Genomic DNA, 57,671 nt, shown 5'->3' with positions numbered 1-57,671 from the left:
CTGGAAGATGTCGCCCGCCTGAGCCGCGCGCCGTTCGTGGCCTCGCATTCGGCGCCACGGGCGCTGGTGGACATTCCGCGCAACCTGTCCGACAAAGAGATGCAACTGATCAAGGACAGCGGCGGCGTGCTTCAGGTGGTGGCCTTCACCACTTACCTCAAGCCCCTGAGCAAGCCGACCCTGGAGAAACTCGAAGCCCTGCGCGCACGCTTCGACCTGCAACCGTTGCAAGGTTTGACCAACGCACTGATGCCGGGCGACCCGATCATCGCCATCTGGCCAGAGGCGCGCTTCGGCGAATACGCCAGCAGCCTGTACGCCATCGTCGACGAAGAGCCCCGCGCCGGCCTCAAGGAGTATGTCGACGCCATCGACTACGCCGTGAAGAAGATGGGCATCGATCATGTCGGCATCAGCTCCGACTTCAACGATGGTGGCGGCGTTACTGGCTTCATGAACGTCGGCGAGATCCGCAACGTGACCGCCGAACTGCTGACCCGCGGCTATTCCGAAACCGATATTGCCAAGCTCTGGGCAGGCAACTTCCTGCGCGTCTGGGGGCAGGTGCAGAAAGCCGCCAACCCCGTGGCCCAGCTCGCCAATACCGCCCAGGAAACCCGCCATGACTGATCGGCGCGCCTTCCTCAAGCAGGCCGCCGCCCTGGCGGCCAGCCTGCCGTTGCTGCCAAGCGCCCTGGCCGCCACCGCCACCCCGGCGTCATTGCAGGGCCCGGACAAATGGCGTCAGTTGCGCCAGCTGTTCCCCCTCGCGCCGGATGTCGCGCACTTCGCCAACTTCCTGATCACCGCCCACCCGCGGCCGGTACAGGATGCGATCGACCGCCACCGCGCCACCCTCGACCACAACCCTGCGGTGTGCATGGACTGGGAGAGCCAGTACGAATGGCAGCGCGAGGATGAGGTCCGCGAGTGGGCAGGCCGCTATCTGGACGTGCGCCCCCGCCAGGTCGCCCTTACCGGCAGCACCACCGAGGGCCTGGGCATGATCTACGGTGGCCTGCACGTGGCGTCGCACCAGGAGATCCTGACCACCGAGCACGAGCACTACTCGACCCACAACTGCCTGGCCTTCCGTCAGCGCCAGCACGGCACCCAGGTGCGCAAGCTGCGCCTGTTCGACAAGCCGGGCGACGTGTCCACCGACCGGGTGCTGAGCGTGATCGACCGCAGCATTCGCCCTGAAACCCGGGTGCTGGGCATGACCTGGGTGCATTCGGGCAGCGGCGTCAAGCTGCCGGTGGGCGCCATCGGCGAGCTGGTGCGCCAGCACAACCGCAACCGCGACGAGGCCGAGCGCATTGTCTACGTGGTGGATGGCGTGCATGGCTTCGGCGTGGAAAACGCCCGCTTCGCCGACTTCAACTGCGACTACTTCATCGCCGGCACCCACAAGTGGATGTTCGGCCCACGCGGCACCGGGATCATCTGCGCGGCGTCCGAGCAGATGCAGCACCTGACACCGACCTTCGCCACCTTTTCGCGCAACGAGGACTTTGGCACCATCATGACCCCGGGCGGGTACCACGCCTTTGAGCACCGCTGGGCGCTGGGCGAGGCCTTCAAGCTGCACCTGGAGCTGGGCAAGGCCGATGTCCAGGCGCGTATCCACCAGCTCAACGACTACCTCAAGGCGCGGCTCGCCGAACACCGCGCCGTGGAGCTGGTAACTCCGGCCAGCCGCGAGTTCTCCGCAGGCTTCACCTTCTTCCGCATCAAGGATCGCGATCCCGATGCCGTGGCCGCCTACCTGAATGCCAACAAGGTCATGGTCGATGCCGTGGACCGCGACGCCGGGCCGGTGATCCGCTTCGCGCCGAGCCTGCTCAACGACGAACAGCAGGTTGACCGGGCCATGGCATTGCTGCGTACGCAGATCGGGTAAGCCTCGTCGCAGGCTCCCCAGGGCTGCGTGCGGGCTTGCCCCGCGATCACCGGCCCCGCCGGTGTCATCCTGCATGCGCGCCATCGCGGGGCAAGCCCGCTCCCACTTTAACCGGCCACGTGCTCGCAGCTAGCGCAGCAACGTCTGGATCTGCTCGTGGAGGGTATCCAGGTCGAACGGCTTGGCCAGGATCGGCGCCTTGCGTGCGATCGGGCTGCCGGACTCGAGAATCTCCGCCGGGTAGCCGCTGATGAAGATCACCTTCAGGTCAGGTCGCAGTTTCACTGCAGGCTCTGCAATCTCCACCCCGGAAATCCCGCCCGGCAGGCGGAAATCGGTGACCATCAGGTCCAGGTGCGGCTTGCTGGCCAGGATCGCGAACGCCTGCTCGCCATCCTCGGCCACCAGCACGTGGTAGCCCTCGCCTGCCAGGTAATCGCGCAGGATCATGCGGATCGCCGGCTCGTCCTCGACCACCAGTACCACGTCTTGTGCATCTTCACTCATGACAACGCCTTCGAATTCAATAGGTTGGCTATCAGACCGCAGCTTTACGCAGAGGTTGCCCGGGTCTGGTCACAGGCGTGCGGCAACACCGATAGCGGCAGCTGGACAGTGAACGTCGACCCTGCTCCAACCTGGCTGTGGACCTGGATCCGCCCGCCATGGGCGAGGATGATCTGCTCGGAAATGTACAGCCCCAGGCCCAGGCCGCCACTGGCCTGCTGCGCGGCGACACGCTCGAACTGCTGGAAGATCCGCTGCTGGTTCTGCGCATCGATGCCGATACCCTGGTCCTGCACCTGCACGCAGGCCATGGCATCCTCTTCGAACACCCGCACCTGCACAGGCTTGCGATTGCCGTAGCGCAAGGCATTGGACAACAGGTTGGCCACCACCTGTTCAATCCGGAATTCGTCCCACTCGCCCTGCAAGGCATCGCAACGCTGCAGCTCGATGACGGTATCCACCGCGCTGGCCTGGGCGGCGAAGTTCTCCACCAGCCCGCGTACCAGCTGGCCAAGGTCGAAGGTGCGCGGCCGGATCGACAGCTTGCCGGTGCGAATCCGCGAGACATCGAGCATGTCCTCGACCAGGCGGATCAGGCTGTTGATCTGACGCTCGTCGCGCTCGACCATGGCCTTGAGCTTGTCCTCGCTGAACGCCGCGAGGTTGCCGCGGGACAGGTGCATGCGGCGCAACTGGGTTTCCAGGATCAGCCCGTTGAGTGGCGTACGCACCTCATGGGAGACGATCGACATGAAGTCGTCGCGCATGCGCACCGCCCGCTCCAGCTCGCCACGGGCCAGCTGCAACTGGTTGAGCAACAGTTCCTGCTCCTGGCGGCCCTGCTCCAAAGCCTGCAACTGACGGTCCAGCGCCTTGCGCTGACGGAACAGGTCGACAAACACCGACACCTTGCTCTTCACCGCCAGGGTTTCCAGTGGTTTGTGCAAGAAATCCACCGCCCCGCTCTCGTAACCCTTGAAGGCATAGTTCATCTCGCGCCCGGCGGCACTGACGAAGACGATGGGGATGTTGCGGGTCTTCTCCATGCCGCGCATCAGCTCGGCCAGCTCGAAACCGTTCATGCCCGGCATCTGCACATCGAGAATGGCCAGGGCGAACTCGTGCTCGAGCAGGAGCGACAACGCCTCGTCGGCGGACTGGGCCTGGTACACCTCGCGGTCATCGCCGTGGATCAGGGCGTCCAGGGCCAGCAGGTTTTCCGGCAGGTCGTCGACGATCAGCAGTTTCGCGGTGATGTGGCTTAGCATGCGCTGGGTTCCAGGGTAGCGAGCAACTGCCCGATACCACTCAGGGAAAGAATATGGTCCGGGTCGTGCAGGGCCAGGGCGGCCTCCGGCATCAACGCGACCTGTGCTTCGCGGGGGTCCTGGACGACCGTCCGGCCACCGCTTTGTCTGATATGCAGAAGCCCTCGGGCACCGTCTTCATTGGCCCCGGTGAGCAATACGCCGAGCAGCTCCGGGCCATAGGCGTCGGCGGCCGACTCGAAAAGAATATCAATGGCCGGTCGCGAGAAATGCACCGGTTCCTCCTGGCTCAACGACAAGGTGCAATCACGCTCCACCGACAGGTGATAGCCCGGCCCCGCCACATAGATCAGCCCCGGCTCTATCCGCGCCTTGTCGAAGGCCTCGCGAACCGGGCGGCGCAGGCGGCGTTGCAGCACCTCGGCCAGCTGGCTGTGGCGATCATCGGGCAGGTGCAGCACGCACAACACCGGGATGGCAAAATGGTCGGGCAGCGCGCCGAGCACGCTGAACAGTGCCGACACGCCACCCGCCGAGGCGCCAATGACAATCGCACGCACGCTGTTCATGTCTTGCGGTAGATCCGCTCGGGCCGCACCAACGGCTCGAAACGCTCGCCGTAGGCCGAGAAGTCCACCGACTCCTTGCTGCCCAGCACCAGGAAACCGCGGTGGCACAGCGACTCGTGGAACAGCCCCAGGGCACGGTCCTGCAGGCCCTTGTTGAAGTAGATCAACACATTGCGGCACGACACCAGTTGCGTCTCGGAGAACACGCTGTCAGTGGCCAGGCTGTGATCGGCGAAGGTCACGTTGTCACGCAGGCTGGCGTCCATGATGGCGTTGCCATAGGCGCTGGTGTAGTACTCGGAAAAGTCGCGCCGGCCTCCGGCCTTGCGGTAGTTCTCTTCGTACTCACGCATGCTCTGCATCGAGTAGATACCCTGCTTGGCCCGCTCCAACGAGTGTGGATTGATGTCGGTGGCATAGAGGATGGTGCGCTCGAGCAGGCCTTCCTCGCGCAGCAGGATGGCCATGGAGTACACCTCCTCGCCGGTGCTGCAACCGGCGATCCAGATCTTCAGCGACGGCCAGGTGCGCAGCAGCGGCACCACTTCGTTGCGCAGTGCCAGGAAGTGCCCGGGGTCGCGGAACATCTCGCTGACCGGGATCGTCAGGTACTGCAGCAGCTCGAGGAACATGCCCGGGTCGTGCAGCACCCGCTCCTGCAACGACGATACCGTGCGGCAGTCGAACTGGCGCACGGCATGGAGGATCCGGCGCTTGATCGAAGCGCCGGAGTAATCGCGAAAATCGTAGCTGTACTTGAGGTAGATCGCCTCGATCAGCAGCCGGATCTCGATATCGGTATTGCGTTCACTGGTCAAGATTTCAGATTCGCTCCAATTGCGGCAGCCAGACCCGGATCAGCGAGAACAGGCGGTCCAGCTCGATCGGTTTGGCCAGGTAGTCGTTGGCCCCAGCCTGCAGGCAACGCTGCTGGTCATCCTTCATCGCCTTGGCGGTCACGGCGATGATCGGCAGCTTGCGCCAGCGCGGTTGCTGGCGGATCAGCCGGGTCGCCTCGTAGCCGTCCATTTCCGGCATCATCACGTCCATCAGTACCAGGTCGATGTCGTCGTTGGCTTCCAGGCATTCTATGGCCTCACGCCCGTTGCGCCCGATCTCGACGATGGCGCCCTTGTGTTCCAGGGCGCTGGTCAGGGCGAAGATATTGCGCACATCATCGTCCACCAGCAGGATCTTGCGCCCCTCGAACACCTTGTCGCGGCTGCGGGCGGTCTTGAGCATGCGCTGGCGTTCGTTGGACAGCTGCGACTCGACCTTGTGCAGGAACAGCGTCACCTCGTCGAGCAGGCGCTCGGGCGAACGCGCGCCCTTGATGATGATCGAGCGCGAATACTTGAGCAGGTCGGCCTCCTCCTCGCGGGTGAGGTTGCGCCCGGTGTAGACGATCACCGGCGGGAAGCTGCGAATGTCTTCGGCAGTCATGCGCTTGAGCAGCTCATTGCCGAGCATGTCGGGCAGCTTGAGGTCGATGATCATGCAGTCGTAGATGTTCTCGCGCAGCAGCGCCAGGGCGTCCTGGGCCATGGCTACGGCAGTGATCTGGATATCGTCGTCGCCGATCAGGCGGGCGATGCTCTCGCGCTGCAGGTCGTCGTCCTCCACCAGCAGGATATGCTTGAGCTTCTGCGTCAGCTTGGCCTCCAGGCGACCGAACACTGCCTTGAGCTCCTCGCGGCTGGTGGGCTTGACCGCGTAGCCCACCGCGCCCATGTGCATGGCCGCCTCGACCCGGTCCTCGACCGAAATGATATGCACCGGAATGTGCCGGGTACTGGCCTGCTCCTTCAGGCGCTGCAGCACGGTGAGCCCGGAATGGTCAGGCAGGCGCATGTCCAGCAGGATAGCGTCGGGCAAGTACTGGGCGGCCAGCTCGAAGCCCTCGTCGGCGGCATGGGCAACCAGGCAGCTGTAACCCAGCTCGTGGGCCAGGTCGAAGAGGATGCGGGCGAAATTCGGCTCGTCCTCGATCACCAGGATGCAGCGGTTGCCGAACGGCGCCCGCTCGCGGTCATCGGCAAAGGCCGGGGTCGGACGCTCGCTGCGCACGGGTGTCGGCACTGGCGGTGGCGGCGGCAGTTCGTCGACCGCCGGGCGAAGGCTGTGCACCTCGACCTGCTGCGCGGAGGGCTCGAAGTGCTCGGGCAAGATCAGGCTGAACACGCTGCCCTGCCCCGGGCTGCTGTCGACATTGATCTGTCCGCCAAGCAGGTGGGCCAGGTCACGGGAGATGGACAAGCCCAGGCCCGTGCCGCCATAGCGCCGGTTGCTGGTGCCATCGACCTGGTGGAAGGCGCCGAAGATCGCCTGCTGCTGGTCGGCGGCAATGCCTATGCCGGTGTCGCGCACCGCGAAGACGATGCCCAGGCCCGTCTGGTGGCTGATGCGCAGGCTGACCTGGCCGCGCTCGGTGAATTTGATGGCGTTGGACAGCAGGTTCTTGAGAATCTGTTCCAGGCGCTGACGGTCGGTGAACAGGGACGCCGGCAACGGCTGCTCCAGCTGCACGGCGAAGGACAGGCCCTTGTCCTGCGCCAACGGCCGGAACATGCCCTGCAGGCCTTCGACCAGGCGCTCCAGCGGGGTGCTTTCGGCGCGCACTTCCAGCTTGCCGGCCTCGACCTTGGCGATGTCGAGAATATCGTTGATCAGGTTGAGCAAGTCGTTGCCAGCCGAATAGATCGACTCGGCGAATTTCACCTGCTCCTCGCTGAGATTGCCTTCGGCGTTCTCGGCCAGCAGCTTGGCCAGGATCAGCGAGCTGTTGAGCGGCGTGCGCAGTTCATGGGACATGTTGGCAAGGAACTCGGACTTGTACTTGCTCGAGCGCTGCAGGTCGTCGGCGCGGGCCTGCAACTCGACCTGGGCCTGGTTCAGCTCGCTGTTCTTGCGGTCCAGGGCCTCGGTGCGCTCGGCCAGTTGCTCATTGGTCTGCTCAAGTTCGGCCTGCTGGGTCTCCAGGTGGGCCTGGGATTCCTTGAGCACCCGCGACTGCTCCTCGAGCTCCTCGTTGGCGGTCTTGAGCTCCTCCTGCTGCACCTGCAGTTCTTCGTTGAGCTGCTGGGTCTCGGCCAGCACTTCCTGCAGGCGCTGGCGATAGCGGGCGCTTTCGATGGACACGCCGACGTTCTCGGCCACGCGCTCCAGTAGCTCGCAGTCGCGCGTCTGCAACATGCGCAGGAACCCCAGCTCCAGCACGCCATTGATCCGTCCGTCCTCGCGGGCCGGCACCAGCACGCCGCTGCGCGGCAGGCCGCTGCCCAGGCCGGAACTGAGCCGGTAGTAATCCTCGGGCAGATTGTCCAGGGACAATAGGCGGCCCTGGATCACCGCCTGGCCAAGCAGGCTGCCATGATCGCCCAGGCGGGGGTCGCGGGCCTGCTGTTCGGCATCGAGCCCGTAGCTGGCGACACGCACCAGGCTGCCATGCTCGTCGCGCACGTACAGGGCCCCGACCACACTACCCAGGTAGCCGGCAAAAAAACGCAGGATGTTGTCGCCCAGCATCGGCAGGGTCAGCTGGCCCAGGACCTGCTCGGACAACTGCGTCTGCCCGGCCCGTAGCCAGGCCTGGTGTTCGAGGCGCTCGGTGGCGCGCTGCTGGGCCTCCAGGTTTTCCACGTAACTGGCCGACAAGGCCAGCAGGTCACGCCGCCCCAGGTAGGCGAGCAACGCGCTCAGGGCTACGATGAACAGCACGAACGCCGAGATGGCGGTCATGGTGACCGTGCTGACCGTCTCGTTGCGCGTCGTGCGCAGTTGCTGCTCGGTGTTGATGAAGGTCTCGAACTCCTTGCGGATCTCGTCGGTCAGGCGCTTGCCGCGGCCACGGCCAATCGACGACACCACATCACCCTGCTGGCTGCGCCGCTGGCTGATGACTTCGTTGCCGAAGGTGTTCCACTCGCGCTGCAGCGCCGCAATGCGGTCGATGCGGTCGACTTGCTGAGGGTTGTCGGCCACCATTGCCCGCAGGCTGTCCAGGCTGCCGAAGATGCGTGGCTTTGCCACTTCATAGGGGTCGAGGAAACGCTCTTCGCCTGTCAGCAGATAGCCGCGCATGCCGGTTTCCATGTCGATCGACAGCTTGATCGTCTCGTTGGCATTGCCGATCACCCGATCGGTGTGCTCGACCCACTGCATGGCCGAAAGCAGGTAGTAGATCACCGCGACAAAGGCCACGGCGCCCAGTAGCCCCACTCCCAGGGGCAGGCCGACGTTGCGGCTCAGCAGTTTGCGAAAACTGCGTTGGTCCATCGAGGCTGCTTGAATCATGTGAAAGTGCCCGAGCGAAATAAGTCCATTGAACAGACCGGCGTCTACGTCGTGTAAGTATTGCCCTGCGCCAGACCGACCGCGAATACAGCGAGTCTAACCAGCTTTTGCGGAACCGGCAGGGCATTTAGCCAGTATTTGAAGCCTGTCTGCAGCAATCGTTCCATCTATTTGCCCATGCCGTTAAGCTTGGGAACTTCTGCCCAGGCCCCGCGCACAGAGTAGAGACAATCCATCGAAACAGGATCCACACAATGCACCTTCTGGTAGTCGAAGACGACGACATCGTTCGCATGCTGATAGTCGAAGTGCTCGACGAACTGGGCTATGCCGCCATCGAGGCCGACAGCGCTGCCGCGGCCCTCAAGATCATCGAGGACCCCACGCAATCGCTGGCGCTGTTGATGACCGACGTGGGGTTGCCTGACCTGCGCGGCGAGAAGTTGGCGGCCAAGGCTCGGGAAAGCCGGCCGAACCTGCCGGTGCTGTTCGCCAGTGGCTACGCCGAGAGCTTCAACGTGCCCCCAGGCATGCACCTGATCGGCAAGCCGTTCAGCATCGACCAGTTGCGCGACAAAGTGCTGGAGATTCTTGGCGCACCGTGAACCCTGAAGGCTTGCGGCCCATCGCCGGCAAGCCGGCTCCATAGGGACCGTGCCCATGCCAGAGGCCAACTGAAATTAATTTGAACGTCTCGCGCCTTTAGGCTTCCAACCTTCGAGGTATGCCTCTCTCGTCGGAAAGCCACCATGAAGATGCCCTGTCGTGCCCCTTGCGCTTGCCTGGAACTGGACTTCGTCCGCGATACCCTGTTCGGCCCGGTGGCCCAACGCGCCATGTGTCAGGTCCAGTTGGCCGCCCTCAGCCTGCAGGGCCGCCCCGCGCTGCGCCTGCATATTGAACCGCCGTTACCCGGCAAGGTGGAGAAGGCGCACAGCGTCGCCTTCGCCTGGGAGGGGCGCAATTATCGGGGCGTGGTCCGTGAACACGTCAAATGCGGCGACGGCGGCATCAACCTGCTGCTCGAGTTGCAATGACGTCAGGCAATCGCTTTGCGGGCGCCGGCGGGGCATCACGTTGTGCCTTGACCCGACTCACAAGGCCCAGCAGGTCATGGCAGGTATTGAGGCTGGCAATCGGCACGTCCCTCACGGTAAGGCAATCGTCCAGGCTCGAGCCCTGGCCCAGACGAATGGTGAGGTGCTCGCCGTCCGCACAGCTCACCTCGCAGCGGTCGGGCAGGCAGGCCTGTTCGATCATCTGCCGCATCTCAAGCATCGAAACGCCAATCAACGACATGGTACGACCCTCTCTTGTACTGGATGGCCTGTTGGGTGTGGTACGCCCTCGACGGGCAGGATGCCAATTGAGATTGCCCATGAAGAGGCGCAGGTCCATTCGCCCCAGTGATGACAACGCCTCAATGCCTCTAGCACCTTAGTGGAAGAAACCGCTGGCCGGGCAACGTTCGGTCGTCTTCACACTGCAGGCGACGGGCGGTCAGCACTACATCCTTGCCAGTTCCTCACGGCAGAATTCCACGAACAACTGCGCCGGTTTGGTCAGTTGCACACGCTTGAGGTGCGCCGCCGCCAACCCCGACAGCGTCACTGGCTCGGCAATCGCCAGCGTCACCAGGCGCTGCCCGTCGTAGGTGAATTCCGAGTGCGGCCGGGTGACCAGCAGCGAGAAACCGAAGCCCTGCCCCACCATGCCCCGGACCATCTCGATCGACGGGGAGCTGAAGACGATGTTCGGCGTCAGCCCCAGTTCGTTGAACAGGCTGACGAAGTAGGTGCGGCTGGGCGCCACGTCGAGCAGGATCATCGGTTCGGGGCACAGGTCACGCAATGACACCTGGGCCTGGCCGGCGAAGCGGTGCTTTTCCGGCAGCAGCACATAGGGTTTCTGTGGCGGCATCAGCGGCTCGGTCTCGATGGTGCCGTCCAGGTCATGGTCATAGAGAAACGCCAGGTCGAAGGTACCGGCCGTCAGCCCCTGGATCAGGTCCTGTTGCTCGCCGTCGCGCAGGCGGATGTCCACCCCTGGGTAGCGCTCGCGAAAGCCTGCGATCAGCCGCGGCAAATACAGCGGCGCCACGGTCTCGAAACAGCCGATGTCGATCTGCCCGGCCACCGTGTCGTTGTCGGCCAGGGCGTTCTGCTCGAACTCGTGGGCCATCTGCAACAGGGACCGGGTCTTGGCGTAGAAACGCTTGCCGCTGGGCGTCAGTGACACGCCCTGGGCGTGATGGCGTATGAACAGCTGCACGCCAAAGCTCTCTTCCAGGCTCTTGATCGCCGTGGAGATCGAAGGCTGGGCGATGTACAACTGGCGCGAGGCCTCGGCGACGCTGCCGGCCTCCACGGTGGTGACGAAGTACTTCAGTTGGCGCAAGGTGTAGGAAGCCACGCTGACCTCTCTGGCGCCGTGGGCGGCGCGCGGGATTTTCCTGTCAGCTTACCTCGCCTTGAGGCGCGCGGGCGGATCACCCAGGCAAGGATTTACCTCGGGGTTGAGCAGCATTTTCCGTGGTGGTCCAGGCGGTCAGACCGCCTGCAACGGAATATCGCCAGCGCTGCCCTTGCCGTCGCGTCGCTCGCTCATCCAGTCATTGACCTTCTGCCCGAACTCGGCCGGCGCCTTGCGCCCGAACCGCCGCGCCAGGTCGAGGATGGTCTGTTGGGCCAGCGCCTCCTCCATGCGTTTCTGCGCCCCCAGCATCACCGCGTGGATCGCACAGGTGCCCTCGGTCGCCCAGCCTGGCGCCGAACCTTCGAACACCGCGCAGCGCTCGCGGATCTCCCGGCAATCGAAGAGCTTCTTCGGCCCATCGATGGCCGTGACGATATCCAGCACGGTGATTTCGTCGGAAGGCCGCGCCAGGTGAAACCCGCCGCGCACGCCTTCGGTCGCGGCCACCAGCCCGGCCCGGGCGAGCTTGGTAAAGACCTTGGCCAGGTACTCCTGGGGCACCCCCTGCAGCTCGGCCAGGTCGCGCACGCTGGACTCGCGGCTGTCGCCACGCTCGTCCACCAGAAACAGCAGGCAGTGGATGCCGTACTCGACGCCTGCACTGTAGAGGGACATATGAATCTCCGACTGAATTTGTCGCAAATAGTACGCCCTTCAGCGCTGGCAAGCAAAGCCGGGCGTAGCCGCCCGTCGTCGCACTGGCCGATCAAGACCCCGCTTTACGCCAGTAAACACAAGGTATCTGCGCGTTTCATGGCGGTTGGCGAACAACCCGATGCGTAAAAAACACTTGCCGGATTAAACTACGATCAATACAGTCGCAGTTATTCGACAAGCAGCACATGCTTCGTCGAAGCCCTTTCCTACCTTGCGGAGCACCTTCATGACCTCTCGTATCCTGATCATCGGTGCCGGCTTTGCCGGTGTCTGGAGCGCCCTGAGCGCCGCCCGCCTGCTCGACCAGGCCCAGCGCGGCGACGTGCGCATCAGTGTGCTGGCCCCGCAGCCGCAATTGCGGATCCGCCCACGCTTCTACGAAGCCGACGTGCACAGCTTGCAGGCGCCATTGGAGGCACTGTTCGACGTGGTGGGGGTGGAGTTCATCCACGGCACCGTCGACACCATCGACAGCGACGCCCGCCAGGTCGGTTATCGCGATGCCGACAGCCGCCCGCACCAGCTCGCCTACGATCGCCTGATCCTCGCCGCCGGCAGCCAGGTGGCCCGCCCCGCCGTCCCGGGCCTGGCCGAGCACACCTTCGATGTCGACCAGATGGAGTCGGCCACTCGCCTGGAGCAGCACCTGCACAGCCTGGCCAGCCTGCCGGCCTCCCCGGCGCGCAACACCGTGGTAGTGTGCGGCGGTGGCTTCACCGGTATCGAAACGGCCACCGAGCTGCCATCCCGGCTGCGCGCCATCCTCGGCGAAGGCCAGGCCCGCGTGGTGCTGATCGACCGTGGCGCCAGCATCGGTGCCGCGCTCGGCGCCGGGATCACCCCGGCCATCGTCAGCGCCAGCGAGCAGGCCGGCGTGCAATGGCTGACTGGCACCTCGGTGGTGGCGGTGGATGCGGGGGGCGTGACCCTGGACAACGGCGAATACATCGCCAGCAAGACCGTGATCTGGACCGTGGGGGTCAAGGCCAGCCCGTTGACCGCCCAGATCGCGGGCGAGCGTGACGGCCTGGGCCGCCTGAAAGTCGACGGTCACCTGAAAGTCGTTGGCCAGGACTACATCTACGCCACCGGCGATGTCGCCCGCGCCGCGGTCGACGACCTGGGCAACCACGCGCTGATGACCTGCCAGCACGCCATTCCCATGGGCCGCCATTCGGGCAACAACGCCATGGCCGACCTGCTGGGCGTGGAGCCGGTGATCTATCGCCAGCCCAAGTACGTCACCTGCCTGGACCTGGGCGAATGGGGCGCGGCCTACAGCGAAGGCTGGGAACGCGAACTGCACCTGCAGGGCGAGGACGGCAAGCACCTCAAGCGCCAGATCAACACGGTGTGGATCTACCCCCCGGCAGCGGATCGCGCCCAGGCGCTGGCGGCTGCCGACCCATTGATCCCGATCGTTGCATGATCAAGAAAGGGCCGCTCTGCGGCCCTTTTTGCGACGGAATGGAGGCACGCAGTCAGCAAGTGACGGCATACCAAGGGGGGCGGGCTTTCATTGAACGACTGGTCAATAATAGTGGCACTGTGTCATTATTCGGAAAAAACAACATGAACCGTGAGGATATAACCCCTTTCGCAGTGCATCGAGAGCCCTACCAGCCGAGCCCGGTCCGTCCGCGCTCTTGACGCCTGCAGCCACCGTCAAGGAGCGTCGCATGCAGTTACGGAACGTTAAGATCGGCATTCGGGCAGCAGGAATGTTCACCCTGCTCGGGATCCTGGTCCTGGCCATGGGCCTGGTCGCCCTCTACGAAACCCGCAGGATGGACAGCGCCACCGACGAAATCCGCATCACCTGGATGCCTGCGGTACTCGCCCTGGGCGAGGTCAGCAGCAACCTGGGCCGGGCCCGTGCCCTCACCTTGCGCAGTGTCCTGGAGGACAGCAGCAGCGCCCGCCACGCCACCCTGGACAAGATCGTCCAGGTCAACCAGCAGCTCGAAAGCGACCTCAAGGCCTACGAGCGCACCATCATCGAAGCCGACGACCGCGCCCTGTTCGATGCCTTCATCGGTCTTAGCGAGCGTTACCACGGCCTGCAGAAAGCCATTCGCAACGCCGCCGGCAACGATCAGCTGGACGAAGCCCGTCGCCTGGTCAACGGCCCGCTGGCCGAGTACGCCGACAGCATGATGAAGGCCCTGGGCGAACTGATCGCCTACAACACCCAGGGCGCCGAGCAGGCCTCGCAGCGCAGCAGCGCGGCCTCCGACGAAGCCTTTGCCCTGATCATCGGCGCCATCGCCGTGATCCTGCTCGCGCTGGTCGGCATCGCCACCCTCCTCACCCGCAGCATCATCGTCCCGCTGGCCGACGCCGTCGCCGTGGCCGAGCGCGTCGCCACCGGCGACCTGACCCGCGAGATAACCGTGCTCGGCCGCGACGAGCCGGCCTTGCTGCTGCGCGCCCTGAGCCGCATGCAGCACAGCCTGCGCGACACCTTGCGGCGGATCGCCGCCTCCTCCGACCAGTTGGCCTCGGCCTCCGAGGAACTGCACACGGTCACCGAGGACACCAGCCGCGGCCTGCACCAGCAAAGTGCCGAGATCGACCAGGCCGCCACCGCGGTCAACCAGATGACCGCCGCCGTCGAAGAAGTGGCCAGCAACGCCGTGAGCACCGCCGATGCCTCCCAGGGCGCCGACCGCACCACCCGCGATGGTCGCGACCAGGTCAACCAGGCACTGGCCTCGATCCAGCACCTGGTCGATGACGTGACCGGCACCGCCGAGGAAATCGAGCAGTTGGCCAGCCACGCCAACCAGATCAGCCAGGTGCTTGACGTGATCGGTTCGATCGCCGGCCAGACCAACCTGCTGGCCCTCAACGCCGCCATCGAGGCCGCCCGTGCCGGCGAGGCGGGCCGCGGCTTCGCCGTGGTCGCCGACGAAGTGCGCGCCCTGGCCCACCGCACTCAGCAGTCCACGGCGGAAATCGAGCAGATGATCGACGGCATCCAGACCGGCACCGAGCGTGCGGTCAGCGCCATGCACCGCAGCCAGGGCCGCGCCGGCGGCACCCTTGAAGTGGCGCAATCGGCCGGCCAGGCCCTGGAGCTGATCGCCGAGGCAATCGCCACGATCAACCAGCGCAACCTGGTGATCGCCACGGCCTCTGAGCAGCAGGCCCAGGTGGCGCGGGAAGTGGACCGCAACCTGGTGAACATCCGCGACCTGGCAATGCAGACTTCGGCTGGCGCCAACCAGACCAGCGCGGCGGCCCAGGACCTTTCACGCCTGGCGGTGGAGCTGAATGGGATGGTGGCGCAGTTCAAGGTCTGAACCGTCCAGAGTAGTGTGGGGCGCAGCCCTGCGCCCCCGTCACATCACAATTCACGCGGACAAAAAGTCGGAAAAACTCGCAGTACCTTGTGGTATCGGGCGACTACTCCGTAAGTCGCCGCTCCACCATGCTCTTGACGTACAAATTTTTCTCACGTCAAGGAATATCCATGCTGCTTAGAAACATGAAAATCGGCAAAAGGGCTGGCTGCTTTTTCACCACCCTGGCTGTTCTCATTTTGTCCATGGGAGGGGTCGTCGTGTACGAAACGCAACGTATGGACAGTGCCACGGATGAAATCCGTGTCAACTGGCTACCGGCCATGATCGCGCTCAACGGAATCAGTGCCAGCCTTGCCCAGGAGCGTGCGGCCACACTGCGTGCCGCCCTCGAGGACAATAGCGGCGAGGGGGCGAGCATCCACTTGCTCAACAGCATTGAAGATGCGTTGCGCAACAGCCTGGACGCCTACGAGCTGACCATCGATGGCCCGCAGGATCGCAACCTGTTCAATACCTTCATCGTGGCGCGCAAGCAATACACCGACCTGCAGCTCCAGGTACTCGCGAGCATCAGTGAAGGCCGCATGACGCAAGCCAAGCAACTGATCAGCGGCCCGCTGGTCCAGCGGGCGGACCATATGATGGAAGCGCTGACGACACTGGTCGAATTCAACTACAAAGGTGCGCACGCCGCCTCGCAGCACAGCAGCGATGTTGGAGACGATGCCTTGCGCGTCATCGTCATTGCGCTGTTGCTGATCACGCTGGTGCTGGTCACCATCGCCTTGTTGTTCACCCGCAGTGTCGTTACGCCTCTGGCGGAGGCCGTTATAGTGGCCGAGCGCGTTGCCCTTGGCGACCTTACCCACGAGATCGTGGTCGTTGGCCAGGACGAACCGGCGTTGCTGCTGCACGCCCTGCGCCGCATGCAGCAAAGCCTGCGCGACACTATTGGCAAGATCGCCGCGTCCTCCAACCGCCTGGCCTCGGCCTCGGAGGAGCTGCACAGCGTCACCGAGGACACCAGCCGTGGCTTGCTGCAGCAGAGCACCGAGATCGACCAGGCCGCCACTGCGGTCAACCAGATGACCAGCGCCGTCGAGGAGGTGGCCAGCAACGCCGTGAGCACTGCCGAAGCTTCGCAGGGTGCGGACCAGACCACCCGTGACGGCCGAGACCAGGTCAACCAGGCCCTCGCCTCGATCCAGCACCTGGTCGATGACGTCACTGGCACCGCCGCAGAGATCGAACAGCTGGCCAACAGCGCCAACGACATTACCCGCGTACTGGATGTGATCGGCGCCATCGCCGGCCAGACCAACCTGCTGGCGCTCAATGCCGCCATCGAGGCCGCCCGAGCTGGCGAGGCAGGCCGTGGCTTTGCCGTGGTCGCCGACGAGGTACGCGCACTGGCTCACCGTACCCAGCAGTCCACCGCGGAGATCGAGCAGATGATCGGCGGCATCCAGATCGGCACCGAGCGGGCGGTCAGCGCCATGCACAGCAGCCAGGGCCGCGCCAGCGGCACCTTGGAGGTGGCGCAGTCGGCCGGTCAGGCTCTGGAGGTCATCTCGCGGACCATCACCTCGATCAACCAGCGTAACCTGGTGATCGCCAACGCCACCGAGGAGCAGGCGCAGGTGGCCCGGGAAGTGGACCGCAACCTGGTGAATATCCGCGAGCTGGCAATGCAGACGACCACCGGGGCCAACCAGACCAGCGCATCGGCCCAGGACCTGTCGCAGCTGGCGCTGGAGCTCAATGGGCTGGTCGCGCAGTTCAAAGTCTGAACGGCCTGACGAACATCGCGGGGCACACCCGTTCCGGCAAGGGTTGCGCAGGATCTGGCATGCCCCGCGATCAGTTTGGCGCGGATCTCAGGATTTGACGCCGACCACCCGCTGCGCCTTTTCCGGCTGAGCCCGCGTCGCCAGGCAGTAATACAGCGGCACTGTCACCAACAGCCCGAACAGCCACGACAGATCCGCCCCTTCTACGATGTTCGAGTACGGCCCGACATACAGCGACGTATTGGCGAACGGCAGCTGCACGAGGATGCCGCAGGCATAGGCGATGATCGCGTGGTGGTTGAAACGCCCGTAGATGCCGCCGTCGGCACGGAAGATCGAAGCAATGTCGTACTCGCCGCGCTTGATCAGGTAGAAGTCCACCAGGTTAATCGACGCCCACGGCACCAGCACCAGCAACAGCGCCAGGATCAGCCCGATGAACTGCCCGATGAAGTCCGCCGAGGCGTTCAGCGCCACCAGACCGCAACCCACCAGGATCACCCCCGCCAGGAGCACCCGCAGCTTGATGCTCGGCGTCCAATGGGCGGCGAAGGTCTGGATCGCGGTGACGATCGACAACACCGCACCGTAGAGGTTGAGGGCGTTGTGGCTGATGATGTTGAGCAGGAACAGCACCATCAGCACCGGGCCCAGCCAACCGGTGGCCTGCTTGACCGCCACCATGGCATCGGTGCCTTGCGGCACGCACAGCACCGCCACCGCACCGAAGCTGAAGCACAGGATGGTACCCAGCGTGGCCCCGAGGTAGGTGGCCCAGAACGGCTTGGCGATGCCGACTTCACGGGGCAGGTAGCGCGAGTAGTCCGAGGTATAGGGCGAAAAACTGATTTGCCAGATGATGCCCAGCGACACCGTGGCGATGAAGCCGGACAGGTTGAACGCGCCGCGGCTGAAGAAGTCGCCCGGCAGTTCCTGGGCGAACATCATGATGAAACCCGCCAGCAACGCCGAGCCCATCACCCAGGTGCCGACGCGGTTCAGCGTATGGATGAAGCGGTAGCCGATCACCCCGATGGCGGTGGCGCTCAGGGCGCCGATGACGATAGCGCCGGGCATCGGCACGCCAGGGGCGATGCCGTGGATCGACTTGCCGGCCAGGACGATGTTGGAAATGAAGAAACCGACGTAGATCAATGCGGTGAAGAACACGATCAGCAGCGCACCATAGCGCCCGAACTGGCCGCGGCTCTGCACCATCTGCGGAATGCCCAACTGCGGCCCCTGCGCCGAGGCCAGGGCGATCACCACCCCGCCCAGCAGATGCCCCAGCACGATGGCCAGCAGCCCCCACAGCAAGTTCAGGTGGAACACTTGGACCACCATGGCACCGGTGACGATCGGCAGCGGCGCGATGTTGGTGCTGAACCACAGGGTGAAAAGGTCGCGCGCCTTCCCATGGCGCTCGGACGGTGGCACGTAATCGACCGTGTGTTGCTCGACGAGATGGTGTTGCGACGACGGTTGGGACATAGGATTCAGCTCGAAAGGTCGTTTTTATCGTTGTATGGAAACCGCTCGGGGCGGCCTCTCAGCTGAAGACCATATTATGGTATTCCAAGAGTTTGACAACACTGCGCCGCTCATTTTCACCACAACTGATCCGCTCCATGCACTGACTTGCAGCCCGAAGGTTTACACCAAGACCAGTGATTACGGGGGCTTGCACCGTTTATCGCGAACTCCAGCGCACGGAAAATTCCGCTTGCAATATAGGTATTACGGTATACCATCAGACACATCAACGATAAAAACCGCGGACCACCGCAGCCTTTTCAGAGGTACACGAGATGATCGACGCAACCGTCTACAAGCACGTCCTGGGCTCCTTCCCCTCCGGCGTGACCGTCATCACCACCCTGGACGACGACGGCTCGATCGTCGGCCTCACCGCCAGCGCCTTCTCCTCCCTGTCGATGGACCCGCCACTGGTGCTGTTCTGCCCCAACTACAGCTCCGACTCCTACCCTGTACTGATGAAGAACAAGCGCTTCGCCATTCACCTGCTCTCCGGTGAACAGCAGGCCGAGGCGTATGCGTTCGCGAAAAAAGGCAAGGACAAGGCCGTTGGCATCGAGTGGACCCTGAGCGAACTGGGCAACCCGATCCTGGCTGGCGCCACCGCCGTGATCGAATGCGAACTGTGGCGTGAATACGAAGGCGGCGACCACGCCATCATGGTCGGCAAGGTACACAACCTGATCGTCCCGCAGGAGGCGCCTCGCCCGATGGTCTATTGCCGCGGCAAGATGGCCAGCCTGCCGGCCTTCGCCTGAGACCCTGACGACTGATTCCACTTAGAGCGCCTGCCACGGCGGGCGAAAACAACAAAGCTCCGAGGAAAAGCCCCATGAAATTTTCGCTGTTCGTGCACATGGAACGTTGGGATGAGCAGGTCAGCCACCGCCAGCTGTTCGAAGACCTCACCGAACTGACCCTGATGGCCGAAGACGGCGGTTTCAGCACCGTGTGGATCGGCGAACACCACGCCATGGAGTACACCATCTCGCCGAGCCCGATGCCGCTGCTGGCCTACCTGGCCGCACGCACCGAGAAAATCCGCCTGGGCGCCGGCACCATCATCGCGCCCTTCTGGAACCCGATCCGCGTGGCGGGCGAATGCGCCCTGCTCGATGTGATCAGCAATGGCCGCATGGAAGTGGGCCTGGCCCGTGGCGCCTACCAGTTCGAATTCGACCGCATGGCCGGCGGCATGCCGGCCACCGATGGCGGCAAGGCCCTGCGCGAGATGGTCCCGGCGGTGCGGCAGCTGTGGCAGGGCGACTATGCCCATGAAGGCGAGATCTACAACTTCCCCACCTCCACCAGCGTGCCCAAGCCGGTACAACCGGGCATGCCGCCGATGTGGATCGCCGCCCGCGACCCTGACTCGCACAACTTCGCCGTGGCCAACGGCTGCAACGTCATGGTCACCCCGCTGATGAAAGGCGACGAAGAGGTGCTGGACCTGAAGAACAAGTTCCAGGCCGCGCTGGACAACAACCCGGACGTGCCGCGCCCACAGCTGATGGTGCTGCGCCACACCCACGTGCACAGCCCGGCCGAGCCGGATGGCTGGAAGGTCGGTGCCCAGGCCATCTCGCGCTTCTACCGCACCTTCGATGCCTGGTTCGGCAACAAGACCGTGCCGGTCAATGGCTTCCTCGAACCAAGCCCGGAATCGAAGTTCGCCGAGGTGCCGGCCTTCGCGCTGGAGAACATTCGCAAGAACACCATGATCGGCACGCCGGAAGAAATCATTGCGCGCATCAAGTACTACCAGGCGCTCGGCGTCGACGAGTTCAGCTTCTGGTGCGACAACAGCCTGCCCCATGCCGAGAAACGCAAGTCGCTGGAGCTGTTCATCAAGGAAGTGGTGCCGGCCTTCACCTGAATTCCCTTTGCCTGATCGATTGCGGGAACCAGCCCGCTCGCGTTGGCCCCAGTGGCCGGCGTGGGCGGGCTTTTTTACTCATCGCGGGGCAAGCCCGCTCCCACGCCAGACATGAATGCATCGTGGGAGCGGGCTTGCCCCGCGATGAGTCCAGTACGTAAAGCAATCAAGGTACCAACGGTCCTTTCGTCCCCTGACGAAAACAAATTTTCGACCGACCCTTGCACATCAAATATTATGGTATACCATCAGACAACAAGAGCTGATAACCCTAACCAGGAGCCCCCATGAGTTTCGAAATCCGCAAGATCGTCACCTACTCCGAAGAGACCCGCATCGAAGGCGGCAAAGCCACCGACAAGCCGGTGACCATGGTCGGCCTGGCCGTGGTGATCAAGAACCCATGGGCCGGTCGCGGCTTTGTCGAAGACCTCAAGCCGGAGATCCGCGCCAACTGCTCCGCGCTGGGCGCGCTGATGGTCGAGCGCCTGACTGCCGCCATCGGCGGAGCCGACAAGATCGAGGCCTACGGCAAGGCCGCCGTGGTCGGCGCCGACGGCGAGATCGAGCACGCCTCGGCCGTAATCCACACCCTGCGTTTCGGCAACCACTACCGCGAAGCCGTGCAGGCCAAGAGCTACTTGAGCTTCACCAACAAACGCGGCGGCCCCGGCACCTCGATCCAGATCCCGATGATGCAGAAGGACGACGAAGGCCTGCGCTCGCACTACATCACCCTGGAAATGCAGATCGAAGATGCTCCACGTGCCGACGAAATCGTCGTGGTGCTGGGCGCCGCCGACGGTGGTCGCCTGCACCCACGCATCGGCAACCGCTACATCGACCTGGAAGAACTGGCTGCCGAACAGGCCAACGCTCAATAACAACAACCAAGACGGGCCTGGGCGTGGCGTGCATACCCGCCGCGCCCGACCTTCAAGGAGCGCCCTCCATGATTCAGCCTGTCGCTGAACGTACACCGGCCGGGACCAGTTACCTGGACCTGGGCCAGGGCCAGCCCGTGGTACTGATCCACGGCGTGGGCCTGAACAAGGAAATGTGGGGCGGGCAGATCGTCGGCCTGGCCAACGACTACCGCGTCATCGCCTACGACATGCTCGGCCATGGCCAGAGCCGCGTGCCCAGCGCCGATACGCCGCTGGAGGGCTATGCCGAGCAGCTTGCTGAACTGCTCGACCACCTGCAGGTCGCCCAGGCCTGCGTGATCGGCTTTTCCATGGGCGGCCTGGTGGCCCGCGCCTTCGCGCTCAACTACCCGCAACGCCTGGCCGCGCTGGTGGTACTCAACAGCGTGTTCAACCGCACCCCCGAGCAGAGCGCCGGGGTGATCGCACGCGCCGCGCAAGCCTTTGAACAGGGCCCCGACGCCAACGTCGACGCCGCGCTCGAGCGCTGGTTCAGCCGCGAGTACAAGGCCGCCAACCCGGCCCAGGTCGCCGCCATCCGCCAGATCCTGGCGAGCAACGACCCCCAGGGCTACCACACCACCTACTCGCTGTTCGCCACCCAGGACATGTACCGCGAAGCCGACCTGGGCAACATCCAGGTGCCGACGCTGATCGCCACGGGCGAGCTCGACAGCGGTTCCACTCCGGCCATGACCCGCCAACTCGCCGCACGGATTCCCGGCGCGCAGAGCGTGGTCCTCGCCGAGCAAAGGCATATGATGCCGGTGGAAGCACCGCGCGAAGTCAACAAGATGCTGCTGGACTTCCTCAGGCAGGCCCGCACCCTCTCCGAATCCGCCAAGGGGATAGTCGCATGACCCTCGTTCGTTTCCAGATGTGCATCGACGGCCAATGGCGCGATGCCCAGAGCGGCAAGACCTTCGACAGCCTCGACCCGGCCACCGCCAAGGCCTGGGCGCAACTGCCCGATGCCGGCGAAGCCGATGTCGAGCTTGCCGTGCAGGCCGCCCAGCGCGCCTTCGAAGGCAAGGCCTGGCGCGGCCTCACCGCCACCGCCCGAGGCAAGTTGCTGCGCCGCCTCGGCGACCTGATTGCCGAGAACAAGGAACACCTGGCCCAGCTGGAAAGCCGCGACAACGGCAAGCTGATCCGCGAAACCCGCGGCCAGGTCGGCTACCTGCCGGAGTTCTTCCACTACACCGCAGGCCTGGCCGACAAGCTCGAAGGCGGCACCCTGCCGCTGGACAAGCCGGACCTGTTTGCCTACACCGTGCACGAGCCGATCGGCGTGGTGGCCGGGATCATCCCGTGGAACAGCCCGCTGTACCTCACCGCGATCAAGCTGGCCCCGGCCCTGGCCGCCGGCAACACCATCGTGCTCAAGCCCTCGGAGCACGCCTCCGCCACCCTCCTCGAACTGGCCCGCCTGGCCCTGGAAGCCGGCTTCCCGGCTGGCGTGGTCAACGTGGTCACAGGTTACGGCCCAAGCACCGGCGCGGCGCTGACCCGCCACCCGCTGGTGCGCAAGATCGCCTTCACCGGCGGCGCTGCCACCGCCCGCCACGTGGTGCGCAGCAGCGCCGAGAACTTCGCCAAGCTGTCGCTGGAGCTGGGCGGCAAGTCACCGAACATCATCTTCGCCGACGCCGACCTGGACAGCGCCATCAACGGCGCCGTAGCCGGCATCTATGCCGCCTCCGGGCAAAGCTGCGTGGCCGGCTCGCGGCTGCTGGTGCAGGACGAGATCTTCGACGAGTTCGTCGAACGCCTGATCGCCCGCGCCAAAAGTATCCGCATCGGCAACCCGCAGGACGACAGCAGCGAGATGGGCCCGATCGCCACCGCCCAGCAACTGGCGGTGATCGAAGGCCTGGTGGCCGCGGCCAAGGCCGAGGGCGCCACCCTGCGCATGGGCGGCAAACGTGCAGAGGTCGAAGGTGACGGCTGGTTCTACGAGCCGACCCTGTTCGAATGCGACAGCAACTCGATGACCATCATGCAGGAAGAAGTGTTCGGCCCGGTCGCCGCGGTGATCCGCTTCAAGACCGAGGAGCAGGCCCTGGCGATGGCCAACGACTCGCAGTTCGGCCTGGCCGCCGGTATCTGGACCCGCGACCTGGGCCGCGCCCATCGCCTGGCCCGTGACGTGCGCTCGGGGATCATCTGGGTCAACACCTACCGCGCCGTCTCGGCAATGGCCCCCATCGGCGGCTTCAAGAACAGCGGTTATGGCCGCGAGAGCGGCATCGACTCGGTGCTGGCCTATACCGAGCTGAAGACGGTGTGGATCAACCTGTCCACAGCGCCCATGCCCGACCCCTTTGTGATGCGCTAGGAGAACGCCACCATGATCGAACCCGGCATCTACAAAGACGTGATGGGCTCGTTCCCGTCCGGCGTCACCGTGGTCACCACCCTGGACGCCGACGGCGGCATCGTCGGCATCACCGCCAGCGCGTTCAGCGCGCTGTCGATCGAGCCGGCACTGGTGCTTTTCTGCCCCAACTACGCCTCCGACACCTACCCGATCCTGCGCGACAGCAAGCGGTTCGCCATCCACCTGCTGTCCGCCGACCAGACCGCCGAGGCCTATGCCTTCGCCGGCAAGGGCAAGGACAAGGCCAAGGGCATCGACTGGCAGTTGAGCGAACTGGGCAACCCGCTGCTGACCAAGGCCACGGCGATCATCGAGTGCGAACTGTGGCGCGAATACGATGGCGGCGACCACGCGATCATCGTTGGCCAGGTGAAGAACCTGGTGCTGCCCGAGCAGCCGGTAACGCCCATGGTGTACCACAAGGGCAAGCTCGGCGCACTGCCGCCGCTGGGCTGAGATCCGCTGGGGCCGCTTTGCGGCCCCAGCCCCCATTTTCCATTCAGTCACACAGGACCCTGGCCATGAACAACGAAAAGTACGAAAAAGGCCTGCAGATCCGCACCCAGGTGCTCGGCGAGGAATACGTCCAGCGCTCGCTCGAGAACGCCGACGCCTTCACCCAGCCACTCCAGGAGCTGGTCACCGAATACTGCTGGGGCCACGTGTGGGGCCGCGAAGGCTTGTCGCTCAAAGAGCGCAGCATGATAAACTTGGCAATGATTTCCGCGCTCAACCGGCCCCACGAACTCAAGCTGCACATCCGCGGCGCCTTGCGTAATGGCCTGAGCCGCGAACAGATTCGCGAGATCCTGCTTCAAGTCGGCATTTACTGCGGCGTACCTGCGGCGGTGGACAGTTTCCGCCTGGCCCGCGAGGCGTTCGCCGAAGCCGACGCGCAGGCAACCCGTTAACAGCGGGCTGTGTGAACCACCGCAAGGAATGCCCGGGTTCGAGGCATTCCGCGATGTTGGCGCAACAGCCGCATTAAGAGCGCCCCTGATGAAACGCCAGCCCCTCGACGACAGCTTCAAGGTCAACCGCAACCCCGTCACCCTGCGTGAAATCGTGCTCGACAAACTGCGCGGCGCGATCATGAACTTCCACCTGCTGCCGGGCGACCGCCTGGTCGAACGCGACCTTTGCGAGCGCCTTGGCGTCAGCCGCACCTCGGTGCGCGAGGCCCTGCGTCACCTGGAGTCCGAAGGCCTGGTGGAGTTCGCCGACGCCAAGGGGCCACGGGTGGCCATCATCACACTGGAGGACGCCCGCGACATCTATGAGCTGCGCTGCGTGCTCGAAGGCCTTATCGTGCAACTGTTCACCCTCAACGCCAAGGCCAAGGACATCCGTGCCCTGGAGCGCGCCCTTGAGGTCAACCGCGAGGCCCTGGAGGACGGTGAGCTGCAACAGGTGCTCGACTCGGTGCAAGGCTTCTACGACGTGCTGCTCGAAGGCTCGGGCAACCAGGTCGCCGCCCAGCAGCTGCGCCAGTTGCAGGCGCGCATCAGCTACCTGCGCGCCACCTCGGTGTCCCAGGAAAACCGCCGGGGCGCCAGCAACCTCGAGATGGAAAAGATCGTCGAGGCGATCAAGGGCGGCGACCCCCAGGCCGCCCACCAGGCCTCGGTCGACCATGTGCGCGCCGCTGCCAAGGTCGCCCTCGACTACCTGCGCCAGAAGCAGGACGACAACGCCAAGGTCCGCGATATCGTCGCCCCCCTGCCCCTCAAGGACCCTCGCATAGGCCGCTGACCATGCCCACCGCCCCGCGCTACTGCCCGCACTGCACCACGGAACTGGCCCGGGGCGTCCCCAACGGCGACACCCACGAACGTCTTCACTGCGCCGGTTGCGGCTACATCCACTACATCAACCCGAAGATCATCGCCGGCTGCATCATCGAGCGCGACGGCAAGTACCTGCTGTGCCAGCGCGCCATCCCGCCGCGCCCCGGCACCTGGACCTTGCCGGCCGGGTTCATGGAAGCTGGCGAGACCACCGAACAGGCGGCGCTGCGCGAGGTGTGGGAAGAGAGCGGCGTGCGCGCCGACATCGTCTCGCCCTACTCGATCTTCAGCGTGCCGCGGATCAGCGAGGTGTACATCATCTTCCGCGCCGTGGTCACCGAGGAAACCGGCGAATACGGGCCCGAGACCCTGGACTATCGTTTCTTCGAACCGGACCAGATCCCCTGGGACGAAATCTACTACCCGGCGATCCGGCAGATCCTCGAGCGCTACATCCTCGAGCGCCAGGCCGGCGTGTACGGCATCTACATGGGCAATGACGATACCGGCAAGGTGCACTTCATCCGCTGACGATGGCGCACACAAATTCCTCGCCAAGCGTCGCGTCTCGGTGCACCCTGATGGTCTCACGCAAAAGGACCAGCAACGTTCATGGCGAAATGGCTAGACGGCGGCGGGCTGATGGCCGCGCGCATCCGCAACCACGACTGGGCATCCACGCCCCTCGGCCCGCTGGATAGCTGGCCCGACGTACTCAAGACCAGCGTCGCCCTGTGCCTGGCCTCGCGCTTTCCCCAGGCCGTGCTCTGGGGCGACGCGCTGATCACCCTGCACAACGACGCCTTCAGCGAGATCCTGGGCGGCAAGCCGACCGCCCTGGGCCGGCCCTTCAGCGATGTCTGGCAGGAAGCCTGGAGCAATATTCGCCACCTGGCCCAGCACGCGCTCGCCGGCGAGGCGGTGTACATCGAGGACTTCCCGCTGATGATCGAGCGTCATGGCAGCCCGGAGCGCGCCTATTTCACCTTCTGTTACAGCCCGGTGCGCGACCACGACGGCAAGGTAGTGGGCATGCTCGACACGGTCACCGAAACCACCGCGAGCGTGGTCGCCAACCGCCGTCTGAACTTCCTCGACAGCCTCGGCCGGGCTGCCGCCAATGCCACCGATCCGGAACGGATCATGGCCACCACCACTCGCCTGCTTGGCGAGCACCTGCAGTTGTCCAGCTGCGCCTATGCGGTGATGGCGCCCGACGAGGACGGCTTCACCATTTGCGGCGACTGGGTCGCACCGGGCTCGCCACGGCTGATCGGCCAGTACCGCCTGGCCGACTTCGGCGCGCTGGCCGTCAGCCGCCTGCGCGCAGGCCTGGCGCTGGTGATCGATGACAATCTCAGTCAGTTGCCGGCACCCGAGTCGGCGACCTTCCAGGCCATCGGCATCACCGCGACCATCTGCATGCCGTTGATCAAGGAGGGCCGCCTGACCGCGCTGATGGCCATCCACGACAAGCAGCCCAGGGCCTGGACCGATTACGAACAGACCTTGATCGGCGAAGTGACCGAACGCTGCTGGGCGCATATCCAGCGGGTCCAGGCCAACGCCGAGGTGCGCGAGGCACTGACCGCCCTGGAGGCCCTCAATACCACCCTCGAACAACGCGTGGAAGAGCGTACCAGCCAGTTGCTGCATACCGAGGCTGTCCTGCGCCAGACCCAGAAGCTCGAGGCCATCGGCCAGCTCACGGGGGGCGTGGCCCATGACTTCAACAACCTGCTGACCATCATCCGCTCCTCCATCCACTTCCTGCAGCGCCCGGACCTCGACGAGAACCGGCGCAGCCGCTATCTCAAGACCGTGTCCGACACCGTCGACCGCGGCGCCAAGCTGACCGGGCAACTGCTCGCCTTCGCCCGCCGCCAGGCGCTCAGCCCACAGGTATTCGACGCCGGCCCCAGGCTCGAGGCGATGGCCGAGATGCTCGATACCGCCACCGGCGCGCGCATCCAGGTGAGCCTGGAACTGCCCGACACACCCTGCCACGTGCACGCAGACCTCGGCCAGCTGGAAACCGCGGTGATCAACCTGATGATCAACGGCCGTGACGCCATGGCCGGCGTGGGCACCTTGCGCCTGCGCCTGGAGGCCAACCAGCAGCTGCCGGCGCTGCGTGGCCAGCCCCCCCAGGCCGGGCCATTCGCTGCCATCTCGGTGGTCGACAGCGGCGTGGGCATTGCCCCGCACCTGCTGGAGCGCATCTTCGACCCGTTCTTCACCACGAAGGCCGCCGGCCAGGGCACCGGGCTCGGCCTGTCGCAGGTGTTCGGCTTCGTCAAACAGTCGGGGGGCGATGTCCAGGTCAGCAGCCGCGAAGGCCTGGGCACCACCTTCACCCTGTACCTGCCCCAGGTGGCCCAGGCCGATGCCGAAGTCAGCACCGCGTTGCCGACGCTGGCGCCCAATGGCGAGCGCCGACATATCCTGGTGGTCGAGGACAACCCCGATGTCGGCAGTTTTACCGCGCAGATCCTGCGCGATCATGGCTACCGAATCAGTTGGGCGATCTCGGCAGAGGATGCGCTGACGCAGATCGCTTCGGCACAAAGCGGATTCGACGCGGTGTTTTCCGACGTGGTGATGCCTGGCATGGGCGGCCTGGCCCTGGCCAGGGAGCTACGGCGCAGCCAACCTCATCTGCCGGTGATCCTGACCTCCGGCTACAGCGAGGCGATTGCCGAAGGTGGCCACCAAGGCTTCGCCTTCCTGGCAAAGCCCTATTCGGCCGAGCAGGTGTGCCGGATGCTGGGGGACGTGCTGGGAAGGCAGTGAGCGGCGCGTTGGGCAGGCAACTGGCAAAACGCCCTGCCCAGTCGAATCACCCCCGCGCCGCCAGCAAGCGCGTCAGGCTGCGCCCCAGTTCATCCTGGCGGAACGGCTTGCGCAACACGCCGAACCCATGCAGTTCACGCGGTGTGAGGTTGGTGTAGCCGGTGATGATCAGCACCGGCAGCTGGGCCAGTTGCTCGCGCACCTGCTGGGCGAAGCGCACGCCGGTCATCTCGGCCATCACATGGTCGGTCAGCAACACATCGGGCACCAGGCCCTTTTCCAGCAGTGCCAGGGCCTGGACAGGCCCGCTGGCCTCTGTCACTTCATACCCCAGCGCCTGTAGCTGCATCAGCGTTGCCTGGCGCACCAGGGGTTCGTCATCCACCAGCAACACCCGGGTCGGCCGCTGCGCACTGACCGCCTCGACAGGCTCGGCCATGCGCGCCGCCACGCTGCTCTCACTGGCCGGCAGCCACAAGGTCGCCTCGGTCCCCTGGCCCGGCTGGGAATGAATAACGAAGCCCCCACCGGACTGCAACGCCAGCCCCTGCACCATCGGCAGGCCCAGGCCAGTGCCCCGGCCCACCCCTTTGGTCGAGTAGAATGGCTCGACGCAATGCGCCAATACCTCTTCACTCATGCCACAACCGGTATCGCTGACCTGCAGCCATAGCTGTTGCCCGCCCTGCAATCCAGGCGGCCTGGGCATGCCGGCTTCCTCGGCGCCAGCGCGGATGGTCAGCTGGCCGCCTTCGCTCATTGCGTCACGGGCATTGACCACCAGGTTCAGCAGGGCCAGCTCCAACTGGTGCGGGTCCACCAGAACCCCTGGCAAAGCCTTGTCGATATTGACCTGTAGCGCGATGGTCGGCCCCAGGGAGCGCGCCATCAGTTCGTGCATGTCCTCCACCAGCACTGCCAGTGACACCGTAACCGGCTTGAGAGTCTGGCGCCGGGCGAAGCTGAGCAGGCGCCCGACCAGGTTGCGCGCCCGCTCCGCCGCCTGCAGGCCGCCGTCGATCAGGCGTTCGGCCCGTTCCGGCTGGGGGTGGCGGCGCAGCAATTCGAGGGAAGCAATGATCGGCGTGAGCATATTGTTGAGGTCATGGGCGATGCCACCGGTCAGCTGGCCGATCATCTCCATCTTGCGTGCCTCGTGCAGCTGCACCAACGAGGCTTCGCGATGGGTCATCATGTTCGCCACCCGCTCCTCGAGGTTTTCATTGAGCACATGCAAGGCGCGCTCGGAACGGGCATGGGTGATCGCCGCCCACACTTGGCCAGCGGCCTCTTCGACCAGCAGGCATTCGCTGGTGGTCCATGCATGGGGCGTGTGGAAATGCACCGCGAGCATCGCCTCCAGGCGCTCGGCACGCAGCACCGGGGCATGCAGCGTGGCGCACAGGCCCTTGAAGCCCGCCGGTGCCATGTTGTTCGCCGCATAGTTACGCTGCACCACCTGGCCGGCGAGCAGCGCCTCGCGCAGTGCCGGATCCAAGGCCGCGTACTGGTTGAGGCCGGTGATCGGCGGCACCTGCGCGGCGCACTCCTGGGCGACCCGATAACGGCGCCCATCGCCCAGGTCTTCACCAAAGCAGACCCGCGCCGCGCCCAATTCCTTGGCCAGGCGGCGTACCGCGTGGGCTTCGATGCGCTCGGCCTGGCCCAGGCCGGGCAAGGCCTGGCGCAGTTCCTGGAGAAATGCCTGGCGCTGCTGGAAATGCACCCGCTCCGAGGTTTCGGTGACAATGCACAGCACGCCCCCCACGGAACCGTCAACTTCACGCACCGCGGAATAGGAGACATCGAAGTACGCCGTTTCGCCCGGCCCGTGGCGCACGATGTAGAACGGCCGATCCCTGGCAGAGAATGTCACGCCGGTTTCACGCACCCCGCGCAGCAAAGGCTCGAGGTCGTCCCAGAGCTCACTCCAGTGCGCCTTGGCGGGTTGCCCCAGCGCGCCGGGATGCTTGTCACCGATGGTCGGCCAATACGCATCGTTGTACAGCGCGATGTATAGCGGGCCCCAGAACAACACGATCTGCGCCTGGGCAGGCAGGAGCATGGCCACCATCGCCTGCAATGCCGGCGACCATTGGTCCGGCGCACCCAGCGGCGAGTGCCGCCAGTCCATCGCCTGCAACAGGCAGCTGACCTCGCCACCGCCGCGCATGAATGCCGGCAATGGTTGCAGGTTGGCCTTCTTGCTCTCCTGGCGAGCTTTCATGTCTCGGTAGTCCCAGGCACGTGATCTTTCCTATGAGGGTAGGAAACCGCCCGTTGGCAAAACGTTCCATCGGATCGCCGGACGTGATCAACGGCGCCCTTCGGCCAGCATGCGCACGGCCAAGGCGGCCAGCACCGTGCCCATCAGCCAGCGCTGCACCTGCTGCCACACCGGCCGACCGGCCAGAAACACGGCGATCGACCCCGCCATGACCGCGATCAGCGCGTTGACCGTGACGCTGATGGCGATCTGCGTGCCGCCCAGTACCAGCGACTGCAGCAACACGCTGCCATGGCCCGGCTCGATGAACTGCGGCATCAGCGACAGGTACATGACCGCGATCTTGGGGTTCAGCAGGTTGGTCACAAAGCCCATCATGAACAGCCGCCTGGGGCTGTCCGCTGGCAGCTCGCGCACCTGGAACGGCGAGCGCCCGCCCGGGCGCAGCGCCTGCCATGCCAGGTACAGCAGGTACAGCCCACCGCCGATGCGCAGGGCGTCGTAGGCGAACGGCACGGCCATGACCAGCGCGGTGATCCCGAGCGCTGCGCAGAGCATGTAGAAGACAAAGCCCATGGCCACCCCGGCCAGCGAGACCAGCCCGGCGCCACGCCCCTGACAGATGGAGCGGGAGATCAGGTAGATCATGTTGGGGCCGGGGGTCAGCACCATGCCCAGGCTGATCAGGGCGAAGGCCAACAGGTTGGAGGGTTCGGGCATATCAAGTCCTTTTGTGGGTAGCGCCATATCTGGCATTTTTGCCAGTTTCACCTGGCCAGGGGCGCACGTTAACGTGGAACGATCATGTCTGAACAGTACGCACCCCCATGAGCAAATCCTCGACTGCTTTGTTGGCGAGCGACCTGGCACGCTCGGTGTTACGAGGGTCAAGCCGTGAGTTTGCCTATTCGGCCTATGGATACGATCCAACTCGCGACGCGACTTGTACACAACTGGGATTCAATGGCGTGATTCGAGACCCGTGGTCAGGCTGCTACCCGCTGGGCAACGGATATCGCACCTATAGCCCGGTACTGATGAGGTTTTGCTCACCGGACAGACTGAGTCCTTTTGCTGACGGGGGCATCAATAGCTACGGATATTGTTCCGCAGACCCAATAAATCATGCCGATCCTCGAGGAACCTTTAAACAGGTTCACCAACGCCGCGCTGTTGACTTAGGTCAGCTCAGTGACCTGCCCAAGAGAATTCAAGCCGAGCGTATCGGGTCCGTTCATCACATTGATATGGACACACTTAAATTACGTTACCCAGGCCATTCGGACCTCATCAGCGAGGTCACCACGCAGAACGCACTGTTCGCCGCCCTTACCCTACCCAATCCTGATCGCATCGCAGGTAACAGCGCCAGTTTCACTCTGCCTGATTTTGGTATCACTTTTGATAATCGTGATCTCTTGGAAGACATCGTCCGTCAGGGCCAAAGAGCAGTCGATGCGAGCCTTAGCTATGGCGCCGCTCCTGTTGCGGCAAACGCAGCGGCTATGCGAGAACATGTCGACGACTACTCCAAAGGCAAGGAAGCACTCGTAAACTATCTTGCACAAAAGATGGATCAACTTCGAGATACCAGTTGGCCAGATTAAACGACGTCAGTAAATCTATCACTTGCTTACATTTCCATCCTTGAAACCCCCGACCTGCCCCGGTAACCTTTGCGCGCTGCTGTAAGTCCAGCAGCCGGGTTTGGTAGCCCGCGATCAATCAAGGCGCACAAGCGCCCCCATTGCGATAGAGTCGGCGCTTTTTTGTGCCCGCTGTTTCGTTTTATGGCGGCTGTGCGTAGGGCGCACTCGTGCGCGCCGGTTTCCTTGATTCCCGGTCTACCAACCTGCGTACAGCCGTCACCACTTCGTTTGGTAGCGATCTGTGGCGGCTCCATTGAATCAAGGAGCGACACAATGACAAAAGGCTTACCTGATCCCCCGTCCCGCGCCACCACGGCGCACTCCAGCTTCGGCAACTGCGAATGCAGCCACCCTTCCCTGGTCGCCGTGCGCGAAGGCGTGGACTTCGAAGATGCGCTGGTGCACCTGTCCACCCTGCTAAAGGGCGCGTTCGCCACCAATCTCAAGGCGATGGAACTGGCGACCGGCACCTGCCATGACCTGTTGCTGGGCAATGATCATGGGCTGGATGCGGCCAAGGCGGTGGTCGAGGCATTGCTCGATGGGGTGGAGATGCAACAGGTGGAGAAAGCGCGCTTGCGCACGGTTTGATGGGCAGCAGTGCCGGGACCACAGCGCGGTCCCGGCTTGCTGCAACAGCAACCCTTACGCCTTGTCGGCAAGCCGCTGCAACAGCCCGTCGGTGAACTCGACGGCGTTGATCACACCCTCATGCCCATCGGCGATCACCGTCGAACTGGCCAGGCCATTGACCGAAGCCTGGGCCAGCAGCCCCGCCTCGCCCAGGCGTACCCGCTCGGCGCTGCGGCTTTCACTGGCCCACCAGCAGTCCACCTGGACCGCCAGCGGGCGCAGGCGGAATGCCTGGCTCAGTTCGGCGTTGCGGTCGAGCACGGCGAAACCATCGACGATCTCCCGCTGCAAGTGCACATCCTCGTGGATGCTGCGCAGGCGTTCGGCGCTGACATTACCGGCGGCGGCCACCTGCTCGATGACCCACTCGGTCCTGTCGACCTCGGCCGGCAGACGCTCGGCCTCGTCGATGAAGCCAGCGATCCGCGCCTCGCCGACGCCCGGCGCAAAGGCCAGCAGGCCACGCAGCAGGCTCTCGTCCGCCCCCGCCACCTGCACCACCTCGACAGGCTCGGCGTCGAGACCGGATACCTCCTGCGGCAGCAGGGTGTCGACCAGGCCGACGAAACCGACCTGCTGGCCGGCCTGCTCCAGGGCGTGAGCCACCTCCAGCGCCAGCGCGCCACCCATGGACCAACCCAGCAGATGGTACGGGCCGCTGGCCTGGGTACGGCGGATCTGCTCGACGTAATAGCCGACCATCGCCGCCCAGGATTCGTCCACCCAGCCCGGCTCGGCATAGCAGCGGTTGACCAGGCCATACACCGGGCGCTCATCGGCCAGGCGGCTGGCCAGCGGGTAGTAGGCGTAGGCACCGCCGCCACCTGGCGGCAGGCAGAACAGCGCCGGGCGCTGGCGCTGGCAGCCGTTGAGGTTGATCACCGGCGATTTCAGGCGATCCTTGCCGCCACCGATGAAGTTGGCCAGTTCCTCGAAGCTGGCCATCAGCATGAACTCATGCAGGCTGATGTTGATGGCGAAAGCTTCGCGCACCTTGTTCACCAGGGTGATCACCAGCAACGAGTGGCCGCCGAGTTCGAAGAAGTTGTCGTGCAGGCCCACCTGCTCGACCTTCAGCACTTCGCTCCAGATCGCCGCCAGTTGCTGTTCCAGTTCCGTGCGCGGAGCCACGTAGCCTTGTTGCAGCTGGCTGGCGTCCGGCTTGGGCAAGGCCTTGCGGTCCAGCTTGCCGTTGGCGGTCAGTGGCCACTGCGCCAAGACCAGGAAGTGCGTCGGCACCATGTAGTCCGGCAGGTTGGCTTTCAGGTGCTGTTTCAGCGTGTCGCGCATCACTTGCGGGTCAGCGGATGGATCATTCGCAATCAGGTAGGCCGCCAGTTGCTTGCCCCCTGCCCCGTCGATATCCAGCACCAGCACTTCACGCACCGCCGCATGTTCTTGCAGGCGTGCTTCGATCTCGCCCAGTTCGATACGGAAGCCACGAATCTTCACCTGATGGTCGATACGGCCCACGTACTCGATCACGCCCTGTTCGCGGTAACGCGCCAGGTCGCCGGTGCGGTACAGGCGTCCGCCCTCACTGGAGAACGGGTCCGGCACGAAGCGCTCGGCGGTCAGCGAGGCACGGTTGTGGTAACCGCGCGCCAAGCCGGCATGGCCGACATGCAACTCGCCGGTGCAGCCCTTGGCCACCGGATTGAAGTCAGCGTCCAGCACATACATCGACAGGTCCGGAATCGCCGCACCGATCGGGCTGCCCGCCTGTTGCGTGTCGGCGAAGCGGATCGGCCGGTACGTCACGTGCACCGTGGTCTCGGTGATGCCGTACATGTTGATCAGGTTGTCGCAATCCTCGCCGAAGCGCTCGAACCATGGCTGCAGTGCAGCCACATCCAGGGCTTCGCCGCCGAAGATCACGTAGCGCAGCGCCAGATCGGCAGTGCTGTCACAGGCCACACGCATCAGCGGTTTAAACGCCGATGGGGTCTGGTTGAGCACGGTCACGCCCTGCTCCACCAGCAACTGGTAGAAGTCTTCCGGGGAACGGGTGGTTTCACGCGGGACGATCACCAGGCGGCCGCCATGCAGCAGCGCACCGAAGATCTCCCACACCGAGAAATCGAAGGCGTACGAGTGGAACAGCGTCCACACATCCTGCGGGCCGAAACCGAACCAGGCATCGGTGGCCTTGAACAGGCGCAGCAGGTTGTGGTGCGGCAGCAAGGTGCCTTTCGGCTTGCCGGTGGAGCCCGAGGTGTAGATCACATAGGCCAGATTGTCCGGCTGAGTCAGGTGCTCCAAATTCGCGTCACTGTAGCCGGTCAGATCATCTTCGAGAGACAAGCTGCGCACGTGCGCCGGCACCGGCAGGCCTGCCAGCAGATGGTCTTGAGTCAACAGCAACTGAATGCCGCTGTCTTCCATCATGTAGCTCAGGCGATCCTGCGGATACTCCGGGTCCAGCGGCACATAGGCGCCACCGGCCTTGAGGATCGCCAGCAGGCCGACGATCATCTCGAAACCACGCTCCACGGCGATGCCCACCAGCACATCCGGCCCCACGCCCTGCGCGCGCAGCTTATGCGCCAAGCGGTTGGCGCGGCGATTGAGCTGGTCGTAGCTCAGCGTCTGCCCGGCGAAGGTCACGGCGATCGCTTCAGGCGTGCGCGCCGCCTGCTGCTCGATCAGCGCGTGGGCGCAGGCCGAGCTCGGATAGCTGTCAATGACCTGTAGCGGCGCTGTGCTCAGCACCAACTCACCCAAAGCCCGCTGCGACGAGTCCGCCAACCCTTCTAACAATTCGACGAAGTGTGCCGCAATCTGCCCGACAGCCGATTCGGCGTAGCTGGCGCGGTCGAACTTGAAGCTGGCCGACAGTTTTTCGCCCACCTGAGCCACCAGCGTCAGCGGATAGTTGGTCTGCTCCTGGCTGGCTACCTCGCCGAACACCAATCCTTGGGGAGCGCCTTGCTGCAGCGCCTCCGACACCGGGTAGTTCTCGAACACCAGGATATTGTCGAACAGCGCCTCGCCGCTCCAGCCGGCCCAGCGCTGGATCTCGTACAGCGGCGTGTGCTCGTGCTCGCGCAGGGCCAGGTTCAACCCTTGCACGTGCTGTACCCAGTCGCCCACGGTCTGCTCCGGGCGTGGGCTGGCGACCACCGGCAAGGTGTTGATGAACAGCCCCAGCTGCTCCTCGACGCCCGGCAGTTCGGCCGGGCGGCCGGCCACGGTGGCGCCGAAGGTCACGCAGGCCTGCCCGGTGTAGCGCTGCAACAGCAACAGCCACGCGGCCTGGACCAGGGTGTTGAGGGTGATCCGCTGGTCCCGGGCAAACTCGCCCAGGCGCTGGGTACGCTGTGCATCCAGGCTGATCTGATGCTCGGCCTGCCCGTGGCCCTGGGCTTCGGACCTGAAGGCCTGGGCCAGCCGCGTGGGCTCGTCCAGTTCCGCCGTGCGCTCGCGCCAGAAGCGCTCGCTGGCGGCCTGGTCCTGGCGTTGCAGCCACTGGATATAGTCGCGGTAACGGCTGTTCTTGCCTGCCGGGGTGAAACCGGCGTAACGCTGCAGCACCTCACCGAACAGGCGCGAGCTGCTCCAGCCATCGAGCAGGATATGGTGGTTGGTCAGCACCAGCTGGTACTGCTGTTCGGCGCTGCGGATCACCGCCAGGCGCAGCAGCGGACCGCTGGCCAGGTCGAAACCGGCACGCAGGTCGGCCTCGGCCCATTCCTGCAACGCCCTCGGCAGATCGGCCTGGTCACGCCAGTCGAGCTCGACCAGCGGCAGCCGCGCCTGGCGCTGCACCACTTGCAGGGACTGGTCGTAGCCACTGAAGAAACTGCTGCGCAGCACCTCGTGGTTGTCCACGGTAGCCTGCAAGGCCGCGATGAAGCGCGGTACGTCCAGACCTTGCACTTCGACGCGAGTCTGGTTGATGTAGTTGCCCGTCTCCTGCTGGTACAGGCTGTGGAACAACATGCCCTGCTGCATCGGCGACAGCGGGTAGATGTCTTCGATGTTGCCCGCCGCCACCGGCAGCGCCGCCAGCTGGCGCTGGTCGAGGCTGGCCAGCGGGAAGTCCGAAGGCGTCACCCCCGCCACCCCTGGGGTGGTGCAGTGCCCGATCAAACGGCGCAGTTCCTCGGCGTACTCGTCGGCAAGGCGCTGGATCTGCCCACGCTCGAACACGGCGCTGCTGAAGCTCCAGTCCAGCGCCAGTTCACCGGCGTAGACCTGGCCATCGATGCTGAGCAGGCTACCCAGCGGCGCCTCAGGGCTTTGCCCCTGCCCCGCACCTTCCGGCGCCGGGGTGAACAACCCTTGCTCGCTGTCGAAGCTGCCGTCGAACTGCCCCAGGTAGTTGAACACGATGCTGCCCTGGGCCAGGGCGCCGAGGGTTTCGCGGGCCTGCGCGTCACCCAGGTAACGCAGTACACCGTAGCCGATGCCCTTGGCCGGCACGGCGCGCAGTTGCTCCTTGACCGCCATGAGCGACGCGCCCAGGTCATCGGCGGGGGTCAGCTTCACCGGGTACAGGCTGCTGAACCAGCCGACCGTGCGGGTGATGTCGAGGTCATCGAACAGGTCTTCGCGGCCATGGCCTTCCAGGCGGATCAGTGCGTGCGCCTCGCCGGTCCAGCGGCGGATGACCCGCGCCAGCGCCGTCAGCAGCAGGTCGTTGACCTGGGTGCGGTAGGCGGCCGGCGCCTCCTGCAGCAGTTGCCGGGTCAGTTCGGCGTTCAAGTGGGTGCGCACCGATATTTCATGCTTGCGCTGCTGGCCACCCTGCAGGTTCGCCCCAGGCAGGACGTCGCTGACACCCTGCAACTGCGCCTGCCAGTAGGCCAGCTCGGCCACCAGCGCGGGGCTGCGGGCATGCTCGCGCAGATGCTCGGCCCAGGCCTTGAGCGAGCTGCTCTTGGCCGGCAGCACCGGCGCCTTGCCGGCCAGCAGTGCCTGGCAGGCCAGCTGCAGGTCTTCGAGCAGGACACGCCAGGACACGCCATCGACCACCAGATGGTGGATCACCAGCAGCAGGCGCTGTTGCCCCGCGGGCAGGTCAATCAGTACCACGCGCAGCAGCGGGCCATTCTTCAGGTCCAGGCTGCGCTGGGCCTCATCGGCCAGCTCCGGCAGGCGTGCGGCATCGTCCAGCTGATGTACCCACAGCAACTGCTGCGCGTCGACCGGCGAGAACTGGCCTTGCCACTGCCCCTGATCCTCGCTGAAACGCAGGCGCAGGGCGTCGTGCTGTTCCAGCAGCAGTTTGAGCGCAGGTTGCAGCAAGGCTGCCGTCAACGGCTGGCGCGGGGTCAGCAGCACCGCCTGGTTCCAGTGGTGGCGCTGGGGAATCACGGTGTCGAAGAAACGCGCCTGGATCGGCAGCAACGGCAGGCTGCCGCTGACCTGCTCGACTACCTCGGCCGCCGGTTTCTTCTCGATCAGCTTGGCCACCGCCGCCAGTTGGCCGATGGTCTGTTTCTCGAACAGCTGCTTGGGGCTCAGCTTGATGCCCTGGCGCTTGGCGCGGGCAATGATCTGCAGGCTGAGGATCGAGTCGCCGCCCAACTCGAAGAAGTTGTCGGTGCTGCCCACTTGCTCACGCTTGAGCACCTCGCACCAGATCGCGGCGAGTTTCTCTTCGATTTCCCCCACCGGCGCGACAAAGCGCTGCTTGGCCACCACCCCGGGTCTGGGCAGGGCACGCTTGTCCAGCTTGCCGTTGGCGGTCAGCGGCAGGCGCTCGAGCAGCAGCACCTGCGCCGGCACCAGGTACTCCGGCAGGCGCGCCAGCAGGGCCTGGCGCAGGGCCTCGGCCTGCAGCTCGACACCCGCCGCCGGCACGGCCCAGGCCACCAGTTGCAGGCGCGTGGGGTCGCTGTCCAGGGGCAGTGCCAGCACCACGGCCTCGGCCACGCCGGGCAGGCCTTGCAGCACCTGGCCGACCTCGCCCGGCTCGACCCGGTAGCCGCGGATCTTCACCTGGTCGTCGCCACGGCCCAGGTATTCCAGCACGCCCTGGTCCAGGCGTGCGCGGTCACCGGCACGGTACAGCCGCTGGCCGTTGTCACCGAACGGATCGGGGACAAAGCGCTCGGCGGTCAGGCCCGGCTGGCCGACATAACCCTGGGCCAGGCCCTGGCCGCCCAGGTACAGCTCGCCGGCCACGCGCTCGGGCAGCGGATTGAGGTAGGCGTCCAGCACCCGCGCCTGGCCGTTGTCCAGCGGCCGGCCCACCGGCACGCTGCGCCAGCCAGGCAGGCGCGCGCCGACTTCGTGGGTAAGGATGCCCACGGTGGTCTCGGTCGGGCCGTAGTGGTTGATGATCCGGCAGCCGGGCTTCAGGCGGCGGATCTGCTCGATCAAGGCCCAGGAACTGGCCTCGCCACCGAGGATCAGCAATTGCTCGGGCAACACCCGCTCCGGCTGCGCGGCCTGCAACAGGCCCTGCAGGTGGCTGGGCACGATCTTCAGCACATCGACGCGGTGCTCGGCCATGTAGCTGGCGAAGGCATCGGGGTCGAAGCCCTGGTCGTGACCCAGCAGGTGCAGCAGCCGGCCCGAGGCCAGCGCGCCGAACAGCACGGTATGGCCAAGGTCGGCGGCCACGGTGGATACCATCGCCAGGCTTGCACCAGGCTGCAGGTCGAGGCGTTGCAGCACGCCCTGCAGGTAGTTGGCCAGCGCCCCGTGGCTGACCACCACGCCCTTGGGTTGCCCGGTGGAACCCGAGGTGTAGATGATGTAGGCCGCCTGCTGCGGCAAGACATGCACCGCCGGTGGCTGGTCGTCGTAGTCGCCATACAGTGAAGTGTCATGGGCCACGGCGCGGCATACGCCCAGCCCCGCCGCCTGGTCGTCGCCCTGGGCATGCACCAAAAGTTGCGCTGCGCTGGCCTGCAGCAACTGCTGCAGGCGCTCGGCCGGCTGGCGGCTGTCCAGCGGCAGGTACACCGCGCCCAGCTTGAGCACCGCCAGCAGGCTGGTCACCCACTCGATGGAGCGCTCCTGGCACAGCGCCACGGTCATGCCCGGGGCGATACCCTGCGCCTTGAGGTAATGAGCAAAACGGTTGGCCTGCTGCTCCAGCTCGGCGTAGGTGACCGTGCGATCCCCCGCGCGCAATGCCGGCTGCCCGGCCCCGGCTTGCAGGCCCTGACGCCACAGGGCGAGAAAATCCTGCTGCGGCCAGCCTTGGGCAGCGGTTTCAACCTGCGCGGCCTGGGCATCCGGGTGGTCGAGCAACGCCGCGTCGGGGTGCTCGACAAGCATACGCACCACGGCCTGGAACGAAGCGGCCATGCGCTCGATGGTCGCGGCTTCGAACAGGTCGGTGCTGTAGGTGAAGTAGCCTTGCAGGCCGTCGGGGGTCTCGGTGAAGTCGTAGGCCAGGTCGAAGCGCGCATCGCTGCCCTCGACCGAAAAACCGCTGACACTCAGCTCACCCAGCGTCTGCCGGGCCTGGGCGCCGGCCTCGGTGTCGGCCATGTTCTGGTTGATCTTCACCTGGAACAGCGGGTTGTGGCCCAGGTTGCGCTCCGGCGCCAGGGCGTCGACTAGGTGCTCGAACGGCAGTTCCTGGTGCGACTGCGCGCCACTGACCACCTGTTTCACCTGCTCCAGCAGCGCCGCGCCGCTCTGGCGCTCGTCCACCTGCACCCGCAGCACCTGGGTGTTGATGAAGAAGCCGATCAGGCCTTCGACTTCCTTGCGGTTGCGCCCGGCATTGGGCGCGCCGATACGGATGTCGGCCTGGCCGCTGTAGCGCGACAGGGTCACGGCCAGCGCCGCCAGGGTCAGCATGAACACGGTCTGGCCCTGGCTGCGCGCCCGGGCCTTGAGCTGCGCCGACAGCGCCGCCGGCACATCGCTGCGCAAGGTCGCGCCACGGTAGCTGGGGTGTGCCGGGCGCTCGTGGTCCAGTGGCAGGTCCAGCACCGGGTGTTCATCGCCCAGCTGCTGCTTCCAGTACTGCAACTGGCGCTCGCCCTCGCCGGCCTCAAGCCAGGCGCGTTGCCAGATCGCGTAGTCGGCGTATTGCACCTCCAGCGGCGGCAGGTTGGCGTCACGGCCCTGCGACAGCGCCTCGTACAGGTGCACGAACTCCTGCACCATCAGCTCGCCCGACCAGCCGTCGGAGACGATATGGTGCATGCACACCGTCAGCACGTGTTCGGTTGGAGCCAGGCGCAACAGCCGGACCCGAAGCAGCGGGCCTTGCAGCAGGTCGAACGGCGCATCCAGCGCCTCGCGCACCGCAGTACGCAGGCACTGCTCGATATCCTCGCCCGGCCCGGCCTGCACCTCACGCACCTCCAGGCCGACGCCCGGCTGCTCAAGGACCTGCTGGTGGAACTCGCCCTGCTCGGAGACGAACCGCGTGCGCAGGCTCTCATGGCGCTGCACCAGCGCCTCCAGGGCCTGGGCCAAGGCCTGCTGGTTCAGCGCACCGCTCAGGCGCACCGCCATCGGCACGTTGTAGAAGCTGCTGTGCGGCTCCAGCTGCCAGAGGAACAGCATGCGCTGCTGGGCATAGGACAGCGGGATGCGCGGGCTGTCGTGACGGGTCACGGCGATGGGCAGCAAGCGAAAGCTCTGCCCGGTCTCGCGCATCTTGTCGAGGATCTGCCGACGCTGCTCCAGGGCAAGGCCGACAAAGCGCTTGGCGATACGTTCTGCTGTGCTCTTGTCCATCTCAGACGCCCGCCATTTCATTCATCATTCTTTCGATATCGGACAAGCCGTCCTCGCTCAACGACAAGCCGGTGCTGGCACAGGCCTGGGCAAAATCATTCAATTGCGGTTTCTCGAATAGCAGGCGCAGGGGGATGTCGATGCCCAGGCCCGAGTTGATCTTGGAAATCAGCTGGGCCGCCAGCAGCGAGTGCCCGCCCAGCTCGAAGAAGTCATCGCCCAGGCCCACCCGCTCGACCTGCAGCACCTCGGCCCAGAGCGCCGCCAACTGCTGTTCCAGTTCACTGACCGGGGCCACGTAGGCCGGCTGCGACTGGCGGGTATCGGGGGCCGGCAGTGCCTTGCGGTCGAGCTTGCCGTTGGGCAGCAACGGCATGCGTTCGAGCAGCACCAGGTACATCGGCACCATGTAGTCCGGCAGGCTGGCGCCCAGGTGCGCCTTCAGCTCGGCGCGCAGGGCGTCCTCGGCCTCGGGCATGGTGTTGGGTACCAGGTAGGCCGCCAGTTGCTTGCCGCCGGGGCCATCGATATCGACCACCAGTACCTCGCGCACCGCCGGGTGCTCGCGCAGGCGCGCCTCGATTTCGCCCAGCTCGATACGGAAGCCGCGAATCTTCACCTGATGGTCGATACGCCCGGCGTACTCCACCACGCCGTGCTCGCGATAGCGTGCCAGGTCGCCGGTGCGGTACAGGCGCCCGCCCGGCGTTGTCGCGAACGGGTCGGGGATAAAGCGTTCGGCGGTCAGCCCCGGACGATTGTGATAGCCGCGGGCGAGCAGCTCGCCACCGACCAGCAGTTCACCGATGGCGCCCGGCAGGGCCAGGTCGGCATCGGCGTCCACCAGGTGGATCGAGCGACCGCCCAGGGCCTTGCCGATCGGGATCTGCACCGGCAGGGGTTGCTCGCCGGTGACATAGGCGCTGCAGTCGTGGCTCATGACGCTGACGGTGGCCTCGGTCGGCCCGTAGGTGTTGAGCAGCCGCACATGGCCTAGCCCGGCCTGTTGCCAGGCCAGCACGCCATCGGCGGCCATGGCCTCGCCCCCCATGTGGATGCGCCGCAGCGAACCATAGTCGCGCGGCCCCTTGGCCGCGAAGTCCTTGGCCAGCAGATACCAGTAGGCGGTCGGCAGGTCGGCGAAGGTGATGCCCTGGGTCACCACTTCACGGTAGAAGGTCTCGCTGTCCCACAGCGTCGGGCCGCGCAGCACCACGCTGGCGCCGCAGATCAGCGCCGGGTAGAGCTGCTCGACGAAGGCGTCGAAGTTGAAGGTGGAGAACTGCAGCACCCGGTCGGCCGCCGACAGGCCGCAGAAACCCTGGGCGACATGGGCATGTCGGCTCAGCGCCGCAGCGCTGATGCCGACGCCCTTGGGGCGCCCGGTGGAGCCGGAGGTGTACATGATGTACGCCAGGTTGTCGGGGTCGCCCAGCGCCGGCAGCGCATGGCTCGGCCAGGCATCGAGCGGCTCGCTGTCCAGGCACAGGCTGCGCACCTGCGGTGCCACCGCCAGGGCTTGCAACTGGGCGCTGTGGCCAAGCAACAGGGCAATGCCGCTGTCCTCCATCATGTAGGCCAGGCGCTCGTGCGGGTAGTCGGGGTCCAGCGGCACATAGGCGCCGCCGGCCTTGAGCACGCCCAGCAGGCCGACCACCATGTCCAGGCTGCGCGGCAGGGCGATGCCCACGCGTACGTCCGGGCCGATGCCCGCCTCGCGCAGGCAATGGGCCAGCTGGTTGGCGCGCAGGTCCAGGGCCTGGTAGGTGAGCTGCTGCCCTTCGCAGATCAGCGCCGTGGCGTGCGGGGTACGCGCGGCCTGGTCGGCGATCAGCTGCTGCACGGTGCGCTGGTCAGGGTAGACCGCCTCGTGGCGGCTCCACTGCCCGAGGATGACCTGGCGCTGCGCCTCATCGAGCAGCGGCAGCTCGACGATCCGCTGGGCAGGCTGGGTGCTGACTGCCTGCAACAGGTTGAGCCAGTGCGCGGCCATGCGCTCGATGGTGGCGTGCTCGAACAGGTCGCTGACGTAGGTCAGGGTCGCGCCGAGGCCGTCCTCGCTTTCGAAAGTATCCAGGGCAAGGTCGAGGTGCGCCGTGGGGTTGCCCCAGCTCAGGCCTTCGATGCTCAGCCCAGGCAGTTCGCGCCCCTGGTCCGAGCGTTGGGCCTGGTGGTTGAACATCACCTGGAACAGCGGGTTGTGGCTCAGGCTGCGCTCCGGCTGCAGCGCTTCGACCAGTTGCTCGAACGGCAGATCCTGGTGCGCCTGGGCCTGCAAGGCGGCGTGCTTGACCTGTTGCAGCAACGCGCTGAAGGTCGTGTGCAGCTCGAACTGCGCCTTGAGCACCTGGGTGTTGACGAAGAAGCCGATCAAGCCTTCGGTCTCAGCCCGGGTGCGGTTGGCGATCGGCACGCCGACACGGATGTCGGCCTGCCCGGTCTGGCGGTGCAGCAAGCTCTGGAACGAAGCCAGCAGCAGCATGAACAGCGTCACCCCTTGCTGGCGCGCCTGCGCCTTCAAAGCCTGGACCAGCGGCGCCGGTACCTCGATGGCGAGGCTGCGACCGGCGTGGCTTTGCACAGTGGGCCGTGGATGATCGGTGGGCAGTTGCAGCACATAGTGCTCGCCGCCCAGCTGCGCCAGCCAGTAGTCCAGCTGGCGGGCCTGCTCGCCGGCCTCCATCCACTGGCGCTGCCAGACGGCATAGTCGGCGTACTGCACCGGCAAGGCCGGCTGTTCGGGTTGCCGGCCCTGGCTCAAGGCCAGGTAGGCGTCGACCACTTCATCGACCATGATCGGCATCGACCAGCCATCGGCGACGATGTGATGCAGGGTCAGCACCAGCACGTGATCGTCCTCGGCCAGGCGCAACAGGCGTACTCGCAGCAGCGGCCCCTGGGTCAGGTCGAACGGGCACTGGATCTCACGAGCCACGCGCTCGCGGACCGCCTCGGTGGAGGTGTCCTGCAGCGATTCCATGACCAGGGTGAACGTCGCGGGCGCGTGGATACGCTGCTGCGCCTCGCCACCTTGCTGATCGAAGGTGGTGCGCAGGCTCTCATGGCGAGCGATCAGGCTCTCGAAGGCCTGACGCAACGCTTCGGGGTTCAGCCGCCCCTTCAGTTGCAAGGCTGCAGGGATGTGATAGGCGGCGCTATCCGGCTCCAGTTGCCAGAGGAACCACTGACGCTGCTGGGCGTACGACAGCACCAGCGGCTGGTTGCGATCCGCCACGGTAATGGCGGGGGCCTGGCTGGCTGCACCCTCGCCTGCGGCCTGGGCGAAGGCCTGCAGGTCGGCGGACTCGAACAGGCTGCGCAGCGACACTTCCACATTCAGGCGCTGGCGGATGCGCGAGGTGACCTGGGTGGCCAGCAACGAGTGGCCGCCAAGCTCGAAGAAGTTGTCGTGCAAGCCGACCTGCTCGACCTTCAGCACCTCGGCCCAGATCGCCGCCAGTTGCTGTTCCAGTTCCGTGCGCGGAGCCACGTAGCCTTGTTGCAGCTGGCTGGCGTCCGGCTTGGGCAAGGCCTTGCGGTCCAGCTTGCCGTTGGCGGTCAGTGGCCACTGCGCCAAGACCAGGAAGTGCGTCGGCACCATGTAGTCCGGCAGGTTGGCTTTGAGGTGCTGTTTCAGCGTGTCACGCAGGGCCGCATGATCGGCAGCTGGATCTTGAGCGATCAGGTAGGCCGCCAGTTGCTTGCCCCCTGCCCCGTCGATATCCAGCACCAGCACTTCACGCACCGCCGCATGTTCTTGCAGGCGTGCTTCGATCTCGCCCAGTTCGATACGGAAGCCACGAATCTTCACCTGATGGTCGATACGGCCCACGTACTCGATCACGCCCTGTTCGCGGTAACGCGCCAGGTCGCCGGTGCGGTACAGGCGTCCGCCCTCACTGGAGAACGGGTCCGGCACGAAGCGCTCGGCGGTCAGCGAGGCACGGTTGTGGTAACCGCGCGCCAAGCCGGCATGGCCGACATGCAACTCGCCGGTGCAGCCCTTGGCCACCGGATTGAAGTCAGCGTCCAGCACATACATCGACAGGTCCGGAATCGCCGCACCGATCGGGCTGCCCGCCTGTTGCGTGTCGGCGAAGCGGATCGGCCGGTACGTCACGTGCACCGTGGTCTCGGTGATGCCGTACATGTTGATCAGGTTGTCGCAATCCTCGCCGAAGCGCTCGAACCATGGCTGCAGTGCAGCCACATCCAGGGCTTCGCCGCCGAAGATCACGTAGCGCAGCGCCAGATCGGCAGTGCTGTCACAGGCCACACGCATCAGCGGTTTAAACGCCGATGGGGTCTGGTTGAGCACGGTCACGCCCTGCTCCACCAGCAACTGGTGGAAGTCTTCCGGGGAACGGGTAGTTTCACGCGGGACGATCACCAGGCGGCCGCCATGCAGCAGCGCACCGAAGATCTCCCACACCGAGAAATCGAAGGCGTACGAGTGGAACAGCGTCCACACATCCTGCGGGCCGAAGCCGAACCAGGCATCGGTGGCATTGAACAGACGCAGCAGGTTGTGGTGTGGCAGCAAGGTGCCTTTTGGCTTGCCGGTGGAGCCCGAGGTGTAGATCACATAGGCCAGGTTGTCCGGCTGGGTCAGGTGCTCGGGGTTTTCGTCGCTGTAGCCGGCCAGATCATCTTCCAGCTTCAAGCCGCGCACATGCGCCGGCACCGGCAGGTCGGCCAGCAAATGGTCTTGAGTCAGCAGCAGTGCGATGCCGCTGTCCTCCATCATGTAGCTCAGGCGGTCCTGCGGATACTCCGGATCCAGCGGCACATAGGCGCCACCGGCCTTGAGGATCGCCAGCAGGCCGACGATCATCTCGAAACCACGCTCCACCGCGATGCCCACCAGCACATCCGGCCCCACGCCCTGCTCGCGCAGCTTGTGCGCCAGGCGGTTGGCACGGCGGTTGAGCTGGTCATAACTCAGCGCCTGCCCGGCAAAGGTCACGGCGATCGCTTCAGGCGTACGCGCCGCCTGCTGCTCGATCAGCGCGTGAGCGCACTCGGTGCTTGGGTAACGCCGCACATTCGCTTGCCACTCCTCCAACTCGAGCGCATCGAGCAATGGCAACTGCGCCACGCGTTGGGCGCTGTCCTGGCAGATGCCCTGCAACAGATTGCGCCAGTACCTACCCAGACGCTCGGCAGTGGCCGGATCGAACAATGCAGTGGCGTAGGTCAGGATGGCGTTCAACCCCGCGTCGTGCTCGACCGTGTTCAGGACCAGGTCGAACTGGGTGCTGCGGTCTTCCCAACCCAGCCCCTCGATCCGCAGCCCGGCCAGTTCCTGGGCCATGCCGGGGTTTTCCGCCTTGTGGTTGAACAGCACCTGGAACAGTGGGCTGTGGCTCAGGCTGCGTTCGGGTTGCAGCGCCTCGACCAGTTGCTCGAACGGCAGGTCCTGGTGCGCCTGGGCCTGCACGGCGGTGTGCCGGACCTGTTGCAGCAATCCGGCGAAGGTGGTCTGCGGCGCGAACTCAGCCTTGAGCACCTGGGTGTTGACGAAGAAGCCGATCAGGCCCTCGGTCTCGGCCCGGTTGCGGTTGGCGACCGGGACGCCGACGCGCACCTGCGATTGACCACTGAGGCGGTGCAGCAGCACCTGGAACGAGGCCAGCAACAGCATGAACAGGGTCACGCCCTGTTGCCGTGCGGTGTCTTTCAGCGCCTCGGCGAGTTCCGGCTCCAGGCGGATATCCAGGCGTGCCCCGGCATGACTCAGCTGCAACGGGCGTGGGCGGTCGGCAGGCAACTCCAGCACCGGTTGCTCCTCGCCCAGTTGCTGACGCCAGTAGTCGAGCTGGCGCGCCTGCTCGCCCGCCGCCATCCACTGGCGCTGCCAGGCAGCATAATCCGCGTACTGGAACGCCAGGGCCGGCAGTTGCGCCTCGGCGCCCTGACGGTACCCGGCATACAGACGCACCACTTCATCGACCATGATCGGCATCGACCAACCATCGGCGACGATATGGTGCAGGGTCAGGACCAGCACATGCTCGTCGGCGGCCAGGCGCAGCAGGCGGGCACGCAGCAACGGGCCGTGCTCCAGGTCGAACGGCTGCGCGGTCTCCTGCGCAACTCGCGCCTGAAGCGCCTCGCTCGCCACCGTCTCGACCGGCAGGTCGAAATCACCTGCGACATGGATCCGTTGCCAGGCCTGTTCGCCTTCCTGATGGAAGGTAGTGCGCAGGGTTTCGTGACGGGCGATCAGCGCGGCGAAGCTGCTGCGCAGTGCCTCGATATCCAGCTCGCCTTGCAGGCGCAGGGCCGAAGGGATGTTGTAGGCAGCGCTGGCCGGTTCCAGCTGCCAGAGGAACCACTGGCGTTGCTGGGCGTAGGACAAGGCCAACGGCTGGTTGCGGTCCACGACGGTGAACGCTGGCGCCTGGCTGGCCGCACCTTGGCCGGCGGCTTGGGCGAAGGCCTGCAGGTCGGCGGATTCGAATAGGCTGCGCAGCGACACTTCCACATTCAGGCGCTGGCGGATGCGCGAGGTCACTTGGGTAGCCAGCAATGAGTGGCCGCCGAGCTCGAAGAAGTTGTCGTGCAAGCCGACCTGCTCGACCTTCAGCACCTCGCTCCAGATCGCCGCCAGTTGCTGCTCCAGCGCCGTACGTGGGGCCACGTAGCCCTGTCGCAGTTGGCTGGCATCCGGCTTCGGCAGGGCCTTGCGGTCCAGCTTGCCGTTGGCGGTCAATGGCCACTGGTCCAAGACCAGGAAGTGCGTCGGCACCATGTAGTCCGGCAGGTTGGCTTTGAGGTGCTGTTTCAGCGTGTCACGCAGGGTTGCATGGTCGGCTGATGAATCTTGAGCGATCAGGTAGGCCGCCAGTTGCTTGCCCCCTGCCCCGTCGATATCCAGCACCAGCACTTCACGCACCGCCGCATGCTCTTGCAGGCGCGCTTCGATCTCGCCCAGTTCGATACGGAAGCCGCGGATCTTCACCTGATGGTCGATCCGCCCCGCGTACTCGATCACGCCCTGCTCACGGTAACGCGCCAGGTCGCCGGTGCGGTACAGGCGCCCGCCTTCGCTGGAGAACGGGTCCGGCACGAAACGTTCGGCGGTCAGCGAGGCACGGTTGTGGTAACCCCGCGCCAGGCCGGCATGGCCGACATGCAGCTCGCCCGTGCAGCCCTTGGCCACCGGATTGAAATCGGCGTCCAGCACGTACATCGACAGGTCCGGAATCGCCGCACCGATCGGGCTGCCCGCCTGTTGCGTGTCGGCAAAACGGATCGGCCGGTAGGTCACGTGCACCGTGGTCTCGGTGATGCCGTACATGTTGATCAGGTTGTCGCACTCTTCGCCGAAGCGCTCGAACCATGGCTGCAAAGCGGCCAGATCCAGGGCTTCGCCGCCGAAGATCACGTAGCGCAGCGCCAGATCGGCAGTGCTGTCACAGGCCACGCGCATCAGCGGCTTGAACGCCGACGGGGTCTGGTTCAGCACGGTCACGCCCTGCTCCACCAGCAACTTGTGGAAGTCCTCCGGCGAGCGGGTCACCTCACGCGGCACGATCACCAGACGACCGCCATGCAGCAGCGCACCGAAGATCTCCCACACCGAGAAGTCGAAGGCGTACGAGTGGAACAGCGTCCACACATCCTGCGCATCAAAGCCAAACCAGGCGTCCGTCGCCTTGAACAGGCGCAGCAGGTTGTGGTGCGGCAGCAGCGTGCCTTTTGGCTTGCCGGTCGAGCCCGAGGTGTAGATCACATAGGCCAGGTTGTCTGGCTGGGTCAGGTGCTCGGGGTTTTCGTCGCTATAGCCGGTCAGATCATCTTCGAGAGACAGGCTGCGCACGTGCGCCGGCACCGGCAGCCCGGCCAGCAGATGGCCTTGAGTCAGCAGCAACTGAATGCCGCTGTCCTCCATCATGTAGCTCAGGCGATCCTGCGGGTACTCCGGATCCAGCGGCACATAGGCGCCCCCGGCCTTGAGGATCGCCAGCAGGCCGACGATCATCTCGAACCCGCGCTCCACGGCGATGCCCACCAGCACATCCGGCCCCACGCCCTGCTCACGCAATTTGTGCGCCAGGCGGTTGGCACGGCGGTTGAGCTGGTCGTAGCTCAGCGCCTGCCCGGCGAAGGTCACGGCGATCGCTTCAGGCGTGCGCGCCGCCTGCTGCTCGATCAGCGCATGGGCGCATTCGGTACTCGGGTAACGCTGCACATCAGCCGTCCACGCCCCCAGCTCTGCCGCATCGAGCAACGGCAACTGCGCCACACGCTGGGCGTGATCCGCACAGATGCCCTGCAACAAGTTGCGCCAATGCCGGCCGATGCGCTCGACCGTGGCCGCATCGAACAGCGAGGTGGCATAGGTGAACGCCGCAATCAGCCCACCCTCGTGCTCGGCCGTGTTGAGGATCAGGTCGAACTGGGTGGTCTGCGCTTCCCAGCTCAAGCCCTCGACCTGCAACCCGCCCAGCTCACGGACCATGCCCGGGCTTTCGGCCTGGTGGTTGAACAGCACCTGGAACAGCGGGTTGTGGCTCATGCTGCGTTCGGGCTGCAGCGCCTCGACCAGTTGCTCGAACGGCAGGTCCTGGTGCGCCTGGGCCTGCAGCGAGGTTTCACGCACCTGCTGCAGCAACGCGGCAAAGGTGGTCTGCGGCGCGAACTCGGCCTTGAGCACCTGGGTGTTGACGAAGAAGCCGATCAGCCCTTGGGTTTCGGCACGGGTACGGTTGGCCACCGGCACGCCGACACGGATATCGACCTGCCCGCTGTAGCGGTGCAGCAGGGTCTGGAAGGAGGCCAGCAACAGCATGAACAGGGTCACCCCCTGCTGGCGCGCCAGGGCCTTGAGCCCCTGCGCCAGGGAGGCATCGATATCGATGGCCAGGCGTGCGCCCTGGAAGCTCTGCACCGACGGCCGCGGGCGGTCGACAGGCAGTTCCAGCAGCGGCTGCTCGCCCGCCAGTTGCTCGCGCCAGTAACCGAGCTGGCGCTCCTGCTCGCCCGCCTCCATCCAGTCGCGCTGCCACAGGGCGTAGTCGGCGTACTGGATCGGCAGCTCGGCCAGGGTTACCGGCGCGCCCAGGCGCAAGCCCTCGTACAGGCGGATCAGCTCGTCCACCAGGATCGGCGTGGACCAGCCATCGGAAACGATATGGTGCACGGTCAGGATCAGCACATGCTCTTCAGGCCCCAGCACCAGCAGCCTGACCCGCAGCAACGGACCATGCTCCAGGTCGAACGGCTGCTGCACCTCGGCCTCTACCCGCGCGTGGGTGGCTGCCTGCAGGTCCGTCGAATCCGCAGGCACGAAGGGCTCCACCGCCAGCGCCACGGGCATTGGCGGATGGACGATCTGCAGCGCGCCGTCACCTTCCTGGCGGAAGGTAGTGCGCAGGGTTTCGTGGCGCGCCACCAGGCTGTCGAAGCTGCGCTGCAACGCCTCGACATCCAGCGTGCCCTTGAGCCGCAGCGCCGCCGGGATGTTGTAGGCGGCGCTGTGCGGGTCGAGCTGCCAGAGGAACCACTGGCGCTGCTGTGCATAGGAAAGCGCTGCCCCGTCCGCCGAGTCCCTTCTGAAGATCGGGGTGACCCCGTAGAGGTTGACACCCTGGCGCTTGAGCAAGGCTGCCAATGCCTTGCGCTCCCTGGTGGACAGCGACTTTACGGAGTCGAGCAGCTCTTGCACTTTGAATGTCTCCCGCTAAGCGATCAGATTATCTATTTCCTGTGCAGTAAGACGTTTCAAGGCCTCCAAGGATTTAGTCAGCTCGTCATGGGCGTTGGCGACCTGCCCCGACTTGCGCTCCACCACCTGGCTGAAGTCGGCCAGCGTGGCCTGCTCGAACAGCTCGTTGAGGCTCAGGTCGACGCCCAGTTGCTCGCGCACCCGGCCGATCACCTGGACGATCAGCAGCGAGTGCCCGCCGAGGTCGAAGAAGTTGTCCTGCAGGCCCACCCGCTCGACCTGCAGCACCTCGGCCCAGATCGCCGCCAGCTTGCGCTCCAGCTCCGTGACCGGTGCCACGTGGGCTGCCTGCAACTGGCTGGCATCCGGCAGCGGCAGGGCCTTGCGGTCGAGCTTGCCGTTGGGGGTCTGCGGCATGCGCGCCAGGCCTACCAGATGGTTCGGCACCATGTAGTCCGGCAGGCCGGCTTTCAGGTGCGCACGCAGCTCGCCGCGCAGCGCTTCCACGCTTTGCTGCGCATCGTGCAGCACCAGGTAGGCGGCCAGCTGCTTGCCGGCCGGGCCATTGATATCGATCACCGCGGCCTCGCGGATCGCCGGATGCAACAGCAGGCGCTCCTCGATCTCGCCCAGTTCGATACGGAAGCCACGGATCTTCACCTGGTGGTCCAGGCGCCCGACGTACTCGATCACCCCGTCCTCGCGGTAGCGGGTCAGGTCGCCGGTGCGATACAGGCGCGCGCCCGGCTCGCTGGCGAACGGGTCCGGGACGAAACGCTCGGCGGTCAGGCCCGGGCGGTTGTGGTAGCCCCGCGCCAAGCCGTCGCCGCCGATCAGCAACTCGCCACGCGCCCCTTGCGGCAGCACGTCGAGCTCGTCGCTGAGCACGTGCAGGCGGGTGTTGGCCAGCGGCCGTCCCAGCCACACGTCGTCGCTGTCGGTCAGGTAATGGCAGGCCGACCAGATGGTGGTCTCGGTCGGGCCGTAGACGTTCCACACATGCCCGGCCTGGGCGATCAGGCGCTGGGCCAGCTCGGCGCTCAGTGCCTCGCCGCCGCACAGCACCTTCTTGCCGGCAAAGGCGCCGGGCGCCGCGGCGTCCAGCAGCATGCGCCAGGTCGACGGGGTGGCCTGGACGACGCTGACCGCCCGGGCCTGGATCACCGCCAGCAACGCCTGCGGGTCCTTGTTCACCTGTTCGCCCAGCAGCACCACGCAGGCACCGCGCAGCAACGGCAGGTACAGCTCGAGGCCGGCGATGTCGAACGACAGCGAGGTCAGCGACAGCACCTTGTCATGAGCATCGATACCCGGCTGGCGCGCCATGCTGCAGAGGAAGTTGACCAGCGCGTCGTGGCGGATGGTCACGCCCTTGGGCTTGCCGGTGGAGCCGGAGGTGTAGATCACATAGGCGAGGTTTTCCGGGTGCGCCAGCGGGCGCGGGTTGTCCTGGCTGTACTCGCCCGGCTGCGCCTGGTCCAGGCACAGGCAGCGCACCTGCGGCGGGACCGGCAGGCGTTGCACCAGGCTGGACTGAGTCAGCAGCAGCGCGATGCCGCTGTCCTCCATCATGTAGGCCAGGCGGTCCTCGGGGAACTGCGGGTCCAGCGGCACGTAGGCGCCACCGGCCTTGAGCACCGCCAGCAGGCCGACAAGCATGTCCAGGCTGCGCTCCACCGCGATCCCCACCAGCACATCGGGGCCGACGCCCAAGCTGCGCAGGTGGTGGGCCAGGGCGTTGGCGCGCTGGTTCAGTTGCGCGTAGCTCAGCGACTGCTCGCCCAGCACCGCGGCGACGGCCTGCGGCGTGCGGGCAGCCTGTGCCTCGATCAGCTGCTGGACGGTCTGCCCGCGCGGGTAGTCGGCGGCGCTGTCGTTCCAGGCGTACAGGGTGCGCTCGCGCTCCTCGCGGCTCAGCAACGGCAGTTCGGCGACGCGCTGCCCGGCGTCCTGGCAGATGCCCTGCAACAGGTTGCGCCAGTGCTCGGCCATGCGCGCTACGGTCGCCGGCTCGAACAGGCTGGTAGCGTAGGTCAGGGTCGCGCTCAGGCCGCCTTCGTGTTCGGCAGTGTCCAGGGTCAGGTCGAACTGTGCGGTCTGCTTGTCCGACACCAGCCCCTGCAGGCTGAGGCCCGCAAGTACGCGGGATTCACCCAGCACCTGGGTCTGGTGGTTGAACATCACCTGGAACAGCGGGCTGTGGCTCAGGCTGCGCTCGGGCTGCAGGGCTTCGACCAATTGCTCGAAGGGCAGCTCCTGATGCGCCTGGGCGCCCAGGGCGGTGTGCTTGACCTGTTGCAGCAGTTCGTCGAAACGAATCTGCGGCTGGAAGCGCGCATCCAGCACCTGGGTGTTGACGAAGAAGCCGATCAGGCCTTCGGTCTCGGCCCGGGTGCGGTTGGCCACCGGCACGCCGACACGGATGTCCGACTGGCCGCTGTGGCGATGCAGCAAGGCCTGGAACGAGGCCAGCAGGAGCATGAACAGGGTCACGTCATGCTGCCCGGCCAGCGTCTTGAGCTGGGCAACCAGGCTTGGCTCGAGGTCCACCGGCAGGCGCGCACCCTCATACTGCTGCACCACAGGGCGCGGGCGATCGGTGGCCAGTTCGAGGATCGGCTGGGTGCTGCCCAGGCGCGCCTGCCAGTAGTCGAGCTGGCGCTGTTGCTCGCCGGCTTCCATCCACTGGCGCTGCCAGGCCGCGTAGTCGGCGTACTGGAAGGCCAGCGCCGGCAGTTGCGGGGCCTGACCGTGCAGATGGCTTTCATAGCCGCGCACCAGTTCATCGACCAGGATCGGCATCGACCAGCCGTCGGCAACGATATGGTGTAGGACCAGCACCAGCACATGCTCGTCGGCGGCCAGGCGCAGCAGGCGGGCGCGCAGCAGCGGGCCGTGTTGCAGGTCGAACGGCTGGCGCACCTGGGTCTCGACCCAGGCCTGCACGCCGGCTTCGTCCAGGGCGGCCGTGGTGATGTCCAGCGGCGTTTCCAGCCGCGCATGTACCACCTGCTCGGCACTGTCGCCCTGCTGGCGGAAGGTGGTGCGCAGGGTTTCGTGACGGGCGATCAGCGCGGCGAAGCTGCTGCGCAGTGCCTCGATATCCAGCTCGCCTTGCAGGCGCAGGGCCGAAGGGATGTTGTAGGCAGCGCTGGCCGGTTCCAGCTGCCAGAGGAACCACTGGCGTTGCTGGGCGTAGGACAAGGCCAACGGCTGGTTGCGGTCCACGACGGTGAACGCTGGCGCCTGGCTGGCCGCACCTTGGCCGGCGGCTTGGGCGAAGGTTTGCAGGTCGGCGGACTCGAACAGGATGCGCAGCGACACTTCCACATTCAGGCGCTGGCGGATCCGCGAGGTGACCTGAGTCGCCAGCAGCGAGTGGCCGCCGAGCTCGAAGAAGTTGTCGTGCAGGCCGACTTGCTCGACCTTGAGCACCTCGGCCCAGATCGCCGCCAGTTGCTGCTCCAGCGCCGTGCGTGGGGCCACGTAGCCCTGTTGCAGCTGGCTGGCATCCGGCTTGGGCAGGGCCTTGCGGTCCAGCTTGCCGTTGGCGGTCAGCGGCCACTGATCCAAGACCAGGAAGTGCGTCGGCACCATGTAGTCCGGCAGGTTGGCTTTCAGGTGCTGTTTCAACGTGTCGCGCAGGGTTGCGTGGTCTGCATTTGCGTCCTGGGCAATCAGATAGGCGGCCAGTTGCTTGCCCCCTGCCCCGTCGATATCCAGCACCAGCACTTCACGCACCGCCGCATGCTCTTGCAGGCGCGCTTCGATCTCGCCCAGTTCGATACGGAAGCCACGGATCTTCACCTGATGGTCGATCCGGCCCACGTACTCGATCACGCCCTGTTCGCGGTAACGCGCCAGGTCGCCGGTGCGGTACAGGCGCCCGCCTTCGCTGGAGAACGGGTCCGGCACGAAGCGTTCGGCGGTCAGCGAGGCACGGTTGTGGTAACCCCGCGCCAGGCCGGCATGGCCGACATGCAGCTCGCCCGTGCAGCCCTTGGCCACCGGATTGAAATCGGCGTCCAGCACGTACATCGACAGGTCCGGAATTGCCGCGCCGATCGGGCTGCCCGCCTGTTGCGTGTCGGCAAAGCGGATCGGCCGGTAGGTCACGTGCACGGTGGTCTCGGTGATGCCGTACATGTTGATCAGGTTGTCGCAGCCCTCGCCGAAGCGCTCGAACCACGGTTGCAGAGCGGCTACATCCAGGGCTTCGCCACCGAAGATCACGTAGCGCAGCGAAAGGTCGGATGCACTGTCACAGACCACGCGCATCAGCGGTTTGAATGCCGATGGGGTCTGGTTCAGCACGGTCACGCCCTGCTCCACCAGCAACTGGTGGAAGTCTTCCGGCGAACGGGTGGTTTCACGCGGGACGATCACCAGACGACCGCCATGCAGCAGCGCACCGAAGATCTCCCACACCGAGAAGTCGAAGGCGTACGAGTGGAACAGTGTCCAGACATCCTGCGGGCCAAAGCCGAACCAGGCATCGGTGGCCTTGAACAGGCGCAGCAGATTGTGGTGCGGCAGCAAGGTACCTTTCGGCTTGCCGGTCGAGCCCGAGGTGTAGATCACATAGGCCAGATTGTCCGGCTGGGTCAGGTGCTCCAGATTCTCGTCGCTGTAGCCAGCCAGATCATCTTCGAGAGACAGGCTGCGCACATGCGCCGGCACCGGCAGGCCGCCCAGCAAATGGCCTTGAGTCAGCAGCAGTGCGATGCCGCTGTCTTCCATCATGTAGCTCAGGCGATCCTGCGGGTATTCCGGATCCAGCGGCACATAGGCGCCCCCGGCCTTGAGGATCGCCAGCAGGCCGACAATCATCTCGAAACCACGCTCCACCGCGATGCCCACCAGCACATCCGGCCCCACGCCCTGTGCGCGCAGCTTGTGTGCCAGGCAGTTGGCACGGCGGTTAAGCTGGTCATAGCTCAACGCCTGCCCGGCGAAGGTCACGGCGATCGCTTCAGGCGTGCGCGCCGCCTGCGCTTCGATCAGCTCCTGGGTGCAAGTCGTACTTGGATAGCTGGCAACCACCTGCTGGTCTTCCACCGGCAGGCTGAGCGCACCCAGGGCACGCTGACCATCAGCCGCCAACTGCGCGAGCAGGTGCTGGAAGTGCCCCGCCAGCTGGTCGATGGCCAGCTCGCTGAAGCACTGGCGATCGAAACTGAAGCTCGCCTCCAGGCGCTCGCCCACCTGCACCACCAGGGTCAGCGGGTAGTTCGTCTGTTCCTGGTTCTGCACCTCGCCGAACTGCAGGCCTTGCGGCGCGCCCTGTTGCAGCGCCTCGGCGACCGGGTAGTTCTCGAATACCAGAATGTTGTCGAACAGCGCCTCGCCACTCCAGCCGGCCCAGCGCTGGATCTCGTACAACGGCGTGTGCTCGTGCTCGCGCAGGGCCAGGTTCAGCGCCTGCACCTGCTGCACCCAGTCGCCCACGGTCTGTTCCGGGCGTGGGCTGGCGACCACCGGCAAGGTGTTGATGAACAGCCCCAGCTGCTCCTCGACGCCCGCAAGCTCCGCCGGACGGCCGGCCACGGTGGCGCCGAAGGCCACGCTGGCCTGGCCGGTGTAGCGTTGCAACAGCAACAGCCACGCGGCCTGGACCAGGGTGTTGAGGGTGACCCGCTGTTCCCGGGCGAAGTCCGCCAATTGCTGGGTCTGTTGCGGTTCGAAGCGCAGCGCCAGGCTGCCATGGCCTCGCCCCTGGGCCGAGGACTTGAACGCCTGTACCAGTCGCGTTGGCTCGTCCAGCTCGGCCACCTGGGCGCGCCAGAAGGTTTCGCTGGCCTGCTGGTCCTGGCCTTGCAGCCACTGGATATAGTCGCGGTAGCGGCTGGTCCTGGCGCTCGGGGCGACGCCGCTGTAACGCTGCAGCACCTCGCCGAGCAGGCGCGAGCTGCTCCAGCCGTCCATCAGGATATGGTGGCTGGTGTAGATCAGGTGATGGCCGCCGTCAGCCGTGCGGATCAGTGTCAGGCGCAGCAGCGGGCCGCTGGCCAGGTCGAAGCCGGCCTGGCGCTCGGCCTGGGCCACGGCGTCCAGGTCCTGGGCCTGGCCGAGTTCGACGAACGGCACCTGCACCTGGCGCCGCACCACCTGCACAGGCAACGGCAGGTCCTGCGGGAAGCAGCTGCGCAGCACTTCGTGATTGTCCACCACCGCCTGCCAGGCCGCGCGGAAGCGTGCCACATCCAGCCCCTGCACGTTCACGCGCAGTTGGTTGATGTAGTTGCCCGCGTCCTGCTCGTAGAGGCTATGGAACAGCATGCCCTGCTGCATCGGCGACAGCGGATAGAGGTCTTCGATGTCCCCCGCAGCCAGCGGCAAGCTGTCCAGTTGCGCCTGGGTCAGCTCGGCCAGTGGGAAGTCCGATGGCGTGACGCCCTGGTGCGGCGCCTGGGCGCAATGCTCAACCAGCTCGGCCAGCACCTGCTCGTAGCGGCGCGCCAGGGCCTCGATGGTCCCTGGATGGAACACCTCGCGGCTGAAGCTCCAGTCCAGCTCCAGCTCGCCCTGGTAGACCTGGCCGTTGATGCCGAGCCAGTTGCCCAGCGGGCTGTCCAGGTCCTGGGTGGCGCCACTGCCTTCGCTGGCCGGGGTGAACAGGGCACCCTCAACCTCTGCGAAGCTGCCGTCGAACTGGCCCAGGTAGTTGAAGGTCACCCGTGGCTGCGGCAATGCCGCCAGACGCTCGCGCAGGTCGGGCTCGCCGAGATAGCGCAGCACACCATAGCCGATGCCTTTGTTC

Annotated in this window: 33 protein-coding genes and 1 pseudogene (2 of these 34 only partly in view); 20 read left to right on the top strand and 14 right to left on the bottom strand. The window is 65.5% G+C overall.

Features of this window, described 5'->3' with window-relative positions; all coding sequences use genetic code 11:
• Together pvdM and pvdN are read left to right on the top strand one after the other, a co-directional pair.
• Window positions 1-630 carry the 3' portion of a pyoverdine-tailoring dipeptidase-like protein PvdM gene (gene pvdM, locus KHO27_RS07310; RefSeq protein WP_110699664.1) on the top strand. Its footprint begins 744 nt before the window's first position, so only the last 630 of its 1,374 coding nucleotides appear in the window; its start codon lies beyond the left edge, outside the window; it ends in the stop codon at window positions 628-630.
• Window positions 623-1,903, top strand: a complete 1,281-nt coding sequence (gene pvdN / locus KHO27_RS07305; protein ID WP_102682387.1) for a pyoverdine-tailoring periplasmic protein PvdN — start codon at window positions 623-625, stop codon at window positions 1,901-1,903. The genes pvdM and pvdN overlap by 8 nt, the downstream gene beginning before the upstream one ends.
• A 129-nt stretch (window positions 1,904-2,032) precedes the next feature.
• Here pvdN and KHO27_RS07300 read toward each other — a convergent pair whose 3' ends face one another.
• Genes KHO27_RS07300 through KHO27_RS07280 form a run of 5 tightly spaced genes read right to left on the bottom strand, consistent with a single transcriptional unit; the run spans window position 2,033 to window position 8,543 of the window.
• Window positions 2,033-2,410: a response regulator gene (locus KHO27_RS07300; protein ID WP_110699668.1), complete on the bottom strand. Its 378-nt coding sequence runs from the start codon at window positions 2,408-2,410 to the stop codon at window positions 2,033-2,035.
• A gap of 44 nt (window positions 2,411-2,454) precedes the next feature.
• Entirely contained in the window at window positions 2,455-3,681 is a 1,227-nt protein-coding gene (locus KHO27_RS07295; protein WP_102682386.1) for a hybrid sensor histidine kinase/response regulator, read from the bottom strand.
• A complete protein-coding gene (locus KHO27_RS07290; protein ID WP_111532453.1) occupies window positions 3,675-4,250 on the bottom strand; it encodes a chemotaxis protein CheB in 576 nt (191 codons plus the stop codon). Before KHO27_RS07290 ends, KHO27_RS07295 begins: the two co-directional genes overlap by 7 nt.
• Window positions 4,247-5,068 carry a CheR family methyltransferase gene (locus KHO27_RS07285; protein ID WP_111532454.1) on the bottom strand — a complete coding sequence of 274 codons (822 nt, stop codon included), beginning with the start codon at window positions 5,066-5,068 and terminating at the stop codon, window positions 4,247-4,249. The genes KHO27_RS07290 and KHO27_RS07285 overlap by 4 nt, the downstream gene beginning before the upstream one ends.
• Window positions 5,069-5,072: 4 nt before the next feature.
• Window positions 5,073-8,543 (bottom strand): response regulator, encoded by a 3,471-nt coding sequence (locus KHO27_RS07280; protein WP_110699674.1) that lies wholly within the window; start codon window positions 8,541-8,543, stop codon window positions 5,073-5,075.
• Between the two features lie 254 nt (window positions 8,544-8,797).
• Here KHO27_RS07280 and KHO27_RS07275 point away from each other — a divergent pair, with 254 nt between their 5' ends.
• A complete protein-coding gene (locus tag KHO27_RS07275; protein ID WP_110699677.1) occupies window positions 8,798-9,148 on the top strand; it encodes a response regulator in 351 nt (116 codons plus the stop codon).
• Between the two features lie 144 nt (window positions 9,149-9,292).
• The gene (locus tag KHO27_RS07270) at window positions 9,293-9,580 is read left to right on the top strand and encodes a hypothetical protein (protein ID WP_102682381.1); all 288 of its coding nucleotides are present in this window, start codon (window positions 9,293-9,295) and stop codon (window positions 9,578-9,580) included.
• Here KHO27_RS07270 and KHO27_RS07265 read toward each other — a convergent pair.
• From KHO27_RS07265 to KHO27_RS07255, 3 genes are all read right to left on the bottom strand, one after another.
• A complete protein-coding gene (locus tag KHO27_RS07265; RefSeq protein ID WP_110699681.1) occupies window positions 9,555-9,842 on the bottom strand; it encodes a DUF1652 domain-containing protein in 288 nt (95 codons plus the stop codon). The genes KHO27_RS07270 and KHO27_RS07265 overlap by 26 nt on opposite strands.
• A 207-nt stretch (window positions 9,843-10,049) precedes the next feature.
• Complete coding sequence (locus tag KHO27_RS07260; protein ID WP_046855246.1) at window positions 10,050-10,955, bottom strand: LysR family transcriptional regulator; 906 nt, start codon at window positions 10,953-10,955, stop codon at window positions 10,050-10,052.
• A gap of 135 nt (window positions 10,956-11,090) precedes the next feature.
• Window positions 11,091-11,633 (bottom strand): RrF2 family transcriptional regulator, encoded by a 543-nt coding sequence (locus KHO27_RS07255; RefSeq protein WP_110699683.1) that lies wholly within the window; start codon window positions 11,631-11,633, stop codon window positions 11,091-11,093.
• Between the two features lie 268 nt (window positions 11,634-11,901).
• On the opposite strand from KHO27_RS07255, the gene KHO27_RS07250 reads away from it, so the two are divergent.
• The 4 genes and pseudogenes from KHO27_RS07250 (at window position 11,902) to KHO27_RS07240 (ending at window position 16,773) form a co-directional block, all read left to right on the top strand.
• The gene (locus KHO27_RS07250; RefSeq protein WP_214501512.1) at window positions 11,902-13,104 is read left to right on the top strand and encodes an NAD(P)/FAD-dependent oxidoreductase; all 1,203 of its coding nucleotides are present in this window, start codon (window positions 11,902-11,904) and stop codon (window positions 13,102-13,104) included.
• A 250-nt stretch (window positions 13,105-13,354) separates the two neighbouring features.
• Complete coding sequence (locus tag KHO27_RS07245; RefSeq protein ID WP_214501511.1) at window positions 13,355-14,980, top strand: methyl-accepting chemotaxis protein; 1,626 nt, start codon at window positions 13,355-13,357, stop codon at window positions 14,978-14,980.
• A 128-nt stretch (window positions 14,981-15,108) separates the two neighbouring features.
• Window positions 15,109-15,633, top strand: a pseudogene (locus tag KHO27_RS26525) (MCP four helix bundle domain-containing protein); the annotation flags it as partial.
• The gene (locus KHO27_RS07240; protein WP_502937649.1) at window positions 15,622-16,773 is read left to right on the top strand and encodes a methyl-accepting chemotaxis protein; all 1,152 of its coding nucleotides are present in this window, start codon (window positions 15,622-15,624) and stop codon (window positions 16,771-16,773) included. The pseudogene KHO27_RS26525 and the gene KHO27_RS07240, both read left to right, overlap by 12 nt.
• Before the next feature lie 87 nt (window positions 16,774-16,860).
• Here KHO27_RS07240 and KHO27_RS07235 read toward each other — a convergent pair whose 3' ends face one another.
• A complete protein-coding gene (locus KHO27_RS07235; protein WP_110699691.1) occupies window positions 16,861-18,264 on the bottom strand; it encodes a purine-cytosine permease family protein in 1,404 nt (467 codons plus the stop codon).
• A 317-nt stretch (window positions 18,265-18,581) separates the two neighbouring features.
• On the opposite strand from KHO27_RS07235, the gene KHO27_RS07230 reads away from it, so the two are divergent.
• From KHO27_RS07230 to KHO27_RS07185, 10 genes are all read left to right on the top strand, one after another.
• Complete coding sequence (locus tag KHO27_RS07230; protein WP_023630914.1) at window positions 18,582-19,067, top strand: flavin reductase family protein; 486 nt, start codon at window positions 18,582-18,584, stop codon at window positions 19,065-19,067.
• A gap of 74 nt (window positions 19,068-19,141) precedes the next feature.
• A complete protein-coding gene (locus KHO27_RS07225) occupies window positions 19,142-20,185 on the top strand; it encodes an LLM class flavin-dependent oxidoreductase (protein WP_110699695.1) in 1,044 nt (347 codons plus the stop codon).
• 287 nt (window positions 20,186-20,472) lie between these two features.
• On the top strand, window positions 20,473-21,069 hold the full coding sequence (locus KHO27_RS07220) for an amino acid synthesis family protein (protein ID WP_110699697.1): 597 nt from the start codon (window positions 20,473-20,475) through the stop codon (window positions 21,067-21,069).
• 68 nt (window positions 21,070-21,137) lie between these two features.
• A complete protein-coding gene (locus tag KHO27_RS07215) occupies window positions 21,138-21,971 on the top strand; it encodes an alpha/beta fold hydrolase (protein WP_110699699.1) in 834 nt (277 codons plus the stop codon).
• Window positions 21,968-23,449, top strand: a complete 1,482-nt coding sequence (locus KHO27_RS07210) for an aldehyde dehydrogenase (protein ID WP_046855237.1) — start codon at window positions 21,968-21,970, stop codon at window positions 23,447-23,449. Before KHO27_RS07215 ends, KHO27_RS07210 begins: the two co-directional genes overlap by 4 nt.
• 12 nt (window positions 23,450-23,461) lie before the next feature.
• On the top strand, window positions 23,462-23,947 hold the full coding sequence (locus KHO27_RS07205) for a flavin reductase family protein (protein ID WP_102682370.1): 486 nt from the start codon (window positions 23,462-23,464) through the stop codon (window positions 23,945-23,947).
• Window positions 23,948-24,012: 65 nt separating this feature from the next.
• On the top strand, window positions 24,013-24,402 hold the full coding sequence (locus KHO27_RS07200) for a carboxymuconolactone decarboxylase family protein (protein ID WP_111532457.1): 390 nt from the start codon (window positions 24,013-24,015) through the stop codon (window positions 24,400-24,402).
• An 88-nt stretch (window positions 24,403-24,490) separates the two neighbouring features.
• On the top strand, window positions 24,491-25,243 hold the full coding sequence (locus tag KHO27_RS07195; protein ID WP_102682368.1) for a GntR family transcriptional regulator: 753 nt from the start codon (window positions 24,491-24,493) through the stop codon (window positions 25,241-25,243).
• Between the two features lie 2 nt (window positions 25,244-25,245).
• Window positions 25,246-25,809: an NUDIX hydrolase gene (locus tag KHO27_RS07190; RefSeq protein WP_198754273.1), complete on the top strand. Its 564-nt coding sequence runs from the start codon at window positions 25,246-25,248 to the stop codon at window positions 25,807-25,809.
• A gap of 81 nt (window positions 25,810-25,890) precedes the next feature.
• Complete coding sequence (locus KHO27_RS07185; RefSeq protein WP_214501509.1) at window positions 25,891-28,071, top strand: ATP-binding protein; 2,181 nt, start codon at window positions 25,891-25,893, stop codon at window positions 28,069-28,071.
• 46 nt (window positions 28,072-28,117) lie between these two features.
• On the opposite strand, the gene KHO27_RS07180 is transcribed toward KHO27_RS07185, so the two are convergent.
• Complete coding sequence (locus KHO27_RS07180) at window positions 28,118-30,298, bottom strand: ATP-binding protein (RefSeq protein WP_214501508.1); 2,181 nt, start codon at window positions 30,296-30,298, stop codon at window positions 28,118-28,120.
• 87 nt (window positions 30,299-30,385) lie between these two features.
• The gene (locus tag KHO27_RS07175) at window positions 30,386-31,018 is read right to left on the bottom strand and encodes a LysE family translocator (RefSeq protein ID WP_214501507.1); all 633 of its coding nucleotides are present in this window, start codon (window positions 31,016-31,018) and stop codon (window positions 30,386-30,388) included.
• A gap of 107 nt (window positions 31,019-31,125) precedes the next feature.
• On the opposite strand from KHO27_RS07175, the gene KHO27_RS07170 reads away from it, so the two are divergent.
• Window positions 31,126-31,905, top strand: coding sequence for an RHS repeat-associated core domain-containing protein (locus KHO27_RS07170; RefSeq protein WP_214501506.1), 780 nt, complete (start codon window positions 31,126-31,128; stop codon window positions 31,903-31,905).
• A gap of 399 nt (window positions 31,906-32,304) precedes the next feature.
• Window positions 32,305-32,538 carry a hypothetical protein gene (locus KHO27_RS07165; RefSeq protein WP_214501974.1) on the top strand — a complete coding sequence of 78 codons (234 nt, stop codon included), beginning with the start codon at window positions 32,305-32,307 and terminating at the stop codon, window positions 32,536-32,538.
• A 54-nt stretch (window positions 32,539-32,592) separates the two neighbouring features.
• On the opposite strand, the gene KHO27_RS07160 is transcribed toward KHO27_RS07165, so the two are convergent.
• The 3 genes in view from KHO27_RS07160 to KHO27_RS07150 are tightly spaced (at most 15 nt apart) and all read right to left on the bottom strand, a layout consistent with a single transcriptional unit that may run on beyond the window.
• A complete protein-coding gene (locus KHO27_RS07160) occupies window positions 32,593-41,238 on the bottom strand; it encodes a non-ribosomal peptide synthetase (RefSeq protein ID WP_214501505.1) in 8,646 nt (2,881 codons plus the stop codon).
• Between the two features lies 1 nt (window position 41,239).
• Window positions 41,240-50,911: a non-ribosomal peptide synthetase gene (locus KHO27_RS07155; RefSeq protein WP_214501504.1), complete on the bottom strand. Its 9,672-nt coding sequence runs from the start codon at window positions 50,909-50,911 to the stop codon at window positions 41,240-41,242.
• A gap of 15 nt (window positions 50,912-50,926) precedes the next feature.
• Window positions 50,927-57,671, bottom strand: the 3' portion of a protein-coding gene (locus KHO27_RS07150) for a non-ribosomal peptide synthetase (RefSeq protein ID WP_214501503.1). It continues 4,208 nt past the right edge of the window; the window shows 6,745 of its 10,953 coding nt (coding positions 4,209-10,953); the start codon falls outside the window, past its right edge; it ends in the stop codon at window positions 50,927-50,929.

It is taken from the genome of Pseudomonas sp. RC3H12, assembly GCF_018596375.1.
Taxonomy (GTDB): Bacteria; Pseudomonadota; Gammaproteobacteria; order Pseudomonadales; family Pseudomonadaceae; genus Aquipseudomonas.
This window is presented reverse-complemented; position numbering and strand designations above follow the sequence as displayed.

What these genes read in the sequence shown, in the direction of transcription:
- pvdN (WP_102682387.1), top strand. Translation starts at nt 623, where the DNA reads ATGACTGATCGGCGCGCCTTCCTCAAGCAGGCCGCCGCCCTGGCGGCC.
- KHO27_RS07300 (WP_110699668.1), bottom strand. Translation starts at nt 2,410, where the DNA reads ATGAGTGAAGATGCACAAGACGTGGTACTGGTGGTCGAGGACGAGCCG.
- KHO27_RS07295 (WP_102682386.1), bottom strand. Translation starts at nt 3,681, where the DNA reads ATGCTAAGCCACATCACCGCGAAACTGCTGATCGTCGACGACCTGCCG.
- KHO27_RS07290 (WP_111532453.1), bottom strand. Translation starts at nt 4,250, where the DNA reads ATGAACAGCGTGCGTGCGATTGTCATTGGCGCCTCGGCGGGTGGCGTG.
- KHO27_RS07280 (WP_110699674.1), bottom strand. Translation starts at nt 8,543, where the DNA reads ATGATTCAAGCAGCCTCGATGGACCAACGCAGTTTTCGCAAACTGCTG.
- KHO27_RS07275 (WP_110699677.1), top strand. Translation starts at nt 8,798, where the DNA reads ATGCACCTTCTGGTAGTCGAAGACGACGACATCGTTCGCATGCTGATA.
- KHO27_RS07270 (WP_102682381.1), top strand. Translation starts at nt 9,293, where the DNA reads ATGAAGATGCCCTGTCGTGCCCCTTGCGCTTGCCTGGAACTGGACTTC.
- KHO27_RS07265 (WP_110699681.1), bottom strand. Translation starts at nt 9,842, where the DNA reads ATGTCGTTGATTGGCGTTTCGATGCTTGAGATGCGGCAGATGATCGAA.
- KHO27_RS07255 (WP_110699683.1), bottom strand. Translation starts at nt 11,633, where the DNA reads ATGTCCCTCTACAGTGCAGGCGTCGAGTACGGCATCCACTGCCTGCTG.
- KHO27_RS07250 (WP_214501512.1), top strand. Translation starts at nt 11,902, where the DNA reads ATGACCTCTCGTATCCTGATCATCGGTGCCGGCTTTGCCGGTGTCTGG.
- KHO27_RS07245 (WP_214501511.1), top strand. Translation starts at nt 13,355, where the DNA reads ATGCAGTTACGGAACGTTAAGATCGGCATTCGGGCAGCAGGAATGTTC.
- KHO27_RS07240 (WP_502937649.1), top strand. Translation starts at nt 15,622, where the DNA reads ATGATGGAAGCGCTGACGACACTGGTCGAATTCAACTACAAAGGTGCG.
- KHO27_RS07235 (WP_110699691.1), bottom strand. Translation starts at nt 18,264, where the DNA reads ATGTCCCAACCGTCGTCGCAACACCATCTCGTCGAGCAACACACGGTC.
- KHO27_RS07230 (WP_023630914.1), top strand. Translation starts at nt 18,582, where the DNA reads ATGATCGACGCAACCGTCTACAAGCACGTCCTGGGCTCCTTCCCCTCC.
- KHO27_RS07225 (WP_110699695.1), top strand. Translation starts at nt 19,142, where the DNA reads ATGAAATTTTCGCTGTTCGTGCACATGGAACGTTGGGATGAGCAGGTC.
- KHO27_RS07220 (WP_110699697.1), top strand. Translation starts at nt 20,473, where the DNA reads ATGAGTTTCGAAATCCGCAAGATCGTCACCTACTCCGAAGAGACCCGC.
- KHO27_RS07215 (WP_110699699.1), top strand. Translation starts at nt 21,138, where the DNA reads ATGATTCAGCCTGTCGCTGAACGTACACCGGCCGGGACCAGTTACCTG.
- KHO27_RS07210 (WP_046855237.1), top strand. Translation starts at nt 21,968, where the DNA reads ATGACCCTCGTTCGTTTCCAGATGTGCATCGACGGCCAATGGCGCGAT.
- KHO27_RS07205 (WP_102682370.1), top strand. Translation starts at nt 23,462, where the DNA reads ATGATCGAACCCGGCATCTACAAAGACGTGATGGGCTCGTTCCCGTCC.
- KHO27_RS07200 (WP_111532457.1), top strand. Translation starts at nt 24,013, where the DNA reads ATGAACAACGAAAAGTACGAAAAAGGCCTGCAGATCCGCACCCAGGTG.
- KHO27_RS07195 (WP_102682368.1), top strand. Translation starts at nt 24,491, where the DNA reads ATGAAACGCCAGCCCCTCGACGACAGCTTCAAGGTCAACCGCAACCCC.
- KHO27_RS07190 (WP_198754273.1), top strand. Translation starts at nt 25,246, where the DNA reads ATGCCCACCGCCCCGCGCTACTGCCCGCACTGCACCACGGAACTGGCC.
- KHO27_RS07185 (WP_214501509.1), top strand. Translation starts at nt 25,891, where the DNA reads ATGGCGAAATGGCTAGACGGCGGCGGGCTGATGGCCGCGCGCATCCGC.
- KHO27_RS07180 (WP_214501508.1), bottom strand. Translation starts at nt 30,298, where the DNA reads ATGAAAGCTCGCCAGGAGAGCAAGAAGGCCAACCTGCAACCATTGCCG.
- KHO27_RS07175 (WP_214501507.1), bottom strand. Translation starts at nt 31,018, where the DNA reads ATGCCCGAACCCTCCAACCTGTTGGCCTTCGCCCTGATCAGCCTGGGC.
- KHO27_RS07170 (WP_214501506.1), top strand. Translation starts at nt 31,126, where the DNA reads ATGAGCAAATCCTCGACTGCTTTGTTGGCGAGCGACCTGGCACGCTCG.
- KHO27_RS07160 (WP_214501505.1), bottom strand. Translation starts at nt 41,238, where the DNA reads ATGGACAAGAGCACAGCAGAACGTATCGCCAAGCGCTTTGTCGGCCTT.